Source organism: bacterium, assembly GCA_039961635.1.
Lineage (GTDB): Bacteria > 4484-113 > 4484-113 > JAGGVC01 > JAGGVC01 > JABRWB01.
Genome location: JABRWB010000013.1, coordinates 1 through 57,671, shown reverse-complemented (window position 1 = coordinate 57,671; position 57,671 = coordinate 1). Strand labels below are relative to the sequence as shown.

Annotated in this window: 41 protein-coding genes (1 of these 41 running past the window's edge); 33 read left to right on the top strand and 8 right to left on the bottom strand. The window is 60.1% G+C overall.

The genetic code is table 11. The annotated features are described in order from the left end of the window. From HRF49_02465 to HRF49_02455, 3 genes are all read left to right on the top strand, one after another. A protein-coding gene (locus tag HRF49_02465; protein ID MEP0813513.1) for a trypsin-like peptidase domain-containing protein crosses the window boundary here: on the top strand, positions 1–903 show its 3' portion. 216 nt of this gene lie to the left of the window's left edge; only the last 903 of its 1,119 coding nucleotides appear in the window; its start codon lies off the left edge, out of view; it ends in the stop codon at positions 901–903. Positions 904–983: 80 nt separating this feature from the next. Continuing rightward, a complete protein-coding gene (locus HRF49_02460; protein MEP0813512.1) occupies positions 984–2,321 on the top strand; it encodes a hypothetical protein in 1,338 nt (445 codons plus the stop codon). A gap of 44 nt (positions 2,322–2,365) precedes the next feature. Further along, a complete protein-coding gene (locus HRF49_02455) occupies positions 2,366–2,713 on the top strand; it encodes an STAS domain-containing protein (GenBank protein MEP0813511.1) in 348 nt (115 codons plus the stop codon). A gap of 13 nt (positions 2,714–2,726) precedes the next feature. Here HRF49_02455 and dnaE read toward each other — a convergent pair whose 3' ends face one another. The 4 genes from dnaE to HRF49_02435 all read right to left on the bottom strand — a co-directional run bounded on the left by dnaE (position 2,727) and on the right by HRF49_02435 (position 9,557). Beyond that, positions 2,727–6,299, bottom strand: a complete 3,573-nt coding sequence (dnaE, locus tag HRF49_02450; protein ID MEP0813510.1) for a DNA polymerase III subunit alpha — start codon at positions 6,297–6,299, stop codon at positions 2,727–2,729. Between the two features lie 52 nt (positions 6,300–6,351). Continuing rightward, a complete protein-coding gene (locus HRF49_02445; GenBank protein MEP0813509.1) occupies positions 6,352–7,116 on the bottom strand; it encodes a hypothetical protein in 765 nt (254 codons plus the stop codon). Next, the gene (locus tag HRF49_02440) at positions 7,113–8,576 is read right to left on the bottom strand and encodes a glutamate--tRNA ligase (protein ID MEP0813508.1); all 1,464 of its coding nucleotides are present in this window, start codon (positions 8,574–8,576) and stop codon (positions 7,113–7,115) included. Before HRF49_02440 ends, HRF49_02445 begins: the two co-directional genes overlap by 4 nt. A gap of 144 nt (positions 8,577–8,720) precedes the next feature. Further along, positions 8,721–9,557, bottom strand: coding sequence for a hypothetical protein (locus HRF49_02435; protein ID MEP0813507.1), 837 nt, complete (start codon positions 9,555–9,557; stop codon positions 8,721–8,723). A 147-nt stretch (positions 9,558–9,704) separates the two neighbouring features. On the opposite strand from HRF49_02435, the gene HRF49_02430 reads away from it, so the two are divergent. Genes HRF49_02430 through HRF49_02420 form a run of 3 tightly spaced genes read left to right on the top strand, consistent with a single transcriptional unit; the run spans position 9,705 to position 14,293 of the window. Continuing rightward, positions 9,705–11,813 carry a PBP1A family penicillin-binding protein gene (locus tag HRF49_02430; GenBank protein ID MEP0813506.1) on the top strand — a complete coding sequence of 703 codons (2,109 nt, stop codon included), beginning with the start codon at positions 9,705–9,707 and terminating at the stop codon, positions 11,811–11,813. A 25-nt stretch (positions 11,814–11,838) separates the two neighbouring features. Further along, positions 11,839–13,317: a hypothetical protein gene (locus HRF49_02425; protein MEP0813505.1), complete on the top strand. Its 1,479-nt coding sequence runs from the start codon at positions 11,839–11,841 to the stop codon at positions 13,315–13,317. Position 13,318: 1 nt separating this feature from the next. Beyond that, a complete protein-coding gene (locus tag HRF49_02420) occupies positions 13,319–14,293 on the top strand; it encodes a bifunctional 5,10-methylenetetrahydrofolate dehydrogenase/5,10-methenyltetrahydrofolate cyclohydrolase (GenBank protein ID MEP0813504.1) in 975 nt (324 codons plus the stop codon). 88 nt (positions 14,294–14,381) lie between these two features. On the opposite strand, the gene HRF49_02415 is transcribed toward HRF49_02420, so the two are convergent. Next, entirely contained in the window at positions 14,382–16,688 is a 2,307-nt protein-coding gene (locus tag HRF49_02415) for a hypothetical protein (GenBank protein MEP0813503.1), read from the bottom strand. A gap of 226 nt (positions 16,689–16,914) precedes the next feature. Here HRF49_02415 and HRF49_02410 point away from each other — a divergent pair, with 226 nt between their 5' ends. From HRF49_02410 to HRF49_02395, 4 genes are all read left to right on the top strand, one after another. Then, a complete protein-coding gene (locus tag HRF49_02410; protein ID MEP0813502.1) occupies positions 16,915–17,451 on the top strand; it encodes a macro domain-containing protein in 537 nt (178 codons plus the stop codon). Between the two features lie 87 nt (positions 17,452–17,538). Continuing rightward, positions 17,539–17,991 carry a hypothetical protein gene (locus HRF49_02405; protein MEP0813501.1) on the top strand — a complete coding sequence of 151 codons (453 nt, stop codon included), beginning with the start codon at positions 17,539–17,541 and terminating at the stop codon, positions 17,989–17,991. Then, positions 17,978–18,427 (top strand): hypothetical protein, encoded by a 450-nt coding sequence (locus HRF49_02400; GenBank protein ID MEP0813500.1) that lies wholly within the window; start codon positions 17,978–17,980, stop codon positions 18,425–18,427. The genes HRF49_02405 and HRF49_02400 overlap by 14 nt, the downstream gene beginning before the upstream one ends. A 67-nt stretch (positions 18,428–18,494) precedes the next feature. Then, a complete protein-coding gene (locus HRF49_02395; protein ID MEP0813499.1) occupies positions 18,495–18,746 on the top strand; it encodes a hypothetical protein in 252 nt (83 codons plus the stop codon). Positions 18,747–18,749: 3 nt separating this feature from the next. On the opposite strand, the gene HRF49_02390 is transcribed toward HRF49_02395, so the two are convergent. Next, positions 18,750–19,703 (bottom strand): laccase domain-containing protein, encoded by a 954-nt coding sequence (locus tag HRF49_02390; GenBank protein MEP0813498.1) that lies wholly within the window; start codon positions 19,701–19,703, stop codon positions 18,750–18,752. Positions 19,704–20,011: 308 nt separating this feature from the next. On the opposite strand from HRF49_02390, the gene HRF49_02385 reads away from it, so the two are divergent. From HRF49_02385 to HRF49_02275, 23 genes are all read left to right on the top strand, one after another. After that, positions 20,012–24,277: a S8 family serine peptidase gene (locus HRF49_02385; GenBank protein MEP0813497.1), complete on the top strand. Its 4,266-nt coding sequence runs from the start codon at positions 20,012–20,014 to the stop codon at positions 24,275–24,277. Between the two features lie 794 nt (positions 24,278–25,071). Continuing rightward, entirely contained in the window at positions 25,072–25,554 is a 483-nt protein-coding gene (locus HRF49_02380; GenBank protein ID MEP0813496.1) for an Rrf2 family transcriptional regulator, read from the top strand. A gap of 38 nt (positions 25,555–25,592) precedes the next feature. Further along, positions 25,593–27,452: an FAD-dependent oxidoreductase gene (locus HRF49_02375; GenBank protein ID MEP0813495.1), complete on the top strand. Its 1,860-nt coding sequence runs from the start codon at positions 25,593–25,595 to the stop codon at positions 27,450–27,452. Next, positions 27,439–27,969 (top strand): ubiquinol-cytochrome c reductase iron-sulfur subunit, encoded by a 531-nt coding sequence (locus HRF49_02370; protein MEP0813494.1) that lies wholly within the window; start codon positions 27,439–27,441, stop codon positions 27,967–27,969. Before HRF49_02375 ends, HRF49_02370 begins: the two co-directional genes overlap by 14 nt. Before the next feature lie 8 nt (positions 27,970–27,977). Beyond that, entirely contained in the window at positions 27,978–29,327 is a 1,350-nt protein-coding gene (locus HRF49_02365; protein MEP0813493.1) for a cytochrome b N-terminal domain-containing protein, read from the top strand. 9 nt (positions 29,328–29,336) lie between these two features. Then, the gene (locus HRF49_02360) at positions 29,337–30,560 is read left to right on the top strand and encodes a c-type cytochrome (GenBank protein ID MEP0813492.1); all 1,224 of its coding nucleotides are present in this window, start codon (positions 29,337–29,339) and stop codon (positions 30,558–30,560) included. 19 nt (positions 30,561–30,579) lie between these two features. Further along, a complete protein-coding gene (gene nosZ, locus HRF49_02355; protein MEP0813491.1) occupies positions 30,580–32,457 on the top strand; it encodes a Sec-dependent nitrous-oxide reductase in 1,878 nt (625 codons plus the stop codon). 35 nt (positions 32,458–32,492) lie between these two features. Next, positions 32,493–33,167, top strand: coding sequence for a hypothetical protein (locus HRF49_02350; GenBank protein MEP0813490.1), 675 nt, complete (start codon positions 32,493–32,495; stop codon positions 33,165–33,167). Beyond that, complete coding sequence (gene nosD / locus HRF49_02345) at positions 33,168–34,559, top strand: nitrous oxide reductase family maturation protein NosD (protein ID MEP0813489.1); 1,392 nt, start codon at positions 33,168–33,170, stop codon at positions 34,557–34,559. Next, on the top strand, positions 34,556–35,473 hold the full coding sequence (locus HRF49_02340; GenBank protein MEP0813488.1) for an ABC transporter ATP-binding protein: 918 nt from the start codon (positions 34,556–34,558) through the stop codon (positions 35,471–35,473). Before nosD ends, HRF49_02340 begins: the two co-directional genes overlap by 4 nt. Continuing rightward, positions 35,466–35,966 carry a nitrous oxide reductase accessory protein NosL gene (locus tag HRF49_02335; GenBank protein ID MEP0813487.1) on the top strand — a complete coding sequence of 167 codons (501 nt, stop codon included), beginning with the start codon at positions 35,466–35,468 and terminating at the stop codon, positions 35,964–35,966. Before HRF49_02340 ends, HRF49_02335 begins: the two co-directional genes overlap by 8 nt. Next, positions 35,959–36,798 carry an ABC transporter permease subunit gene (locus HRF49_02330; protein ID MEP0813486.1) on the top strand — a complete coding sequence of 280 codons (840 nt, stop codon included), beginning with the start codon at positions 35,959–35,961 and terminating at the stop codon, positions 36,796–36,798. Before HRF49_02335 ends, HRF49_02330 begins: the two co-directional genes overlap by 8 nt. Before the next feature lie 330 nt (positions 36,799–37,128). Then, complete coding sequence (locus tag HRF49_02325) at positions 37,129–38,124, top strand: response regulator (protein MEP0813485.1); 996 nt, start codon at positions 37,129–37,131, stop codon at positions 38,122–38,124. Between the two features lie 125 nt (positions 38,125–38,249). Then, a complete protein-coding gene (nuoE, locus tag HRF49_02320) occupies positions 38,250–38,774 on the top strand; it encodes an NADH-quinone oxidoreductase subunit NuoE (protein ID MEP0813484.1) in 525 nt (174 codons plus the stop codon). A 100-nt stretch (positions 38,775–38,874) separates the two neighbouring features. Beyond that, positions 38,875–40,632 (top strand): NADH-quinone oxidoreductase subunit NuoF, encoded by a 1,758-nt coding sequence (nuoF, locus tag HRF49_02315; GenBank protein MEP0813483.1) that lies wholly within the window; start codon positions 38,875–38,877, stop codon positions 40,630–40,632. After that, entirely contained in the window at positions 40,629–44,342 is a 3,714-nt protein-coding gene (locus HRF49_02310) for an FAD-dependent oxidoreductase (GenBank protein ID MEP0813482.1), read from the top strand. The genes nuoF and HRF49_02310 overlap by 4 nt, the downstream gene beginning before the upstream one ends. A 137-nt stretch (positions 44,343–44,479) precedes the next feature. After that, positions 44,480–46,540 carry a GHKL domain-containing protein gene (locus tag HRF49_02305; protein ID MEP0813481.1) on the top strand — a complete coding sequence of 687 codons (2,061 nt, stop codon included), beginning with the start codon at positions 44,480–44,482 and terminating at the stop codon, positions 46,538–46,540. Further along, the gene (locus tag HRF49_02300; GenBank protein MEP0813480.1) at positions 46,540–47,892 is read left to right on the top strand and encodes a sigma-54-dependent Fis family transcriptional regulator; all 1,353 of its coding nucleotides are present in this window, start codon (positions 46,540–46,542) and stop codon (positions 47,890–47,892) included. Before HRF49_02305 ends, HRF49_02300 begins: the two co-directional genes overlap by 1 nt. 465 nt (positions 47,893–48,357) lie before the next feature. Continuing rightward, on the top strand, positions 48,358–48,846 hold the full coding sequence (locus HRF49_02295; GenBank protein MEP0813479.1) for an NUDIX hydrolase: 489 nt from the start codon (positions 48,358–48,360) through the stop codon (positions 48,844–48,846). Between the two features lie 138 nt (positions 48,847–48,984). Continuing rightward, positions 48,985–49,458 (top strand): hypothetical protein, encoded by a 474-nt coding sequence (locus tag HRF49_02290; GenBank protein MEP0813478.1) that lies wholly within the window; start codon positions 48,985–48,987, stop codon positions 49,456–49,458. Next, positions 49,433–50,422 carry a DUF2225 domain-containing protein gene (locus HRF49_02285; protein ID MEP0813477.1) on the top strand — a complete coding sequence of 330 codons (990 nt, stop codon included), beginning with the start codon at positions 49,433–49,435 and terminating at the stop codon, positions 50,420–50,422. Before HRF49_02290 ends, HRF49_02285 begins: the two co-directional genes overlap by 26 nt. A gap of 126 nt (positions 50,423–50,548) precedes the next feature. Next, entirely contained in the window at positions 50,549–52,561 is a 2,013-nt protein-coding gene (locus HRF49_02280) for an ABC-F family ATP-binding cassette domain-containing protein (protein ID MEP0813476.1), read from the top strand. A 99-nt stretch (positions 52,562–52,660) separates the two neighbouring features. Then, the gene (locus tag HRF49_02275; GenBank protein ID MEP0813475.1) at positions 52,661–53,311 is read left to right on the top strand and encodes a protein-L-isoaspartate(D-aspartate) O-methyltransferase; all 651 of its coding nucleotides are present in this window, start codon (positions 52,661–52,663) and stop codon (positions 53,309–53,311) included. Positions 53,312–53,319: 8 nt separating this feature from the next. Here HRF49_02275 and HRF49_02270 read toward each other — a convergent pair whose 3' ends face one another. Together HRF49_02270 and rho are read right to left on the bottom strand one after the other, a co-directional pair. Further along, positions 53,320–56,058: a hypothetical protein gene (locus HRF49_02270; protein ID MEP0813474.1), complete on the bottom strand. Its 2,739-nt coding sequence runs from the start codon at positions 56,056–56,058 to the stop codon at positions 53,320–53,322. Positions 56,059–56,234: 176 nt separating this feature from the next. Further along, positions 56,235–57,671 (bottom strand): transcription termination factor Rho (gene rho / locus HRF49_02265; GenBank protein MEP0813473.1); only part of this gene is annotated, 1,437 nt, incomplete at its 5' end.

The window sequence follows — 57,671 nt, the reverse complement described above, 5'->3', positions numbered from 1 at the left end:
ATCATTCTCGACACCAAGGGGCATATCCTTTGCAAGGAATACGTGGTGAGCGACGCCAACCTGGTTAGGGTGACTTTCAACGACGGCACCCAGCGCGACGGCGAGATAATCGTCAAGGACAAGGTTTACGATCTGGCGCTGCTGAAGGTGAATCCCACGGGGCTGAAGCTTCGTCCGATTGCAGTGGGCAATCCGGCCACCGTCGCGCAGGGCGACAGTGCTATATGCGTAGGCAATTCCGCGGGCTACACAGGCACGGTCACCTACGGGATAGTCAGCGCCAAGCGTGATTACCGCACCACTTCGCTTGCATTGGTCCCGCAGATGATCCAGGCGGATTGCGCGATCAACGACGGCAACCAAGGGGCTCCGATTTTCAACTGGAAAGGCGAAATGATCGGATTCCACTCGAACGTCGGCGCGGTTCGCGGCGACGCGGCGAACATCAACTTCTTCCTGCCGTCCGACTTGGTTATGAAATTCGCCCGGGAGATGATCGCCACGGGCGAGCGTCCGTTCAAGCCGTACATCGGAATACTGCCTTTCGCAAGGATAGACCAGGTGTTCGGCCGCTGGCAGGAGATGGGCGACGACATCAGGATGTATTTCGACCTTCCGGACGAGTTCTGGGATGTCGGAGTGCTGATTCAGGAAGTTGACGGTTTGAGCCCCGCGTTCGAGTTCGGTTTGGTAAAAGGCGACTTGATTATCAAGTTCGAGCCCACCCCCGGCAACGAAATCCTGATCAAATCGGTGGGCCAGCTTGAAAAACTCATTCTGAACTGCAAGGAAGGCCAGGTGGTAACTTTCCACGTCCTGCGCCGGAACGCCATTCAAAAAATCGCGCTCGAAGTCGGAAACGCTCCTGAAGAACGGCAGATTTCTTACATCTACTACATCTAGCGAATCCTCAAATTTCGAAATTTGCGCCCCCGGATTTACGGGGGCGTTTTTTTTTCGGCGGGGCGGCGGAATCCTGTAGAATGGCTGCGGCCAATCCTGGCCTTGGGGATGCGCGGTTGCCCGGCGAACTGAAACGAATAGCCCTCGTCTGCGACGAAACGATCGGAGATCGGATGGGCGCGGGCGGCATCAGATTTTGGAGATTTGCGCGGCACCTGCGCGACAGCGGAATAATCGCGGAATTGTTCGCGCGGTGCGGCTCGGGCAACTACGACGGATTCACGGTTCGCGCGCCGGAGCGGTTCTTTTCGCTCCATTCCGAATTCGATGCGGTAATCGCGGGCACGCTGGCGCGCCGCGGATTGCCCGGATTGCAGGCGTTCCGCGGCCCGCTCGTCCATGACCTGATATGCCCTTTCATGCTCGAAAACAGGCACGTCCACGCGGGAATGCCGGAGCTGAAACGGCGCGCGTGGGAGCGCGAATTCGCGCGTGATTTCGCCGCGGTTGCGTCGCGCGCGAGCGCGTATCTTGTCGCGTCGCCCTCGCAGCGGCTCTTCTGGACCGGCTGGTTGTCCGCCGCGGACGTCTGGCACGCGGACTGCCCCGACCCGCCTCCCGTCGTCGAGCTTCCGAACGGAATGGACGCCTGCGAACTTTCCCCCGACGCCGGGCTTGCAGACGACGTCGTCGAACTGGCGCGCAAGATGGACTCCGCGCCCGGGCGCAAATGGCTGATGACAAACGGCGGCCTGTATTCATGGACGCTCGTCGAACCTGTAATCCGCGCGCTCGCAATCCTGAGGAAAGAAGGAAGGGACGCGGGGCTGGTCGTGCTGGGTGCGGATCATCCGGGACACCGCGGTGCGACATCGAATTCCGCGGCGCGCGTTCCGCGGCTTCGCGCGGAGTTGGGGCTCGGCGACGAGCTTTTGGTATCCGGGTGGCTTCCGCACAGACAACGCTTTCATGTTCTAAAGCGGGCTGCGCTGGGAGTGCACCTTCATCCGCAAGGTCTCGAAACGGAGCTGTCTTACAGGACGCGGCTGCTCGATTTCGCGTCGGCGGAAGTGCCCGTTGCGACGAGCATCGGCGGCGTTGTTTCCGAAATGCTCATTGAATCCGGCGCGGCGCTGCCGATAACCAATCTGGAGCCTGAAAACGTCGCGTGGGTTTTGGGCCGCGCGATGGACGCCGCGTGGGGCGAAAACTACCGCGCCGCGGTGGCGGGACTTAGGCTGTCGTATTCGTGGGAGACCGTGCTTCCGAGGCTGGAGCAGGCGTTGGAGTTGGCGAGGAACACGCCGCCGCCGCGTTCATTGCGGAAAGGCCCGGCGCCCGGCGGTTTCGCGGAAACGATTTACCGCGCGATGCGCGGAATTGTAAAAGTCGTGGCGCATCGCCAAAATCAGGATTGACGCGGTAGGGTATAATCGTGCCGATTCAAACGGCGGCGTTTGATATGCATCTAAGAATCGAAGAGCATGACAAGTGGCAGATCTGCTTCGTGGCAGGTTCGATCACCGCGGTCAACAACGATCACTTCTACCAGCTGTTTATAAACATCCTTCAGAAGTGCAACAAGAACCTGATTCTCAATCTGCGAGAGCTTGAATTCATTGATTCGAAAGGCATATCCACGTTGATTCTCGGCAAGAAGCTTCTCGCGAAGAACGGACTCGAGATGCGCATTTCCAACGTTCCGCCGCCGGTGCGCAACATTTTCGACATCACGTTTCTGAACCGGATTATCCCGATTCACGACGACATGGCGGAGCTTCTCGGCGCCGAAGGAATGGCGAGGGTGTAGCGGGTCTTTTCGCCTATTTTGTCCTGAACCTGTACTTGCGCTCCAACTGCTCGATTCTGCGCCTGTCCGCGCGCACGTGGCCGGGCATGGGAAGCTCCCTGATCGCGGTATCGCCCCGCATAATCCTGATGACTATCTTGCTGTGGCCGCCGCCCCGGGTCAGGTCTTCCGTAAACTCGTGAAAATCCGCGATTTTCAGGGCTTCAACGGGATACTCGATCACGATCGCTCCGTCCGGATCGCCCCCCACGAGCCGCGCGATTCTCCGCTCGACCGGCGCATGGCCGTTTGAGTCGTCCGGAACGGGATTCGGCGGCTCGCCGGCCTCCCCGTATTCGAGGTCAATATCGCCGTTTCCGTTGCCCGCCGCGCCCGGCCTGCTTTCGTATGGCTTCATATCCGCAACCATCACGACGGCCCCAGCAAGCAAAGCCTCGATGTCGTTCTCGTCCTCCATGTTGTAATCGTCCAGCTTGACTTGGCCCTTGACTACGACTTGATTGCGCTCCACCAGAAAGTCGCGCACCTTCCCCAGCTGTTTGTTGAAAACGAGTATGCCTATCGAGCCTTCGGTGTCTATAAGTTTGGCGCGGGCGAACGGACGGCCGTCCTTGGTGCTCATCTGGTTTATTTCGGAAAGCACGCCGCCGATTTCGATTGTGTGCTGGCGGCCGACGACTTCAAGGTTGTCGCCCAGCCATTCGAGGAACGACGAAGGGCTCATCAGGTTGGGGTCTTCCAGCACGGGGCATCCCTCAAGCGGATGACCGGAAAGGTACACGCCAAGCACCTCGCGCTCCAGCTCCGAAATTTCCGCTTTCGTGAAAGTGGTGCGGATGATCGGGCTGACGATGTCGACCGGTTCCGCATCCCCGAACAGGCCAGCCTGGCGCGGATCGTTGCTGCGGTCGCAGAGGCGATCGAGGTCTGAAAGAAGCTTGCCGCGGTCCGGATCGAATGCGTCCAGCGCGCCGGCTTTGATCAGCGCCTCAATCACCGCGCGCGTCACCGCGCGCGTGTCCACGCGGAATATGAAATCGGCGATGCTGGCGAACGGCTTTTTGGCGCGTTCGGTCACTATCGCGCCAATGGCGGACTTGCCGACTCCCTTGATTCCCGCGAGGCCGAAGCGTATGCCGTCGCCTTCCGGCCGGAACTTGCCTTCGCTTGCGTTCACGTCGGGCGGAAGGATTGCGATCCCCATCCGCTGCGCTTCCCTGATGTATTTCGAGGTGAATTCGGCGGAGCCGAGAAAGCTGTTGATGAGTGCGGTGATGAAGTGGCGCGGGTAATGCGCCTTCAAATACGCCGTGTAATACGAAACGACCGAGTAAGGCAGGCTGTGGCACTTGTTGAATCCATAGCCCGCGAAGGTTTCGATTAAATGGAAATACTCTTCGGCCTTTTTCGTGGACAGCCCGTTTGCGGTTGCACCCGCGATGAACTTGGCCTTCTGCTCCTCCATGACGGAGTGCTTTTTCTTGCCCATCGCCCAGCGCAGGATGTCGGCCTGGCCCAGCGAAAATCCCGCCAGCCGCCGCGCCGCCTCCATCACCTGTTCCTGGTAGATGACGATGCCCGCGGTCTCATCCAGAACTTCCTTGATTTCGGGAATGACGTACTGCGCGTTTTCCGGATTGCGCCGGTTTTGGATGTATTGCTTCGTATACGCGCTCGGGCCGGGGCGGTTGAGGCCGTTGATGGTCGATATATCTTCTATAGTCGCCGGAAGCGATTCGCGCAGGATGCGCCGCACCGCCGCCCGCTCGAATTGGAACACCCCGACGGTGTCGCCCTTCTGGAACAGGCGGTACGTTTTCTCGTCGTCCAGCGGCAGCTTGCGAAGGTCGATCTCGACTCCCTCGAATTCCCGGACGAGGTTTACCGCTTCCTCCAGCATCGTGAGCGTGCGCAGGCCGAGGAAGTCCATCTTTACAAGGCCGGCCTTCTCGATTACGGAGAGGTCGTACTGCGCGACGCGCAGCTCGGTCTCGTTCGACATCTGCACCGGGACGAAATCCTCAAGCTTGCCGTACGCGATGACGATGCCCGCGGCGTGCACTCCGGGATGCGACGCGAGGCCTTCAAGCTTCGACGCGTCCTCGACCATTTTCTTCACAAGCGGGTCGTCTTCCATCATCTTGACGAGGTCGGGGCTGTCCTTTATCGCGTCCTCGATCGTGACGTTCAGCCCCCACGGGATTTTTTTGGTCACCTCGTTCACGTACTGGAACGGAAGATCCATGACGCGCCCCACGGCCTTTATCACGGCCTTCGCCTTCAGGTGGTTGAACGTGACTATTTGCGCGACGTTGTCCCTGCCGTATTTTTCCTTTACGTATTCGATGACTTCGTCGCGGCGCTCCATGCAGAAGTCGATGTCGAAGTCGGGCAGGCTCACGCGGTCTTTGTTCAAAAACCGCTCGAAAAGCAGGTTGAATCGGATGGGGTCTACGTCGGTGATTTCCAGGCAGTACGCGACGCAGCTACCCGCGCCGGAGCCGCGGCCCGGCCCGACCGCGATGTTCTTCGAGCGCGCGAACCGGATGAAGTCCCAGACAATAAGGAAATAGGTCGAATATCCCGTTTCCTCGATTACCGCAAGCTCGTTGTCCAGCCGGTCGCAGATGTGTTTCGGCACGGGCTCGCCGTACCGTTTCGCCGCGCCCTCGTAAACCAGCGCGCGCAGAAGCTCGGCATGCGTCTTTTCCTTTCTTCCTTCGGGGATGTCGAACGCGGGAAAGACGACCTTGCCGAGCGGCAGCTCCAAATTGCAGCGACTGGCGATCTCCGTCGCAATTTCGAGCGCCTCCGGCACCGCGGAAAACAGCTCCGCCATTTCCTCGGTGCTTTTTATATAGAACTCGGGCACGTCGTAGCGCAGTCTGTCCGCGTCCGCCAGCTTCGCCTTCGTCCCGATGCAAAGCGCGATGTCGTGCGCGTCGGCGTCGTTCTTGTTCACATAGTGGCAGTCGTTCGTCGCCACAAGCGGAAGCCCCATCGCGCGCGCCTTGTCGATTAGGTAATCGCGCGCGCGGTCCTGCTCTTCGATTCCGTGGCGCTGAATTTCGACGTAGAAATCCGAATCGAATATCGAGGCAAGATCCTCCAGCTCCTTGCGCGCCGCGGCTTCGCCGTCTGTCAGAAACGCGCCCGCCACCGGACCGTTCAAGCATCCAGACAGGCAAATCAGCCCGTCGCGGTGCGCCGAAAGAGCTTCCTTGTCGACGCGCGGCTTGTAGAACATCCCCTTGCAGTGTGCGAGCGACACCAGCCGCATCAGGTTGCGGTAGCCGTCCAGGTTTTTCGCGAGAAGTGTGAGGTGATAGCTGTGACGGTCGAGCTTCGGATCTTTGTCCAATAGGCCGCGCTTCGCCAGATATACCTCGCAGCCGATTATGGGTTTAATTCCCGCGTCCCTGCAGGCCTCGAAAAACGGAATGACGCCGTACATCACTCCGTGGTCGGTCAGCGCGTAGCTGTCCATTCCAAGCTCGCGCACGCGCTCGACGATGGCGCGCATCGGGGCGATGCCGTCCAGGAGGCTGTATTCGCTGTGATTGTGCAGGTGAACGAAAGGCTTCATCAAATCACACGGGACCGCCGGGGCAAAGTCCCGAATCCGTTAATCTATTTCTTTATCCGGCGCCTTCCGCCGCCTTTACCCTTTCCACCAGTGGGCCGAGGTCTTTCGAGCTGGTTAATGTTTCGAGGAACGGAATCACCACCGATCCGCGGCCCGTCTCGACCCATATTAAACGAATCTTATCGGATGTCAACCCCCGCGCTCCAAACACTTGTTTGAACGTGAACGTGATGCCGGCGCCGATGTTTCTTTCGCTGTCGTATGTTGACGCAAGCTTGCGCAGCGATTGATACAGCGGATGCGATTCGACAATCGGCTCCGGATAGTGCCACCTGCCGCCGGAGTCCAAGATGGCCACGGCGCCGTTTTTCACTTCCAGCGTCTCGAAATGGCGGTCGGTGATGCGCACCAGGAAAAACGAGTAGTCCGCGAACCTGGGATTTTTCAAGTCCATCAACGTCGCGTCCGCCTCGATCGTGAGGTCGGGCGAAAATCCGACATGGCGCTCCGGTTTGGGCTCAAGCGCGGACAGCTCTCTGATTTTGTCCACCGCGGGATCGTATCCGTAGCACTGCCAGATTATCATCCATGCTTCGATTGCGGATTCTAGGCTCGCCCTGCGGTCTATTTCCAGTCCGCCTTCCGCGGTCAGCTTCCAGTAATTCGCTTCCGAATGCTGGGCTTGAAACAGCAAGGCCCGGAAGTACGATTCGGAGGATGAAGGCGTCCAAACCTTGTCTTTCTCTTGCGAAAAAACGCCCGCCGAAAGCGAAAGGAGAACCACAATGACCAGCGCCGGGATTGCGCGCATCGTCATTTTTTTGTTCCTCCGGGCTTTTGCGCGGCGAATTTCCCGACGCGTTCGATGGCCGTTTCGCGCCCCAGGAGCTCCAGAGTTTCAAACATCCCTGGGCTGAATTTGTCTCCCGTCACCGCGACGCGCACCGGTTGCAGCACGGCGGCCATGCCCAGGGACAGCCTTGTGCAGAGCAGCCTGAACCGCGGCTCAAGCTGCTCCGCGGTAAAAGGCTCCGCGGACTTGAGCTCATCCAAAACAAGCGGCGCAAGCCTCGGCCAGTCGGGATTGTCGGTCAAGAACTTCTTCACGGCCGCGTCGTTGTATTTCGGCTCTTCGAAAAAGTACCGCATGAGCTCCGCTGCTTCGGAAAACTTGACGATTCTGTCGTGCAGAAGCTCGACAACCTTGTGGTATCGCGCGCTTTCGCGCCTGTACGTTTCGGGAACGAACGGAACGAGCAGCCTCGCGATGTCTTCCGGGCTTGTGCTGCGCACGTGTACGCCCTGGAAGTTGTCCAGCTTTTTGGCGTTGTAAACGCCGCTTGACGCGCCCAGCCCGTCAATCGAAAACGCGGCGACAAGCTCGTCGCGGCTCATGATTTCGCGGTCGTCTCCGGGATTCCATCCGATGAGCGCGAGGAAGTTGATCATCGCGTCCGGCAGGTATCCCTGCGCCTTGTATTCGAGAACGTCGGTCGCGCCATGCCGCTTGGACAGCCGCTTCTTGTCCTCGCCCAGAATCAAGGGTACGTGGCAGAACGCTGGCGGCTCGATTTCGAGAAGTCCGTAAATCGCCAGTTGCTTTGGCGTGTTGGAAATGTGATCCTCGCCGCGCAGCACGAAATTTATCTTCATCTCCGCGTCGTCCACGACGACCGTGAAGTTGTACACCGGGCCGCGGTTGCGCTTGAGAATGACGATGTCCCCCACATCGTCGTAATCAACGACAACCGATCCGCGCACCGCGTCGCGGAATTCCGCCTTCCCGTGCGGGCATTTTATGCGCAGCGGAAATTCCGCGCCGGCGTCGAACATCTCCAGCTGCGCCGCGGGCGGAAGTGACCTGCTCTCCGGATCGTACGCCCTCCGGTCTATTTTGATTTGCGGCTCCGGCTTTTCGCCGGGCGCTGGAGGCGGCGTCTTGCGGTCGAAGTAGGCCGCGCCCGCTTCCACCAGCCGCCTCGCGTATTCAAGATGCATCGCCTTCCGCTCGCTTTGAATATATGGCGCGTGCGGCCCGCCCACTTCCGGCCCTTCGTCCCAGTTCAGACCGAGCCAGCGCAAGCCCTGCAGGATTCCGCCGGTTGATTCGTCGGTCGAGCGAAGCTCGTCGGTATCCTCGATTCGAAGGACGAATTTGCCGCGGTACCGGCGCGCCAAAAGCCAGTTGAAAAGCGCGGTGCGCGCCCCGCCGATGTGAAGGTAGCCGGTCGGGCTGGGCGCGAATCTAACTCGAAGATTTTCAGGAACGTCGAACATATGCAATCAGAAAATGCGAATCCGAATAGTAACACAGCGGTTGCGGAGGCGCGATGCTTTTTTTGGACGGTTGCTGCGCTTATTTTCGGGCGCCCGCTTGATTGCGGCTTGAAGTGCCGGAGTAACGTTTGACGGAAACGCCGGTTACCTGATGTAAAACCGCAGCCGCACGCTCCCGTCGGGAAGCGTTTCGGCGAAAAAGTTGCCCTTTTTGGCTTCCTCCGGCTCGCTCGGCGGGACGTTTTTCATTTCGCCGCCGGTGAATGGATTTACCCAGAACGCGGGGTTGGGCGCGCCGAACCACTTTTCGAAAACGTCCGCGCGCGCCGCGAATCCCGGCGCGGAAAGCGCGATCAGGGCGTCCGCGCCCGCAGCTCCCGCGTCTTTGAGCGCGCCGGACGCGCGCGCCCCCGCGGAAACCGCGTCAAGCGCCGCGCTTCCGATCAGCGCGCGCATGTACATAGTCCGCTCCGCGTCGCTCCAGTTGGAAACGGGGGATTCAGTCCCGCCACCGTCCGCGGCGATCCATCCGCGCACGGCGAGCACTTCGTCTATTTTTTCCATCGCGGCGTCCGGCGGCGAAAATGGCAGGAATCCCGCTTTTGCAAGCTGGCGCACCGACGAAGGCAGCGGAGCGCCCGCCTTCACCGACGTTTCGGGCACGGTTTTGCACAGCGCGTCGTAAAGGAAAAACGCGGACGGATACTCAAGCGTTTTCAGTCCCTCCTCCAACTCCACAAGCTTCGCATAATCGGTTTCGGCGGGCGGTTTTTCGGGAATCGGTCCGCGCAAATCGGCGGGGAACGGATTGAACGCCGCGGCAGGCGGCCGGGCGGGCGCCTTTTTTTCTGGAACGTCCTCGACCGTCATTCGGGAGCGAACGACGGTTTCCCTGAATACAAACGCGAACGACACGGCGACGACAACGATTGCGGCCGCAAACGCCGCGAGCGCCCAGCGCGGATAGGATTTGGCTGCCACGCCGTCATTTTACACTTGGGGGCATTGCTGCGGAATTTGAACGCGGCGCGTCGTCCGGAAGTCATATGAAGACCGCATGATAATGAGCGAAAGAGCCGCCTGTGATACACTTTTGGGGCCGGTAGAAGGCGTTCCGGCGCGTTTCGCATGCTTAGAATCGTAAGAAACACGGTTTTTGCGCTCGTCGTCCTGGCGCTGGCGGTGCTTGCCGGCTACCTGCTGCGGCTGTACAACCTGGTGCGCGAAATCCAGGCCACCCAGGGAAGCATCCTTGGCACCGAGCCGCCGAAGACCGACCAGACCACTAAGATATACGCAAACGACTACAACCCGGAGACGGGCGAAGGGACTCTGCTGGGCAACATTTACGTCCAGAACCGCAGCTACGTTCCCCTCGAAGAAATTCCGGAAAAACTGAAACTGTGCGTTCTCGCCACCGAGGACGCGAATTTTTACCACCACAAGGGCTACGACATCTGGGCGATCGCCCGCGCGATATACGTCAACCTCAAGGCGGGCGGAATCAAGGAAGGCGCGTCGACGATCACCCAGCAGCTCGTACGCAACGTATATATCCCGCAGCTCAAGTACCAGAAGACGATCAACCGCAAGGTGCAGGAACTTGTTCTCGCGCAGGCGCTCGAACATCAGTTCACTAAAGAGCAGATATTCGAGTACTACATGAATTACATCTTCTTCGGTGCGGGCGCGTACGGCGTATCCGCCGCGGCCGAGACTTATTTCGGAAAGGAGCTTGACGAGCTGACGCTCGCGGAGTGCGCGCTCATTTCCGGCCTGCCCGCCGCGCCGACCGACCTCAATCCGTTCAACAACCCCGAACAGGCCAAGAGCCGCCGGGACAAGGTTTTGCGCAACCTCGCGCGATCGAAAAGGGAATTCGAAAAGCGCGGCAAGCCGCTTGACCTTTCCTCGATTTCCCAAGAGGAAATTGAAAACGCGCTAAAGGAGCCGCTCAAACTTGCCGAGCCGAGACCGCCTGACCAATTGAAGTTTCCGTGGTTCACAAGCTACGTCCGCGAATTCCTGTACCGCACCTACGGCGAGGATCAAGTTCTGCGCCGCGGGATGACCGTCGTGACCACGCTCGATCCGATCGTCCAGCAGTGCGCCGACGAAGCGGTGGCCAAGGGGTTGGAAGAGTTCGAAGCATCGCGGAACGTCCATCAGGCGGCTTTGGCATGCGTGGAGGTGGACACAGGATACATCGCCGCGATCGTGGGCGGCAAAAACTACGGCGTGGATGAAGGCAAAAGCGTTTTCAACCGCGCCACCCAAGCGTACCGCCAGCCTGGGAGCGCGTTCAAGCCGTTCACCTATGCAACCGCGCTGGAAGAAGGCTGGCAGCCCTCCGACTGGATAAACGACAATCCCGCCAAGTATCCGATGGGCGGAAACAGGTATTATTCGCCCAAAAACTCGGACGGCTCCAACTCTGGCGAAATACCCCTCGCCTGGGGGTTGATAAAAAGCAAGAACGTCGCGTCGGTCTGGCTGATAAACCAGCTCGGCCCGGAACGCGTGATCCGCACGGCGCGGGATATGGGGCTGACGACGAACCTTCAGCCCTACCTCGGTTTGACGCTCGGTGCAAGCGAGGTGATCCCTCTGGAGATGGCCGCGGCTTTCGCCACTTTTCCGCAGATGGGGATGTACATCGCGCCTACGCCGATTCTTTACGTGATGGATTACCACGGCAACATCCTTGAGGACAACCGCGGCCGCGTCGACGCGCGCAGCCGCCGCGCTCTTACCGAAAACACCGCGTACACGATGGTCCAGATGATGAAGATGGTCAACACCAGCGGCACCGGCCGCGCGGTGGCCTACCTGGGGGACATAATGCCGAACGCGGGCAAGACCGGCACGACCGACGAGCACCGCGACGCCATGTACATCGGGTACACGCCTTACTACTGCACCGCGGTATGGGCGGGAAACGACGACCATTCGCGCATGCGGCGGATGTTCGGCGGTCAGATGCCGGCGCGCATCTGGAATCTCTTCAACAAGGCCGTAATCGAAAGAAAGAAGCTCGCGAAGAAAGATTTTCCGGTGCCGGCGGGATGGAGCGGCAAAGCGATACCCGGATTCGCGTCCAGGGGAGCTGTTTCGGAAACAACGGAGGCGCACGCGGAGGGAAGCTCGGTCGTCGTTACGGCGCCCGGCGTAAAGGAAGTTCCGCCCGGCGGCTCGGCGCCTATAAAGCCGCGTCCTCCCAAGCAGCGAGGCGAATGATGCACCAAGCAAGTCGGAGGGAAAGATGAGCCGTTGCCTTTTGGCGATATCGTTTTCGGTGCTGGTTCTTTCCGCCGCGCCCGCGCTCGCCCAACGCGGCGGCGAAGATCCCGCGGTCGCGTACGCGCGGGAAATGCTTATCAAGTATTATCCGAACATGACGATCGGCGACATCTTTCCGAGCCGGTACAACGAGATAACGAAAAAGGACGGGCGCTATGCGGCCGCGGTGACTACGGAGCTTTCTGGCTACTTGAAGGTGGTGGACATAAAGGGCAAGGACATTGTCGAAGTATTCGAGCGGCAGTATCCGCCCGAAGCGCTTAGAAGGCTGAACGTGACGTTCACACTCGACCGCGGACAGCACCTCATCGTCGCCTCGCCCGAAACGGCGGCTGGGAAGGAGTACGTCAATCTCGAAATTTTCCCGCTGACCAGCCGAAGACCCGCGCCGCTTTTCTCTCTGAAGCTCGTCGAAAATCTAAGCCTGGATTTCGTAGACGACGGCCTGATACTTTTGATACAGCGCTGGCCGAACATTATCAACAACGATCCGCAGATCAGGCCGGTCAAGTCCGTATATTTCATGCTCGCGTACGACTCTATCGCAAACACATACAACCTGCAGCCGCACATCACAAGGCTTCCGGGCGCTGCGACGGACGTGAGCGCGCGGCTTAACAACCAGGCGGTTTCGCAGTACGAGCGCGGCGACCTGAAAAGCGCGCGCGAGACGCTGGACCGAGTCGTCAGCATGGGCGGGCCCGGCATTTCAATAAGCAGGCGCAACCTGATTCTCGTCACGCGGGAGATTGAAAGCCTGGAAATGCAAAAGGTGGTGTCCAAAGGCGCGTTCGTCACGCCGAACTACGACGACGCGCGGTATTCGTTTTTCACCGGCAACTTCCGCGACTGCATCCTCCAGATAAGGGCGCGGGGTCGGACGACCACCGCGGACAACATGGTGATGCTGGCCGCAAGCTACGCGCTGACCGAATCGTGGGGCGACCTTGCGGGAATCGACAACGCGCTCCGCGGCGCTCCCCCTGAATTCAAATCCGAGTACGTTTCTTACATCTGCGACCTGCTGGATTCGATGAACGCGCGCGGGGAATATTTCGCGTATTTGAAAAAGCTTGAGGAACTGGACAAGTACCATCCGAACCTGATCGCGCACAAGGCGCGGCTTTTGGTCCGCGACGGGCGCGGCAGGGACGCGGCGGGAATGCTTGACGGCTACCTGGCCAAGTTCAAAATAGCGCCGCACTACAGGGCGAAGCTGTTGCTTATCCGGTGGGAAATCGCGTTCCTGCAGGGCGAAACCGGCCGGATGAAGGAGCTGGAGGACGAGCTTTGGGAGATGCCCAAGCCCGATCTTTCGTACCTTGTCGAAATGCTCAACTTCAGTCCCGAGAGAATCGAAGAAAGGGAATCGTCCTATCCGATAGAGAAATACGGCGAGCCCGACTTGAAAAAACGATTCGGCGAGGTGGTCGGTGGCTAAAATTCTCGACGGCCAGGTCGTCCGGAAGGCCGTTATTGCGGAGCTGAAGGAAAAAATCGCCGCGAATTCTGCCCGGCTGGGCGCGCCGGGGCTTGCGGTGATCCAGCTCGGCGACAATCCCGCATCCACGACGTACGTCAACAACAAGGAAAAGTACGCGGCGAAAACGGGCATCCGGGGCGAGATTCACAGGCTGCCGGAGGCGACAACCGAAACCGACCTGCACGCGCTGATCGCGAAATTGAACGCCGATCCGCGCGTGCACGGAATAATCGTCCAGACTCCGCTGCCGAAGCATGTAAGCACGGACCGCGCGCTGGCGGCGGTTGCCGCTGCGAAAGACGTGGACGGGCTGACGCCGCACTCGCAGGGGCTGCTGTGGACGGGACGGCCGGGCTTGCGGCCCTGCACGCCCGCCGGCGTGATGCGGATACTGGACTACTACAAGATAGCGCTCGAAGGCGCGGACGTCGTGATTGTCGGACGCTCGAACCTCGTCGGCAAACCGCTCGCAGCGATGATGCTGGAAAGGCATGCGACGGTGACGCTCGCGCACTCCCGGACGCGCGGCCTCGCGCACGTGTGCCGCGCGGCGGACGTGCTTGTCTCGGCCATCGGCAAGGCGGGGATTATCGATGCCCGCTGCGTCAAGCCGGGCGCGGTCGTGATCGACGTCGGGATAAACTTCGTCGAGGCAGAGGCGGCGGATGCTCCGGAAGGCGAGGCCGGTGCGGTTTCTCCGGATAATGCGGCTGGTTGTGAAACGCAGGATTCCGGGAAAAAGTCCGATGGCGGCGGGGACGCCACTGCGATGAAGCTTGTCGGCGACGTGGATTTCGCGGCTGTCGGACAGATCGCGTCTGCCATAACCCCCGTCCCCGGCGGCGTTGGGCCGATGACTATCGCGATGCTTCTTTCGAACACCGTCCAGGCATGGCTTGCCGCGGGCGCGGGGATGGGAAGCAAGGCGGTGTAGGGATCCCGCACCGAAGCAAACAAAAAAAGGCGGCGTTGCCGCCGCCTTTTGTTTATTTATTCCTGATATTTAACCCTTCGCCTTTCCGCTAACCTCCGAATCCGGGCCACCAGTTTTCGAAGTCGGCCAGCTTGTTGCCCACGGCCACCGGATCGGTGAGCGCGGCGTTTCCTCCGTGACAGCTTCCGTTCATGCAGCTGTTCGGAATTATCGCCGTCGCACCGCCGTCCAGCATGTCCTTCGACTGCTGCGGGGAGATGATGTCGAACGTGTGTGCGCGCACGTCGTAGGCGATCGCGCTTTTGGCAATTAAAGGCATATGGCAGTCGATGCACTTCGGGACTGACGACGAGTGGTGCGAATGGTTAACGAAGTTCGTTTCGTTCGCAAGGTTCGCGTGGCAGCTCGTGCAATTCGAGTTCTCGAACGGCGCGTCGGGGACGTGCGGATTGTGGCAGGTCGTGCATGCCATCTGCAGCTCGTAGTGCCTGCTCTGCAGGTAATCGTTGTACTGCTGGTGGTGGCCCAGCGAATGGCTCGATGCGGTGTCCGCTCCGTCGTTCCAGAATTCCTTCGGATCGGTAGTCTGCGTGTAAAATTCCGAAAGCGTGTCGCCGGGCTGGAATATGCCCTCTCCGTCCTTGAACGGGTAGCCCATCTTTTTGGTGCCGAGAGTTCCGGTTGATTCGCCGCGCCCATGGCAGCTTCCGCACACTTCGACCTCGCGCGCGAAATCAAGATCGTTCGCCGGATGGATGATGTCCGCCTTGTTCATGCTGGCCGCGTGCGCGGCACCGGGGCCGTGGCATGCTTCGCAATGGATGTTGTCTTCCTTCCATGCCGCCAGCCATTCGCCTGTTACGTCGTTGAATATCGTGGTCGCGCCGGTTGTGTGGCATCCGGTGCACCGGCGGTCGAACGACGCGGCTCTCCCGGCGCCGAGGCCGAACGGCCCGTTCATCAACAGCCCGCCCGTGTCCGCCCAGTCCGCCAGGTTGTAGCCCGCGCCCGCCCAGGCGGCCGGTGTGACGTTGTATTGGATTGGCAGGATGTAAATCGAGTTGCCGTTCTTCACGGTGTAGCGCTGCTTCCACTTGTCGATTCCCCACCCCATCGCGCGATGGATCGGGAACGTAACTCCGCCCATTTCGGCTTCGTACACGCCGCCGTTTTCAAGCATAGTGATATCGGCGGTCGCGCCGTCCTTGCTAACCGTCTGCGTTCCCGTCCACCAAGGCCCGATGAATTCGGACGTCGGCGGATTCAGCTTGTGGCGGTGGCGGTGCTGCTCATACAGCCCGGCGTCTATCGAACCGCCGTGGCATCCGAGGCAGGTCGAGCTGCCCACGTATCCCGCCGCGGGCTCGGGCAGCGTGATTCCGACCGATACCGGCGTGGGGACCGAGTTTTCGCCGCCGTTGTCGTCCGAAACGGTGACTAAAATCAGGTAGTCTCCATTGTAAGCCGCGCTCCAGGTCACGCTTGCGCCGGTGCCCGCGAACTCGCCGTAGTACTCGCTGTCGTCCGAATAATCATAGGTGAGCGCTCCGCCGTCCGGGTCGGTCGCGGTGACCGTTACGGTAAGGGTATCTCCGACCATCGGCGCGGGCGGAGTCACCTCCACCGAAACAATCGGATCGCCCGGATCGAGCGTCGTATCCAGCGGCGCGCTCGTTTCGCCAGCGACTCCCTCGGCGTCGTACGGAACGACCGCGATGTACCTGTTCGGCGCGGTCAAAAGCTCGACGTCGAACCGCACCGGGTATCCCTCAAGCCTGTCGCCGAACGGGACGGTCGCCAGCTCCGTCCAAGGGCCGGTCACCGAATCCGATGTGACGATCCGGTAGCTCGCAACCATGGAGAGAAAGTTCAGCGCGATGGGAGTGATGTCCGAAACGCCCACCTCGCCGTTCCCGTCGCCGTCGACCCAGGACTCCTTCGCATCGTCGCCCTGGCCGTCGTCCGCGTCCGCCTGAAAGTTGAGCGCTATCGGAGTAATGTCCGCAACGCCCACTTCGCCGTTCGCGTCGTAATCTCCGGTGTTGACGTATGTCCAGGACGCGTTGCCCGATATCGGGTCTACCGCAAGGTCGGTAACGCGGCCGTTCTGGCCGGTCGGCGCGGCGGCGATAATCCTGCCCGTGCCCTGTGACAGCTCCTCGAGCTGCCTGACAAGCTCGGCCTTAAGCGAGTCGAAAACCGCGGGATCGACGCCGTCCGGAACCGGATAGCCTTCGATTTCGCCGACCGCGACCTCGAGCGACTCGAAGCGCGGCGCGGGCGCCGCCGGGTCTCCGCCGGAATCTAGCCTGCCGCCCCCCTTGCCGCAAGCGGCCAAAAGGGCGGAAACTAAGACAACTATAAAAGCGAGAGACGCCAAACCATTTGCTCGCATATCCATCTCCTTGATGTAACGGAGGAATCCCCGATGTAAACTGGTAAACCGGTACCGATTTTATCCTTTAAAGTGAAGCGGGTCACAAATATAGCCGGGGGAAAAGCGAAATCCCAAGATTGTGAAGGGACGTACAATGAACGGCCGGTCGGCCGCAACAGGATCGTTATTGCCAGGAACTTCAAGCTGGCAACAATTTTGTCTCCCCGCGCTAAGATACCCCCTCATGCTCGATCGCTCAATCAACTCCAAGCGCATCCGCGTCGTCTCCGGCGACATAACATCGCGCGACACCGTCGCAATCGTCAACGCGGCGAACAACCATCTTTGGATGGGCTCGGGCGTCGCGGGCGCGATCAAGCGCAGGGGCGGACAGGTTATCGAGGACGAGGCGATGCGCCTCGGGCCGATTCCGGTCGGCGAGGCCGTCGTCACCGGCGCGGGCGCGCTGCCGCAACGGTTCGTGATTCACGCGGCGGCGATGGGCCAGGACTTGCGCACCGACGCGGCGCTGATCGAAGCCGCCACGCGCAACGCGCTTCTGCGATGCGCGGAGCGGGAAATCGAAAGCGTGAGCTTCCCGGCGCTCGGCACGGGCGTGGGCGGATTTCCGGTGCGCGAATGCGCGGAAATCATGCTCGCCGCGGCCGCGGCGCATCTTGCGTCGCACGATTATCCCAAGCTCGTTGAGTTCGTCCTGTGGGGGGAGGATGTGTACCGGGATTTTGCTGCGGCGCTTGAAAAGATGGAATTGAAAAACTGAAGTCGTACAGCGCCCATTCCTGGGTGCGAAACTTATATTTCGCGGCGTAAACGCCGCGCTCCCCTGGGAATTGCTATACTCCCCCCGATGCGGTTTCTTCGATACGTCGTCAGGTTCGTCGCCGCGCTGTGGTTTTTGTCCGCGGCGTTCCTTGTCCTGTTCGGCTTTTTCCGCTCCATCGGATTCTCACTTCTTTCGCTCCTCGGCCTCGGCGGCGGATTCGTTTCGGGATTCGTCGGCACCGTCGGCGGGCTGTGGGCTTTGGCCGGCGCGGTATTCGACGGCATCATCGGCTGGTTCCTCTGGCGGCTGGACGACAACTACCGCGGCTCGGTCGCGCTCATCTCGATAATCATCGGCCTTTTCGGGGCGTTCCAGATGAACATGATGGGCGTCGTGCTGGCGCTTTTGACGATTGCCGTCACCCTCCCCCCGATGTTCGCCCGCGTCTACGTTCCCGGCGGAATCGGCACTTACGTTTTCGGACTCGAAAGGCTGTTCAGAAGGCGCAGAAGGGGGTACTACCGTGTCCGATGGTAATAACCGCCCGTTCGGCGCATGGACGGCCCAGGTGCGCGCGGTCGCGGTCGCGCACCTATTCGTCGCCGCCGCGAACCTGTATATGGCCTTCAAGGTCAAGTGGTTCATGGATTTCGCAATCGGGAAGGCCGTCGAAATCGCCGCGCCGACGTTGCCCGAAATCCCGCCGTCGGAGCTGCGCGCCGAGCTTGCCGCGAGCGTCGCCTGGGCCGTCCCGGTTATCGTCGCGGTCATCGCGTTGTTTTCTATCCTCATCGCGCTGAACGGCTGGTTCCTCTGGCGCGGGCGCAACTGGGCGCGGATCAACGCGATCGTCATCGGCGTCCTGATGCTTCCCGGCCCGGCGCTGCCGTTCGGAATCTGGTTCCTCTATGTCTGCGTCGCCCGCGACGTCGCGGACACGTTCCGCAACAAAGCTGCGCCTGTACATAAATGATATAATCGCCGTTCTTTCCGATTGGCCTGGAAATTGCGCGGCGGCGATTCGCCGCCCGGGGATTCGGATGGTGGACGGATCGATGCTTCTGGGGTTTTTGGGCGCGCTGGCGGGAGTCGCCGCCGGGATTTACGCCGTGTACGACCTGATAACTTCCAAGGACGCGATTTACGAGGAGGACAAGCGCGCCAAGCTGACCACGGGAATCGTCTGCCTGTTTCTCGGAATCGGATTGCTCGTGATATTCGGCGAAGACGCGATTTACTGCCTTTCGGTCTGGTTCGGCTTCGAAGTAAACCTCGCCACACCGACGCATTGATGATCAGCAAAGCATCGCGAAAAGCGCGTTCCTGCCGCACTTCGCGCCGTCGCGCCGGTAGCTGTACAAAAGCTCCGGCGACTCCACGCTGCACTTCACCATCGTTTCGATGTTCGCGTGCGGCACGCCCGAGCCGGTGAGCTGCGCGTGCAGCGCCCCCGGCAGGTTCAGGCGGTATTTCTCCCTCCCCCCCTCCGGAGAGTTCCACACGATGCGGTAGCCCTCGTATTCCCTGCCTAGGAAGCGCGAGGCGACCTCGCCGCCGACCTCCATGCATCCGCCGCAGATCCCCGGGCCGATTCCCGCAAAAACGTTTTTCGCGAGCGTTCCGTACTCCCCCCCCATGGTTTCGAGCAATTTGTCCAGCACGCGCGCCGCCGCGCCGCGCCATCCGCAGTGAGCGACGCCGATCGCGCCGTTCGCTTCGTCGAAAACGACGACCGGCACGCAGTCCGCCACCTGGATTGTGAGCACCAGTCCCCGCGAATCCGTGCATATCGCGTCGGCCTCCGCCAGCGGCCCGCCGGGTTCTCCGGAGACGGACGACAGCGCGCCGCTCCCCGCGTGCGATGCGTATGCGACGAATACTTCCGTGCCGTGCACCTGTTTTGCGCCGGTCCAGCGGGAAAGCGGGTCTGTCCCCCCCCCATGGGTTGCGGAGTATCCGGTCGCGGTTATCGCCCCGATTGAGTAATCGCCGGTGGGCGGGGGGTATCCTGCGCGCCCTGCCGATTGGAACGTAAATCCGCCGCGGGTTCCGGCCAAAAACGCCAAGAGCGCCCGCCTGCGGTTTTCGATAACGCGCTCCGGCTCGTCGCCCGACAGGAATCCCATATTCAGCGAAGCGTAATTCCCTCCGCTCGCGCCCCCCGCGCGCGTCGTCACCGCCGCGCGCATCCGCCCGGCGAATTGCCGGAATATTTCGAATTCGAGAAGGGAAACGCCGCCCGCAGCCACGCGGGGATTTTAGCATCGGGGGCGGGTGCGCATCACCGCGCGGAAAACAGAAATACTCCGAAATCCTTCCCGGTTGTTGCCAAGGCCGCTTACCGGGGTATAATCATTCCGGAAGGGGACTTGCCGCAGGAGTTCCTGACGGACTAATTTTATTTGATTTCGACGATTGAATTAGGCAGCCTCTTCCCCCAAGGGCCCCAAACCGGCCGCGTTGATACGGGAGCATCGAGTGTTCGGCGCCGCATGGCGCGGGAGGCTTGAATGTGTATATCCTGTGCAGTTTGCGCACCGCATGAGGGAGGGTTCAAATGGTCGCGCGTTTTTTCATTCTCAAGTATGCCCTGATTCTCATTTTTGTTTTCGCTTTCGTTTCTCCGGGCTGCTCGCGAGGCAAGTCCCGCTTTTTAAACACGGGATCGACCGGCGGTGCATCGCCTCCCGCGGAAACCCGGACTTTGGTCGATATTCTGGATGAGGTTCGCTCCTTCCCGCGCCCGGATGCCGCCGACGAGGCGGTTTTCGAGTCGCTCCGCTCGGAGCTTGTGCGGCAGCTCGAATCGCGCGGACAGTCGAGGATCGCCTCCGCCGCATCGCCTTCAGCGGTGCGGGTCGAGAATCTGTCATATTTCGGATGGTCGGACGGGCCTACGCTTTTGTGGGAAGCGCGTTTGACGGGAGACGCCAACTGCGACGGCGAAGTGGGCGTGGCCGACATAACACCAATCGCGCTCCGTTATCTGCGCTTAAGCAATGACGGCCTCGAAGACGGATTCGACATGGCTGCCGACACCGACGGCAACGGCGAAGTGTCGGTCTCGGATGTCACCCCCATCGCTGTTAATTACCTTTCGACGCTGGACGGATACGCGGTCTACCGCGGCGATACGTCTTCCGGACCGTGGGCGGTGGCGGGCGGCTCGGAATTCGATCCCAGCTTGGTGTTCCCCGAAACAAAAGTTATCGAAGTGCAGGGACGGCCGAATTCGTACCTATTCGAAGACGCCGCATACTCGGGCGAAGTCCCGGTGTACTACCGGGTGCTCCCCGTTTCGGGCGGTTTGGAAGTGACGGACGGCTCGGATTTGATAATCAGATGCGACAAGGCATCATCGCTGTCGAAAGATGGCTACATCACCGAAAATATCGAGTTTCCTTCCGCTCCCGGCGGGGCGCCGTACTTGAAAAACGAAATACTTGTCGCTTTCGAGCCTGGAATTCCGGCCGAAGTTGCCGTGTTGCGCATCCTCGCGACAGGCGCAGGAGTGGAGATAGTGCGCCGTTCGCAGGCTGGAAACTTCTTCCAGCTGCGGACGACTGTCCACGTCGATGAAATGCCGGCCGATTTGTCCAAATTGGACTTGGTTTCAGGTGCGGTTGGAGCACAGCCGAACTACCTGCTTGCGGCACCGGCGATGTCCGGCTCTGCGCCAAGCTACTTGAATCCGGAGCCGGACGCGGGATTGCAGTGGAATCTAGATGGGATTCATGCGAACGACGGTTGGGAGTACGGGGCCGGCGGCGGCCTGGGAGTGGGCGGAAGCGGCGCGTCGATTGCGCTGATCGATACCGGAATAGATGCGGACAGCCACGAATTCACTGGCCGGATTGATGCCGAAAGCGTTTACATCGACGGTATCCCGGACGATCCCGGCGATCCCGATTTGAGCGGATTCATTGAAGACGAGCACGGGAATGGAACCGCGGTCGCCGCGATAGCCGCGGCCGCGCAGGACAGGGACGGGATGAGCGGCGTCGCATTCGCCACCGATTTGCTTGTCGTGAAGACCGGCTTCGGCGGACTTGGCGGAGAATGGTACATTCCGTCCGCGTCCCTTGCCGAGGCGGTTTATTACGCTGTCGCGCGCAACGCGGACGCAATCCATATCTCGGCGGCGGTGAACTGGAATCCGGGCGTCGTGGTTGAGAATGCGATCGCGTACGCGGTTGCAAACAACATTCCCGTTATATGCCCGGTGGGCGACGACGGCGCGGATGTGTCGCAATACTTTCCTGCCGCATATGTCGAAACAATCGCGGTCGGCGCGACCGACTCGGAAAACGGGGGAGCGGAATTATCGAACCACGGCAACCTCGTAGATTTATCCGCTCCGGGCCATTCGGTTTACACCGCTCAGCCGGACGATTACCGGGAGCTTTCCGGCACGGCGCTTGCCAGCGCGCATGTCGCGGGAGCGGTCGCGATGATGCGGGCGGTTGACGAATTCGGCGCGCCAAGCGCGATCCGGGACATGCTTCGCACGTATGTGACGCCGCTCGATCCGGGGCTGGGGCTGGGTACCGGAATAATCAACCTGGGGCTTTTGATGCCGAATGTTCCTGGCGCGCAGCTTACCCCGCAGGTTCCAGTTGCGATTATCGAAACCGATATGGCGGGCGGATACGAGCCGCTGACTGTGAATTTCGACGGCTCCGCGTCGTACGATCCGTGGGGGGGCTTGATCGTCGAATACGCGTGGGATTTCACAGACGACGGGACATGGGACGCTTTCGGCGCGGCCGCGCAGTATGAGTATGCGGCGGACGGTGCATACACCGCGAAACTCCGCGTAACAAGCGACATAGGCGTGCAGGCTTACGATACGGTGGAAATAACGGTCGATCCGATTCCGCCCGACATTCTGGAAGGATTCACGGTCGAGATTTCGTTCACGGAATTTCCGCCGGATATTACCGCTCATCTGACGCCGGACGGCGAAGTTGTTGACGAAAACGGCGAGCCGCTTGGCGTTCTGGATTTCACGGCAAACTACGCGTACACGTTCGAGCTTGCCGGCGCGGATGTAAGCGTATACGATACGGAATTGCAGCAGTATTTGCCTCCGGAAACTTTCCATCCGGGCGAGGAGCATTTCGACGACGCGTGGCTGTCGGATATTGCCTGGAATTCCAGCCATCCGCAGTTCGTGTTCGCATCCGGCACGGGCAGCCCGGTGGTTGGCGATGCCGGACCCGACGATCCTTACACCGCGAACCTGGCGATCAACATCGGCGGCGCGGGAGGACGGACGATGAACCTGACCGCGGATATCGGCATGGACTTTTTTGCCCCGTTCCTCGTGGGGACAGACCCCGTTGCCGTTCTGTATTCGGAAGGCGGAACCGCTGTTGTCTCGCTTTACTGCAACATGAACGAGGGAACCGGCGGAACCGAGGGACGGACCTTCGAATTGATCGCTGCCGACGATTTCTGGGAACCGGAATGGCCTAATCCTCCTGCGGAGCCGGTGTCGTTTGTTGAAGGAGCGGATCCCGACAATCTTGCGCTGGGTGAATTCGCGGTTAAGGACGAGCCGAATCTGACTTACGGAACCGCGCAGGTTCTGACATTCGTGGTCGCCGCGGACGGCGGCCCTGCCGTGTTTCGAATGCGGGCGGGAAATAGCCTCGGTCGAAAAAGCAGCATCAATCATCCTCCCGCGGACGGCGATACACCGACGGTAACTTTGCTGCTTTATTTCGAAGGCCCGGCCCCGCCCGGCGAATACATGAAGTTGAGGATTGTTCCGATTGTCGTCGACAACCAAGGCAATCAAGGAACTCACAGGATAGTGATATTCCCCGAAAATCCGCGCGTTTCAAAGTACCCCAATTACATCGAGGGGAATCCCGCCTGGGTGCGTAACACGCTGGACAGCGACGGCAGGATTTGCTGGTATTTCGATCCCTACACTGACGATCCACCCGAACCGCATACGAGAGTTTACACTTCCGACGTTTGGGAAACGGGAAGTTTCGTGCACAATCCCGCTACTTGGGTAGCGACGACGCAGCTCAAGGAGCAAGTGGACAATCCGGGACTGATTTATTGCACCGACTGGAGCGTTCGCACCTGGAACCGCACCATACTCGACACGACACAACTTCCGATGGGAACCTATTACATCGCGGTTTTCGACGAGCGGTCGGCCGAGCCAATCGGCGGGGCGAGCTTTGTTAAAACGACGATAACGGCACCGTCATCAAGTGCGCCGGAGGTGTTTGCGATCGCCGATGCGGATATCGTCTTCGACGACCAGCGCGACGGCAACCAGGACTCGCCCTGGCCGGTAATCGAGTATCCGGACTCAAACGGTGTGATGTTCAACTGGGCGGTCAAGCAGGACCCGACGCTGTTCATCGCGGCAAGCAATCTGGGTCCGGATGTGGAATTCGACAACGTATCCTTTGACTATCACGACACGTGCGTTCAACTCTTCAACGAAGAAGGCGGTTTACCGGGCAATCCGGTTCAGCGCATTCTTGGCGGTCTCACCTACGCGCCGCCGCCCAACGGCGGCGTTTCAACACTCAAACCTTACATCCAGGATTCCGAGCCGCCCCACTTTACAGGAATGCTTCCCGGAGTCGGCCAGCCGCCCGTCATTTACAACGAAAACGATATGGGTTGGATGGTATTCCCGCTAGTACAGGTCAATCCATTCATCATAGACAACGGCCGCTGGTACGTCGGAGTCGCCAAGTGGGCGTACTGGCAAACCCCACAGACCTGGATTCCGAATCCGGCCGACCCGTTTGCCATTCCGTTCTCGATTACGAATTACAGCGCATCTTAATCCGGCTTGCGCCAAGGCGGGGCGGGATTGGATGCCGGAATTGCCTGCCGCATCTCACCGCGTCGCGCCAGAACGCGCCGCTCTCGCTCGCCGCGTCGCGCAATTTGGCATAGGTGCGGCATACATCCGGCGGCCCGAACCCGCGCCCGATGCGGCGGCGGATGCGGCGGCGGATGCGGCGGCCATACCCGCGCCGCCTTTGCGGCCGCGACAGGGTTTGATTCCGCGGCCGCGGCATCGCATTAATCGGCGGACGCCTGCAAGGCGCAGTATCCTTAAATAAAACGGTCAAACCGAAATCCGCGGTTCCATTGCTGTTCTTCCTGCTTCACTTTTCACTCTTCACTTTTTCCACTTCCCTCCTCGCGCTTCCCGCTTCCCTCCTCACTCTTCCCTCCTCGCGCTTCCCGCTTCCCTCTTCCCTCTTCCCACTTCCTTCTAATCTTCGGTAGCCGCGCTAGGCGCCCGGCCTCCTATAAGCATTGATCCTTTCTTGCCTTAATCTCCACGCGCCTTCGCGACTTCGCGTCTTGGCACCTTCGCGCCTTCGCACCTTCGTGTCTTTGTGTCATCGCGCCTTCGTGTCTTCGCGGTATTTCAATTTATCTCCGCGGACATACTCGTGACACCTGTCACAATCCGGCTGGCATCCAGCATTGATGCGGCTCGGCGGCCGATTTACCGCCCGCCGCCGCGGTTATCCGGTATCCGCTTATCCTGATTTTTTCCGAAATCCGGATTCGGTTCTTGACAGGCGCCTTCTATTTCGGTATTGTAGTACCTGATTACCGCTTTTGAGGTGCGCGGCTTTGCCGGGAATACTCAAAATTTCCGAAGCGTCTTCGCTGGCCATCCACGGGCTGGGGCTCCTGGCCGCGGTCACGGACAGGCCGCTCACGACGGTCGAAATCGCGAAAGTGCTGGACGTTTCCCACGCGCACCTGGCCAAGGTGTTCCAGCGGCTGGCGCGGGCCGGGCTTGTGCGCTCGCACCGCGGCCCCAAGGGGGGGTTCTTCCTGGGCAAGGATGCAAAAACGACCACCCTTCTTGAAATTTTCGAATCCATAGACGGGCCGATCGCGGCCGAGGACGTGTGCTCGCTCTCCTTCCCGCACTGCGACGCGTCCAAATGCGTCGTGGGAAGGCTCGTCTCCGATCTTACTGAAAAGGTGCGAAGCGTGCTTTCCGAATCAAGGCTGTCCGACCTGATCGGGCTTTACCAGAACATGTACGCGGCAAGGGCTTCAGCGCCCGCCGGGGGGGGAGGCCGCCAATGAGCGCCAAATACGACGTCAGACTTCCCGACATCGAGTACATGGCCGGTCGGATCCCGTGCCAGACCGGCTGCCCCGTCCTTACCGACTGCGGCAAGTACGTCCAGCTCATCCGCGATGGCCGCTTCGAGGAAGCGTATCTCACCGCGCGCTCCCCCAATCCGCTGGCGTCCATTTGCGGAAGGATTTGCGCCGCGCCGTGCGAGGACAAGTGCCGCAGAGGCAAGTTCGGGGCGCCGGTTTCCATACGCGCGCTGAAGCGTTTCGTCACCGAGCGCTTCGGCGTGGAGTCGCGCGCGCCCGGCACTTTGCACGAGCTGGAAAAAGGCGCGGAGGAGCCGGGAAACAAGTACGCGTGGCATCTGCCGAAGCTCAAGGCGGATGCCGCGGGAAGCCTCAAGGGAAGGAAGGTCGCGGTCATAGGCGCGGGGCCGGCCGGCCTCGCGTGCGCGCACGACCTCGCGCTGATGGGCTGCGCGGTCACGATTTTCGAGGCCAGCGGGCGAGCAGGCGGGATGGCGTTTCACGGAATACCCGAGTTCAGGCTCCAGCGCGGCGTGCTGGACAAGGAAATCGCATCCATCGAAGAATTGGGCGTCGAAATCAAATACAACTCGCCGCTGACCGCGGAGCGCGGAATCGCGGCCCTCAAGGCGGAAGGCTACGAGGCGGTATTCATCGCCGTCGGAGTCCAGAAAGGCCGCGCGCTCAACTGCCCCGGAAGCGACCTGGACGGAATCGTGCGGGCGATCGAGTACCTGATCAACATCAACAACGGCTACCGCGTGCCCAAAGCGGAAAAGGTGCTGGTGCTGGGCGGCGGGTTCGTCGCGTTCGACGCGGCCAGGATGGCGCTGCGCGCGTCCGCGGCGGACGACGCGGCTTTGCCCGAATCGTCAGACATGTCGGCGGCGCTGGACGCGGCGCGGATCGCGCTGCGCGCGGGCGCGGAGGTCACGCTCGCCTGCCTAGAAAGCTACGCCGAAATGCCCGTAACTAGAAGCGAGCAGGGGCGCGAGGAATTCGAGCAGGCGATGGAAGAAGGAATCAAATTCCTGCCGCAGCGCGGGATAAAGAGCTTCGAAGGCGACGGCCGCGTGGCCAAGGCCAATTTGATAGGCGTCAAGCGCACATACGACGACGAAGGCCGGTTCGCGCCGGTTTACGACGAAACCGTTTCGGAGTCCGCCGAGGCCGACCTGGTGATTCTCGCAATCGGACAGCAGGCGGATCTCTCGTTCATTGCCGACGGCGACGGCATAGAGCTGACGCCGATGCGAACCATAAAGGTTGATCCGGAAACGCTCGCCACATCCGCGCCGGGGGTGTTCGCCGGCGGCGACGTGGCGTTCGGCCCGCGCAACCTGATCGACGCGGTCGCGAATGGCAAGACGGCCGCGCGCTCGATTGCGGAATACATCGATAAAAAACCCAGGCCGCGCGAATTCGTGTTCCGGTTCGAGAAAATCCCGACGCGGATGTACGAGCGCAGCGCGGAGTACGACCGAAGAAAACGCGTCCCCCCCCCTTCCGTGGATATCGGCCGCAGGACGGGAATAAGCGAAGTCGAAACGGGATATGACGAGCATACGGCGCGCGAGCAGGCGGACCGCTGTCTTGAATGCCACATCCAGACGGTTTACGACGCGGAGAAGTGCGTCCTTTGCAACAGGTGCGTGGACGTGTGCCCGGAAAACTGCCTGAAGTTGGTTCCGCTTGAGGACATCAAACTTGCGCCGGACGAGCTGGAAGCCGCGAGGCGTCTTTGCGGCGCGTCAAACGGGCTTGCGGCGTCCGCAATGATCAAAGACGACGAAGTTTGCATCCGGTGCGGGCTTTGCGCGGTGCGCTGCCCGACCGATGCGATGACGATGGAGGTGCTCTACTATGAGCAAAAGTGAAATCAAGCCCGAAACAGGCGGCGAGCGCAAAGCCGAATCGGGTGAATCCAGCGGCCGCCGCAGGTTTCTTGGCACAGCGGGAGCTGCCGCCGTGGCCGCCGCGTTCGGAATCCCGGTAATCATGTCGGTGCGCTCGTGCGTTCCCAACGTGCTTTACGAGGAGCCGCAGCGGTTCAAAATCGGCGGGCTGGACAAGTTCACGGACGGGCCGACGTTTATCGCGGATAAGCGCCTTTTCGTATTTCGCGACAAGAACACTTTTCACTGTATCGGCGCTACTTGCACGCACCTGGGCTGCACCGTGCAGCTCGTGCGGCTGAAAAGCGGGGAACCGGGCAACGACTACGAATTTCAATGCCCGTGCCACGGCAGCAAATACCACGCCGACGGGGTCAACTATGCCGGGCCCGCGCCGCGCCCTCTCCCCTATTTCAAAATCGAGATCGCGCCGGACGACGGCCAGCTTGTCGTGGATATGTCGCAGATTGCGGACCGCGGCTGGCGGCTCACGGTTTAGGAGAAAAAATGGCAACGACAGAAACCAAACCCGGAAACGGAAAAAAAATCAATCTTCCAAGCGCCGAAGATCTTACCTGGTCGTGGTCTCCCCGCTCGGAGCGTGAATCCGGCGACGCCATCGTCACCAACTTTTTCCTGCACTGGTTCCCGGCGAAGATTTCTAAGCGCTCGATCGCGACGAGCTATTCGTTCTGGCTGGGCACGATCTCTGCGATCCTCTTTTTAATTCTAATCCTGACAGGCGTAATTCTGATGTTTTTTTACGTACCGTCTGTCGAGCGGGCGTACCAGTCGGTTAAGGACATCGAGTACGCGATAAGCTTCGGACGTTATCTGCGCGCGCTTCACAGGATCGCCGCTCACCTGATGGTGGCGGTGGTGTTCCTGCACATGGTCCGTGTCTTTCTCACGGGGGCGTACAAGAACGGGCTTTTCGCGCGCCAAAACCGCCCGCTCAATTGGTGGATCGGCCTCGCGATGCTGCTTTCGACGCTTCTGCTTTCTTTCACCGGATACCTGCTGCCCTGGGATCAGCTTGCGTACTGGGCGATCACGGTGGGAACGAACATCGCAAAGGCCGCGCCGCTGGTGGGCGAGCAGCTTCGGTTTTTCCTCCTCGGCGGACATGAAATCGGCCAAAACACTCTTATCAGGTTTTACGTTTTGCACTGCTTCTTCATTCCCGCTTTCCTGACGATGCTTTTCCTGTGGCATATGTGGCGCATCCGCAAGGACGGCGGGCTGGCGTGCGACGACAACCTGGCGCTGAATCAAAAGGCGCAGGACGCGAAACCGGCGACATCCAAGACTTACTCGCTTCTGGGAATCACGTCCGGGCGCACCGCGCATGTCGAGGCCGCGCTCGTGGACGAAGACAAGCACCAGGTTTCGTCAGTACCCAACCTTCTCAAAAGGCTGCTGATCGTCGGGCTCCTCACTTTCGCTGTCTCTTCGCTTTTCGCCGTTCTTCTCGGCTCGCCGTTGGAAGAAGCCGCGAATCCTTTCGTTACGCCAAATCCAGCGAAAGCGCCCTGGTATTTCTTATGGCTGCAGGAGCTCGTCACGATTACTACGATTCATATCGGCAAGTTCACAGTCAACGGCGCTTTCATCGGCGGCATTCTGGTGCCGGGAATCCTACTGCTCTGGGGGATCGCCCAGCCGCTTTTGGACCGTTCGAGCGCGGCTGCGACGGGTGTCTGGTTCCATCCGGAGCGAAAAATCCACAACGCCGTTTTCATAGCCGTGTGCGCTCTCGTAATCGTGCTCACGGTAGTCGGCACATACCTGCGCGGGCCTTACTGGCATTTCTTCTGGCCGTGGGAAGCTTGGCCCGTGCATCCTCCGAGGTTTTAGGAGTCGCAAATGTTCAAGCGCGATATAGTTTTCGTATGGCTGTTTGCGGTGGTATCGCTCGCGATACTCGGCTGGGTCGTGTATCTGGATTTCGCACCGGGATACCTTGAATATCAGGTGCAGTTTCGCAATCTTGTTGCCGACAAGCTGGGGCCGGAAAAGGCCGCCGCAGTTCCCCGCGGAGTCCAGCAAATCTGGGTCAAATCCGCAAACAGGGTTGACCGCTGCATCTCGTGCCATCAGGGCGTCACTTGGAAGGGCTTGGAGGAAGCCGACCAGCCGTTCCGCACTCATCCGCCGGAGCCGCTTGCAAATCATCCGATCGAAAAGTTCGGATGCACGCTGTGCCATGGCGGGCAGGGTTTCGCAACGGAGCTGCCCGACGCCCACGGCTGGGTGGAGCACTGGGAGGATCCGCTGCTCGATACGACGCTGTCAGAGGAATACGGAATGGACGAGCCTTACGGCTTCGTCCAAATGAAGTGCAACGTGTGCCACCGCTACGACAAGAAAACGGAAGGCGCGGATTTGATCAACCGCGCGAAGGAACTTGTCAACGCAAAGGGCTGCCGCGCGTGTCACACGATAAACGGCCGCGGTGGAACAATCGGCCCCGACCTGACGAAAATCGGTGAAAAGACGGGCGAGCAATACGACTATTCGAGGCTTACGACGTTTCCGTCGGTATTCGCCTGGCAGGTGGGGCACTTGCAGGATCCAAAGAGCTATTCGCCGGACACGGTGATGCCGGACTTCGGATTCGACTCGAAGGACGCGCAGGCGCTGTCGCTTTTGCTTCTTTCATGGAGGGAAGAGCCGCTTCCCGCCGAGCTTTTGCCGGGCGCGAAGCTAAGCGACAAGGCCACTCCTGAAGAAGCTGAAAAGGAGCGCCTGATGCGTGAGGGCGAAGGAAAGTTCTTTGTCGAGAAAACGTGCTTCATCTGCCACGACGTATCGAGTTTGGGAATCGAATCGGCCACGAAAATCGGCCCGGATCTGGCGATAGCCGTCGAGGACGCGCCGCGAAGATTCGGAGTGACGCTCGACGAATTCCTGATGAATCCGACCGGCACGATGTCGGTTGTCCTGTCGAAGCAAATCGTCCTAACGGACGATGAAAAGCGCGAGGCGATCAGGCTTTTGAAGGTCGCCCACGAAAAGCATGTCGCGGCCAAGGCCGCTAACAAAGGTTTGAATCCGGAGGGCGAATCCATTGCGCCCCCCGGCAATTAATTTCAGGAGGTTAACGGAGATGGTTAAGCATGTATTTTCCAAAGCCGGCTTGGGGTGGACGGCGGCAGCCGTTGCGCTTGTCGCAATCCTCCTCTTCGCTTGTCAGGGAGGGGGGGGAGGCAAGGAAGGCGGACGCGCCGGCCGCGGCATAACGACCGGAAGCGCGGGCGACGCCGCGTCCGCGACATACGTTCCGCCGGGCGACCTGGACAAGTATTACCTGTTTTATTCGGGCGGCCATTCCGGAAACATCTACGTCGCGGGAATTCCCTCGATGAGGCATATTTCGACGATTCCGGTGTTTACGCCCTATCCGGCGACGGGATACGGATTCGACGACGAATCCAAAGCGATGCTGGGCGGTTACACCTGGGGCGACTGCCACCATCCGTCCATTTCCAAGACGAACGGCGAATACGACGGCCGCTGGCTGTTCATCAACGAGAACGCGAACAACCGCGTCGCCAGGATTGACCTGCGCGATTTCAAAACCAAGCAGATTTTCGGCCCGATTCCGAACCTGTCCGGAAACCACGGCAGCGCGTTCGTGACTGCGAACACGGAATACGTGACTTACGCATCGAGATTCAGCGTGCCGGTGCCGCGCGGCACCTACGCGTCCATTGATCAGTACGCGTCAAGCTACAAGGGCGTCGTCGGCTGCCTGAAGGTCGATCCGAACACGGGCGAAATGTCGAACGGATTTCAGATTCTTACGCCCCCGTTCAACTGGGATCTAGGCTCCACCGGGCGCGGTCCGTCGGCGGACTGGGTTGCGTGGACGTGCTACAACTCCGAGCGCGCGACCGGCGAGCTTGAAAAGACGGCGGGAGCGAACGACCGCGACTACGCGATAGTCGTCAACTGGCGCGAGGCGGCCGCGGCCGCCGCGTCCGGCAAGGGGAAGGACATCGGCGGCGTGCCGGTATTGGATCCAAAAGAAGTGCCCGGGCTTTGCTACCTCGTTCCCGTTCCAAAAAGCCCGCACGGCGTGGACTTCGGACCGGACGGCACATATTTCGTGACTAGCGGCAAGCTGGAGGCGGTAACCACGGTTTACAGCTTCCAGAAGCTGCAGGACGCGATCGCGGCGAAAAAATTCACCGGCGAAGAAGACGGCATTCCGGTTTTGGACTATGACGCGGTAATCGACCGCGAAGTGCAGATCGGCCTAGGCCCGCTTCACACGCAGTACGACGACAAGGGATATGCATACACAAGCTTGTTCATCGACAGCGCCATCGCAAAGTGGGATCCGAAAACCGGCGAAGTGCTCGATACCATTCCCGTCGCGTACAACATCGGCCACCTGATGGTTCCGGGCGGCGACTCAAGCAAGCCGTACGGCGAGTACGTGGTTGCTCTGAACAAGCTTTCGCATGGAAGGCATTTGAACGTCGGTCCCAGCCAGCCGGAATCGAGCCAGCTCATTGACATCACCGGCGACAAGATGAAGCTGCTTTACGACGCGTTCACGGAGCCGGAGCCGCACTACGCGGAAGCATGCCCGGCGGAGCTTCTGAAGCCGATCGAGGTGTATCCAAAAGAAGAAAACAAGGATCCGATGGCGGTCTGGGACATCAAGGACGCGGGAATCACGCGCAACGGAAACGTCGTGGACGTGAAGATGGTGATGGTGCGCTCGACTTTGTATCCGACCGCGATCGAGGTCAACAAGGGCGACACCGTCAAGATTCACATGACGAACATCGAGCAGACGACGGACGAGCTGCATGGATTCGCGATCAACCTTTACAACATCAACCTGGTCGTGGATCCGGGGGAAACCAAGCACGTCACGTTCACCGCGGACAAGCAGGGCGTTTTCCCGTTCTACTGCACGAATTTCTGCTCGGCGCTTCACCAGGAGATGCAGGGGTATTTCCTGGTCAAGTAACACTGCGGGGCAGCGGCGATGCCGCTCAAAGGAAAGTGATTCAGGTGAAAACCAGGCTGGAAGCGTATCAGGAGTTTTTGGAAAGACCTATAGCGGGGGTTGCGCGCGTCATCCTGTTTATATCCGTTTTTTCGGTGATCTGGGTGTTCCGGGAGCCTCTCTGGACGATGTCGTTCGAGAGCAACCAGTATCCCGATCCGCTTAAGATGGCGATTCACATCAACCATCTTGAAGGTCAGAAAACCGAAATGAGGGACGATCTGCGGGAGATCAACTCGCTCAACCACTATATCGGGATGCGGCCGCTTCTCGAAAGCGACTTCTCCGAATTCCTGTGGCTTCCGTTCGCCGTGGGATTTTTCGTAATCGTCATCCTGCGCGCGCTCGTATTGGGAAACCTGCGCGATCTGGTGGATATTTTCGTTCTTTACACCTACTTCGGGTTGTTTTCCGCGTGGACGTTTTACAACAGGCTGTACCAGTGCGGACACAACTTATCGCCGGAAGCCCCGATAAAGATTGAGCCCTTCACTCCGCCTATTTACGGCAGGGTTAAGGTGGCAAATTTCTGGGTCGAGAGTTTTCCCGGGGGGGGGAGCTACGCGCTTGCCGCGTTCGGAGCCATGATTTTCCTCGCGTTCGCGGTTGCGCTGCTCATGGCTTGGCGACGGGCAAGGCGCGAGCGTAAGGCCGCCGCGCCGGGTGCGTGAATGGCAAAGCTAAAGGTTCTCCTCAAGGGACTGGGCGGGGCGCTCATGCTGGCATGGGCGCTCCCGCCCGCTGTTTCTCCGGCGCAAGGCGCGACTCTTGAGGTGGGTGCGGGAGCGCGGTTCTCGACCATCGCGGAAGCGATTGCGGCGGCCGCGCCGGGCGACGAGATTTCCGTCGGGCCGGGCGAGTACCGCGGCAATCTTGTGGTGGACAAGGCGCTCTCGATAACCGGAACCGGAATGCCGAAAATCATCGGAGAGGGCAAGGGCACGGTTGTCCTGATCAAGGCCGACGGCGTGAGGATAAGTGGCTTCGAGATATCCGGCTCGGGGCTGGATATGATGAAAAGCAACGCCGGCGTCGGCATCCGCGCCGACAGGGCCGTTGTCGCCGGAAACAGGATAATCGGCAACCTGTTCGGCGTTTATTTCGCCGGCTCGGATTTTTCAGTGGTCGAAAACAACGTCGTCGTGGGTCGAAAGGAATTCGAGGAATCGCGTCGCGGCCCGGGGATACACCTTTTCGACTCGCGGGACAATATTGTGCGCGGGAACGACGTGAGCTACGTCCGGGACGGAGTTTATTTCGATCACGCGGATCGAAACTTGGTGGTCCAAAACAAGTTTTATGAGCTTCGCTACGGCGTTCATTACATGTTTTGCGGGGAGAATTCGTTCCGCGACAACGTTTTCCGAGACAGCACAGGGGGGGTGGCGATCATGTACACGGAGCGCGTGGAGCTGTCCGGGAATTACATTTACAACAACCGCAAAAGCCACAACTCGTTTGGAATTCTTTTGAAGGACTGCCTTGACTGCACGGCCGAGAAAAACGCGGTCGTGAACAACGGAACGGGCATCCTGATGGACAACTCGCATCGGAATTTGATTTCGTCCAACCTCGTCGCGTACAACGACGTTGCGGTGCAGCTTTTCGCAAGCTCTCTGGAAAACGGATTTTCGAAAAACGACTTTGTCGGCAATCTCGCCGTATTGCACACCGTGGGACGCGCGAAGGCGGACTGGTCGCCGGGGGGCGCGGGGAATTTTTATTCGGACGCGCCCGCGTACGATTTGGACGGCGACGGCGCGGGCGACGTGCCGCACAGGCTGCAGGACGCGTTCGAATATCTGGAAGGCAATCATCCGCTGCTTCGGATTTACCTGGGGGGGGCTGCTGCGGACGCGCTCGCGCTGGCTGAACGCGCGTTCCCCGTGATCGAATCGAGCGACCAGTACGACGACGCGCCTATGGTGCGGCCGGTCAGCGGGGTGGAATTCGACGCGGCGGGGCGGGACGAAACGCGGACCGCGGAAAAGGGGATTCCCGCCGCGCTTTCCGGGCTTGCGTTTCTGTTAGCGGGCTTCCTTTCCTGGAGGCTGAGACGATGATGAACGCTGTTGAAGTATCGGGAATCGTCAAGTCGTTCGGCGCGGTGCGCGCGGTGGACGGCGTTTCGTTTTCGGTCGCGCCCGGCGAAAGCGTGGTGCTTCTCGGGCCGAACGGCAGCGGCAAGTCAACGACGATAAAATGCGCCGCGGGTCTGCTTGGCGCGGATTCGGGCGACGTGAGGATAATGGGAGCGAATCCGCGCCGCGACAAAAAGCGCGCGCTGTCGAATCTGGCGTTTCTTCCCCAGACCGCGGCGTTTCCGGCTAACCTTACGGCGGTTGAGATTGTCGAGTTTCATGCGCTGTTGCGCGGGCGCGACAAAAGCGCGGCCGCGGCCGCGCTCGCGGAAGCCGGAATCGCGAACGAAGCAGCGACGCGCCCGTGCGGAACCTATTCCGGCGGGATGCGCCAGCGACTCTCGCTTGCGGTCGCGTCGGTATCCGGCGCGCCGGTGATGCTTCTTGACGAGCCCACGGCCAATCTCGATCCCGAAGCCGCGATCGCGTTCCGGCGGGTCGCGCGCAACTGGCGCGACGCGGGAAAGGCGCTTCTGATTTCGACGCACGTTCTTTCCGACGTCGAACAGCTTGCGGACCGCGTCGTGATTCTCGTCGGCGGAAAGGCCGTCGCATCGGTGACGATAGGCGATTTAAGGACGAAGCTGCAGCACTTCGCGCGGCTGCGCGTGGACGTGGGCAAGCCGTCCGACCTGCATGTGGCCGCAGCGCTGGAGTGCGGCGCGACCCAGGCGAAACTCAACTCGCACGCGGTGCTCATCACCGCGCCGGTCGAGCGCAGGCTCGCGATACTGGAGCGGCTTTCCTCGCTCGGAATCGTCAACCGGTTCGAGACCGAGGAGCCGTCGCTGGAAGACGTTTACATAGATTACGTCCGGGGGGCGAACAATGGCTAGACTGCCTGAAGCGGCGAAATTCGCGATGCTCGGTCTGGCCGCGGCGGTCGCCGCGTTTGCCGTGTCCTGCGCGGGGGGGAAGCCAAAACCGGTCGAAATCGTCCTGTCGGAAGACGCATGCGCGCACTGCCGGATGGCGGTGACCGAGCGCAAGTTCGCCGCGGAAGCCGTCTCGCCCGACGGGGTGGCGAGTTACTTCGACGACATCGGCTGCCTAGCGCGCTGGTACAGCGATGGACGGGCAAAGCCCGGCAGCGCGATTTACGTCGTGGATTTCCAGACCGGCGAGTGGCTGGACGCCGAGGCCGCGACTTACCTAGTCTCATCGAAAATTCCTACGCCGATGAGCTTCGGGATAATCGCGTTCGGCTCACAGCAGGCCGCATCCGCAAGCGAATACGCCGCCAACGCGCAGATAACCGGATGGGATGGAATTCTGGCGGACGCCGCGAATCCCGCGGCAAGCGCGCCGGAGGTGAAGCAGGATGAATAAAGCCAGCGCAAAAACGATCGCGCTTATCGCGCGCCAGGAACTCCGCATCGTCCTTCGCAACAGGTGGACCGCGGTTTACGCCGCGGTGTTCGCCGCGCTCACGTTCGCGATCAGCTACTTCGGTCTCGCTGTCGTCGAAAAGGCGGGATTCCAGGAGTTCGACCGCACCGCGGTCAGCCTGCTCAACCTGGTGCTTTACATCGTTCCGCTCGCGTCGATGCTTCTCGCGGTGCAGAGCCTTTCGTCCGAAGCCGGCTCGACGGACCGACTTTTCACCGAGCCGGTTACAGCGGCGGAAATAATACTGGGCAAGGCGGCGGGGCTGTCCGTCGCGCACATCCTCTCGGCGCTCGCGGGATTCGGATTCACGGGAATATTCATCGCCATCAAAGCCGGCCTTTTCGGATTCTCCGCTTACGCGATTCTTGTCGCTTTCACCATTGCCATCGGCGTCGTTTTCATTGCGCTGGCCTGCCTGCTGTCGGTCGCGGCGGGGCGCGGCCCGCGCGCGTACGCGGCCGTGCTTGTCGCATGGTTCGTTTCGGTCATCGTGTTCGATCTCGCGGTCATCGGGATTTCGCTGGCGCTGCCGGAGGGCTACGCAAACCGCACCGCGCTGGCGGGCGTCTTTCTGAATCCGGTGGATGCGACCCGCGTCGCCGCGCTACTCGCGATTTCGGGCAAGGAGATGTTCGGCGCGGCCGGCGCGCTTTTGGTGCGCTCGCTTCACGGCGCGGCCGCGGCCGTGGCGCTTTTGTGCGCGGCGCTGGCCGCGTGGACCGCGGTTTCGCTCGCGGCGGCATCCGCGCTTCTCGCGCGTCAGGACGCGTGATTGCTTCATCGGAAAGTGCAATCGCAGTTTGCAAATAACGCCGGTGTTTTCCGGATGCGGTTTTCTCTAATTTCGCTGATTGTTTTTCAACCTCCCGCGCCCTTGCGCAACCTATATCAACCCGCGCGAATGCGCTTCCTTGTTGCGTTTTGCACAAGGCTTTCCATACAATTTTGACGACGGGGGAAGCCGTTTCGGGCTTTGTCCGGCGCCGTTGAGGCGGCGGGACTCCGGCTTCCGCGGCGGTTGCGCTGCGGGACGGAATTGCCCCGCACGCGAAGATTGAGACCCTTGCCGGCCGATCCGGCGAGGCAAAAGCGAGGTAAGCGCATGTCCAAGCGTGTTCTGATAATTGACGACGAGCCGGAGATCCGGCGCAACCTGACGTTCGGCCTCACACAGGAGGGCTTCGCCTGCACGGCCTGCCCGGACGGAATTTCGGCCATACACGAGCTTTCGAACGCGCGCGACGAGGGAATCGGCTACGACTACCTGGTCACCGACATTTTCATGCCGGACATTGACGGGCTGAAGATTCTCAAGGTGATCAAGAACGAGTATCCCGATCTGCCCGTTCTTGTGATCACCGGATTCGGCGACGAGGTGCTCAAAAGCAAGGCGCTGGCCGAAATCAACACGGGTTATCTGGACAAGCCGTTCGAGATTTCGGAGCTTGTCGCCGCGCTGAACGAGCTCACTCCGGGCGCGACGACGCTTGAAGCTCCCGCCGCCGCGGCGGGGATCGAGCCGGAGCCGGCGCGGGAGAGCATCAGCGCGTATATGACGATACGCATCACAGACCCGGAACGCAGCATGGACATCTTCAACGAGTTGTTCGTGCTGGAAGGGATCGCGGCGGTGGACGCGGTGCGCGGCGACGTGGATTTGATTCTGCTCGCGCAGGCGAATTCGGAAGAAAAGGTGCGCAGGCTGTTCGACCAGGTGCGCGCGATAAAGGGCGTCGAAATCGCGTCGATGTCCCGCGTCGAGCGGCCCAAGCTTGACCGCGACGTGCACGAGTTCGTGGAAATCTACCAGAAGGCGGTCAAGGAAGCCAAGCAGCAGCGCATCAAGGAAAAGAAGGGGACGACGTCCTACATCATCGTGGACATAGACAAGAACGCTATCCAGCAGATTTTCACGACGGTGTTCTTCGTGGACGAGGTCGTCTTCTGCGACGTGATTGACGGCGGGACGAAGCTTGTCGGGATGATTACCGACAGCGGCGCCGCCGGGAAGACGCCGAAGATAATCGAAAAGCTCAAGCAGATAGACGGCGTCCTGCGGGTGAAGGAAGCGAAGATCATCAAGTTGCTGGATGTGTGATAGGGAGTAGGGAGATCAGAGTTAACAGTTGGACAGTTGACAGTTAAAACCCAAAAGACTTATGCGCGGAGCAACTGTCAACTGTCAACTGTCAAACTGTCAACTTCATTGTTTACGGAATTAAAATGGCTGAAATCAAAGAAGAGTTTAGCTACCGCCTCTGGCGCTACGACGGCGCGCCGGGCGAGCTGATACCGCTTCTGCAGTCCGCGCAGGAGCACTTCGGATACATCCCGCGGCGGGCGATCAAGTACATCTCCGAGGTGACGAACATCCCGGAGAGCACGATCTACGGCGTCATCACGTTCTACAGCCAGTTCCGGCTGCAGCCGATGGGAAAGCACGTCATCCGCTGCTGCGTGGGCACCGCGTGCCACGTGTCGGGCGCCAAAACGCTTGTGGAGGTGATAGGCGACGAGCTGGGCGTGGAGGTTGGCGGCACGACGGAGGACGGACTGTTTACGTTTTTCTCGGTCGCGTGCATAGGGTGCTGCTCGCTCGCGCCGGTGATGGTTGTGGACGAAGAAACGCACGGCAGGCTGACGCCCGCAGCCGTGCGCAAGATACTGCGAGGCATCAAGCGCAGGGAAAAGAAGGCGGCTGCGGAAACGTCGAAGTTGTCAGTTGGACAGTTGACAGTTGACAGTTAATACCAAGGGCAGAAGATGCGCGAAGCAACTGTCAACTCCGAGCTGTCAACTGCTAACTCGAATTTGATGGAGATTAACAGTGTATAAAGTCCTTGTCGGAATGGGCACCTGCGGATTGTCCGCGGGCGCCCGCGATACATACGAAAAGCTTAGTTCGCTTGCGGGCGAAATGGCGGGGCACGCGGAGGTCGGAATCACCGGCTGTATCGGCATGTGCTATCGCGAGCCGCTTGTCGAGGTGCGCGAGAACGGAACGCGGATTTTCTACGGCGAGGTCACGCCGGATCGCGCCGCCGAAATCTTCGAGCGCCACGTAAAGGGCGGCGAGGTTCTTTCGGACTATGTGGTTTATCGCACGGAAAATGGCGTACCGGAGGACGCGCCGGAAAAGGAATTCCTGGCGCTCCAGAACAGGATCGTCCTGCGAAATTGCGGGACGATCGATCCCGAATCGTTGGAGGAATACGAATCCGCGGGCGGCTACCGGGCGCTTCGAAAGGCGCTGTTCGAAATGCAGCCCGCGGAGATAATCGAGGAAGTTAAAGCATCCGGGCTGCGCGGCCGCGGCGGCGCGGGATTCCCGACCGGACTCAAGTGGTCGTTCGCCGCCAAGCAGCCGGGGGAGGACAAGTACGTCGTTTGCAACGCGGACGAGGGCGACCCAGGCGCGTTCATGGACCGCTCGGTGCTTGAAGGCGACCCGCACAGCGTCATCGAGGGGATGATCATCTGCGGCAAGGCGATAGGCGCGCACCACGGGTACATTTACTGCCGCGCCGAGTATCCGCTGGCGCTGAAGCGGCTGTACAAGGCGCTGGACGACGCGCGCGCGGCCGGATATCTGGGCAAAAACATTCTCGCGAGCGGTTTCGATTTCGACGTGAAGATAAAGCAGGGCGCGGGCGCGTTCGTGTGCGGCGAGGAAACCGCGCTGTTCGCGTCGATTGAAGGCCAGCGCGGGATGCCGCGCATCCGCCCGCCGTTCCCTGCGGAGCAGGGGCTGTGGAAAAAGCCCACGAACAACAACAACGTCGAAACCTATGCCAACGTGCCTTGGATATTAATGAACGGCGCGCAGGCGTACGCCGCGTTCGGCACAGAGAAGAGCCGCGGTACGAAGGTGTTCGCGCTCGCGGGCAAGGTCGCGCATGGCGGGCTGGCGGAAGTCCCGATGGGGATGAGCATCCGCGATCTCGTTTTCAAGATCGGCGGCGGGATAAAGGACGGCCGGGAATTCAAGGCAGTCCAGATGGGCGGCCCATCGGGCGGCTGCATCCCTGCATCGCTTGCGGACACGCCGGTGGATTTCGAGAACATTCCGGCGACGGGCGCGATTATGGGATCGGGCGGAATGGTCGTGATGGACGACAGCACCTGCATGGTGGAGATCGCCCGGTTCTTCCTCGAATTCACCCAGAACGAATCGTGCGGCAAGTGTACGTTCTGCCGCGTCGGGACGCTGCGGATGCTCGAAATCCTGGAGCGCATCGTCGCGGGCGAAGGCAGGCCGGAAGACATTGACAACCTGCAGCTTCTCGCCGGCCAGATAAAGGAGGCGTCGCTGTGCGGCCTCGGCCAGACCGCGCCCAACCCGGTGCTCACTACGATCAAGTATTACTTGGACGAGTACAAGGCGCACATATACGACAAGAAATGCCCCGCAAAAAGCTGCGCGCTGCTCGTCAGCTACATCATAGACGCGGAGAAGTGCACGGGATGCACCATCTGCGCGAAGAACTGCCCGGTGCCTTGCATCGCGGGCGAAAACAAACAAGTCCACGTCATAGACCAGGAGGCGTGCGTGCATTGCGGGAAGTGTTTCTCGGTGTGCACGTTCGACGCGATATACAAGGAATGAGAATGGAATCCGCAACGGAAAAAATAAGGCTTGAAATCAACGGAGTCGAGGTGGAGGCCGAGCCCGGCCAGACCATCCTCGAAGTCGTAGAGGATTACAAGCTTGACGAGATACCGACGCTGTGCCACGCGAAGGAGCTGGAGCCGTACGCATCGTGTTTCCTCTGCACGGTGGAAATCGAAGGCAGGCCGAATCTGCAGCCGTCATGCTCGACGCGCGTCGCGCCGGGGATGAAGGTGACCACCCGGAGCGAAAGGATAAACGCGTCGCGCAGGACTTGCCTGGAGCTTCTAGTTTCGAACCATTACGCGGACTGCCTGTCGCCGTGCATGCTCGGCTGCCCGGCGGGGGTCAACGCGCAGGGATACCTTGCGCTCGCCGCGATGGGAGAGTTCCGCAAGGCCGTGGATCTCGTGCGCGAGACCAATCCGCTTCCCGCGATTTGCGGACGCGTGTGCGTGCGAAAGTGCGAGGTGGCCTGCCGCCGCGTGGATATAGACGAGCCGGTGGGAATCAACTTCATCAAACGTTTCGTGACCGATCAGCCGGGCGCGTACGACGGCGAGCCGGAGCGCGAGGAGCCCAAGGGAAAAACGGTCGGGATAGTGGGCAGCGGCCCGGCGGGGCTGACGGCCGCATGGTTCCTCGGCCGCAAGGGATACGACAGCGTGATTTACGAAGCGCTGCCCAAGCCGGGCGGAATGCTGCGCTACGGCATCCCGGAGTACAGGTTGCCCAAGGAAGTGCTCGACCGCGAAATCGAGTTCATTTGCCGCGTCGGCGCAAAAATCGAATGCGGCGTTCGCGTGGGAAAGGACGTGACGCTGGAAGAACTGCGCAAGCGCCACGACGCGGTGTTCATCGCGGCGGGCGCGATGGGCGCAAAAGAAATGGGAATCCCCGGGGAGAACGAGACCATAGGCGTTGTCGGCGGAGTGGATTTTCTTCTCGAAAACACGGAAAAGCCGGCGGAACTGTCCGGAACCGTGGTCGTCGTAGGGGGGGGTAACACCGCGATGGACGCCGCGCGTGTTTCCTGGCGGCTCGGCGCCGACAAGGTGATCATCCTATACCGGCGCACGAAGGCCGAAATGCCCGCGGACAAACTGGAAATCGAAGACTGCCTGAAGGAAGGCATCGAAATAATGGAGCTTGCCGCGCCGGTCGAAATAGTGTCCGAAGGCGGAAGGCTGAAGGCGCTTAAATGCATCCGGATGAAGCTGGGCGAGCCCGATTCCTCCGGCCGCAGGCGGCCCGTGCCGCAGGAAGGCAGCGAGTTCGAGCTTCCATGCGACCTGGCGATTTCCGCGATCGGACAGGAGCCGGTGATCGGCGAAATCGCACGCGGCAACGGCGACGGGATAAAGCTGACAAAATGGGGAACGATCGTATCCAATCCGAGAACGATGGAAACGAACGTTCCGGGCGTTTACGCGGGCGGAGACGTCGCGGACGACGGCCCGACCGTCGTGATTGACGCCATCCGCGACGGCCAGCGGGCGGCCAAAGCGATTCACGCGTACTTGTCGGGCGAAAAGCCTCCGGTTGAGCCGTTTGTCGTGACGAAGGCGTTCTGGGAAAAGCCGGGAAAAACCGAGCTCGGCGAAATACCCGAAAGCCGCCGACGCCACATGCACGAAATAGAAGTGGCCGACCGGGAGCGCAGCTTCGAGGAAGTCGCGACCGGCTACGAATGGGAGGACACGGCGCACGAGTGCGCGCGCTGCCTTGCCTGCGGATGCGTCGTGTTCGATTCTTGCAAGCTGCGGCTTTACTCCCAGGAGTACGGCGTGGACATGGAGCGCTTCCGCGGCCAGGTGCGAAAGCACAAGGTGGACAGCCGCCATCCGTACATAGATTACGACCCTAACAAATGCATATTGTGCGCGCGGTGCATCCGCACGTGCGAAAAGATTCTTCCCATATCCGCGCTCGGACTGGTGGGGCGGGGATTCCGCACCGAGATGCGTCCCGCGATGAACGACCCGCTGGTGCTCACCAACTGCGTATCCTGTGGAAACTGCATAGACACATGCCCCGTCGGCGCGCTGACCACGAAATTCCCGTTCCCTGGCAGGGCGAGCCTCGCGACCGAAGACGTCGCGTCGCACTGCGGATTCTGCTCGCTCGCCTGTCCTGTAACGGTGCGCAAATTCGGGGGGGGAGCGTATTTCATCGAGCCGTCCGGCCGCCCGGGGGATTACCTGTGCCAGTACGGCCGGTTCGGCAACGAGCTGTTCATCAAACAGGCTCGGATTACGTCGCCCAAAATTCGCAGGGACGGCGGAAGTATCGAAGCCGGTCTGCCCGCGGCGATATCCGCCGCGGTCGAAGGGCTGAAGGGCGTCGCCGAAAAATACGGCCCGCAATCGGTCGCCGTTTTCGTTTCGCCGGAGCAGACGAACGAAGTGATGTATCTGGCCGCGCGAATCGCGCGCGAAGGATTGGGCACGAACAACGTAAGTTCGTTCGCCGCGCTCGCCGGGGGGGTGGATTCCGGCGCGCTTGACCGCTCGCTTGGATTCACGGCGTCCACATCGGACGGGAGTGCGGTGGAGAAGGCCGACGTGATTGTCTGCAACAACACGAATCTGGAAGGCGACCACCTGATACTGTCGGAAAAGGTAATCGCGGCGGTCAGGCGAGGCGCGAAACTGGTCGTCGCGAACTCAAGCCGCGATCCGCTCGAAGTGATGGCCGAGGTCGCGCTGGATCCGATGCGCGGCCGCGCCGCGCTGCTTTGGAACGGCGTGATCCAGGTATTGCTGGACGACGGATTTTTCGACAGGAAAACGGTCAAAGCCGTTCCCGGCGGCGACGAATTTTTGGCAGATCTGCACGATTACAGCCCCGAATCTATTTCGCTTGCAACCGGAGTGGACGCGGGGAAAATCAAGCGCGCGGCTTTCGCGCTCAAATCCGCGCGCAACGTCGCGATAATTCACAGTCCCGACCGCGCGGAAGACCAGGCGCCGGGCGACATGTCCGCACTGGCGAACCTTGCGATACTTTTGCGCGGCGCGGGAGTCGCGGCGGATCTGATACTGCCGCACTTGTCCGCAAACGGCGCGGCGGTTGAATTAACCGGCGCGGATCCGGCATTCCACCCGGGCAAAAAGCGCGCGAACGGGCTGGCCGGCGCGCGTACTCGCGCGGAGCTTCTGCAACTGCTCGAATCCGGCTCAATCCGCGGCGCGCTCATCGTTGGCGAGGATCCGATGCGCGAAGACAAAACCGCGTCATGGCTTCGCAACATAGAGTTCACCGTCGCGCTGGACTGGGCAGCCACCGAGACGACGGAATTTGCCAGCGTCGCGCTGCCGGGGTCGACTTATCTTGAATGCGCGGGGACGCGCATTTCTTACGAGGGCAGGCTTGTCCATTTCGACGACGCCGTCAAAGCGCCCGCGGGGATGCAGAACTGGGAAATCCTGGCGCTGCTTGCAAACGGGCTGGGGATGTGTTTGAATTACGGCGCTGTGTCGGACGCAACAGGCGAGCTGCGTGCGGCCGTGTTCGCAAATTCCGCACCGTATTCGCATTTCTACTGGAATACGAACGGCAAGCGGGAATGGGACGGCGCGGGGCGACTCGTGGTTGCCGACGTTCAGGTTAAGCCCGCGCCGATCGCGCCCGCGCTCACCGCGGCGGCGCGTTACAAGCGCGAAATCCATAACGTCGGCCTGGAGCGTTTCAGGATAAGGAGTTGAAAAAGTTATTTAGTTCGTTAGTTCTTTAGTTATTTAGTTTTATAGTTTGGAGTCCGGCCTTGAGTCCGGATGCCGGAGCCGTCTTTCAACCAAAAAACTAAACAACTAAAAAACTAAGCAACTAAGCAACTGATTTTATGGAAGTACATCTCGGAGATTTATTCGAGCTCCTGGAGCAAACCTTCGACTTTCTTCTGATTGTCGACGGTGACGGGCGCATAATTCATGCGAGTCCGCTTGTTCTTCGCGAATGCGGAATCGGACGCTCCGCCGCGGCCGCGCTCGACCTCGACGCGCTGCGCTCTGGCTCGAACTCGGAAACCTGGGACACCAGGGTGGAGGCGATTCGGGAAGCCATGGGCCGCGCGAGGGCTGGTAAAAGCGGGCGATTGGTTTTTTCCTCGCATGACGATCCGGGCGCGTCCTTCACGATAAGCTGCGGAGCGTCCGCAACCGAGCGGGGGGATTTATACATTTTTTACGGAACGAAAATTGCGGGGCTTTCCGCGTATGCGGAGTGGGAAAAGGAAGAGCGAATCAAGGAATTGAGCTGCATTTATTCTATCGCCGAGTGGATTGAGGATTCCGCGACGGTTACGGAGTTTTTCAGCGAGCTTCCAAAATATATCGCGCCCGGGATGCACTATCCGGAACGAGTGATGGTTTACTCCGTATACCAGGGGGCTGAATACGGCGAAAAACCCATTAGCTCCGAATTTCTTAGAATTGATCTTGTAGTTCGCAATCAAAAAAGAGGGGAAATTCGCGTAGGTTACGACAGCGACTTTTACGACTACTTGCCCGAAGAGCAAAAGATGCTGGACGAGATCGGCCGGATGCTCACGGTCGCGCTGGAGCGAAAGGAGTATCGCGATACTCTGACGCGCAAGGTGGGCGAAGAAGCGGAGTTCAGAAGGCGGCTGCGCGAACTGGAGGAGGAGATAGCCGCGCGCACGGAGGAGCTCGAAGCGCAGCGCGAAAGGCTGGCCGCGGTGGACGCGTATTTGGCGAACGTAACTCGCGGGTTCGAAGAATCCACCAAGCGGCTGGAAACGATATTGCGCGCCATCCCCGACAAGGCGGCCATAATCGACCGCCGGCGCAATGTGGTACTGACGAACAGGGAAAACGTCGCGGCTGGCGAAAAATGCTACAAAACGTTTTTCAATTCGGACGTTCCGTGCCCGGATTGCCGCCTGTCGAAAATAATCGCGGACAAGCTGCCCATAGTAATGGAAATGAAGCACGGAGACGAGTATTTCGAGGTTCACGCGCTTCCGATATTCAGCGAGCAAAACGAGGTGGAGGGAATATTCGAATTTTATCGCGACATAACGCGGCAGAAGCATTACGAAACTCAATTGCAGCAAGCCGACAAGCTGGCGTCTCTCGGCCAGTTGGTCAGCGGAGTGGGCCACGAAATAAACAATCCCAACCAGTTTATCCGCGGCAATATAAAAATAATCGAGCAGGCGCTGAAGGATATTCTTCCCATCGTCGACGCGCACTATGAAAAAAATCCCGATCTCAAAATCGCCCGGCTCAAGTATCCGTTTTTTCGCGAACACATAATGACGCTGGTGTCGGACATGGCCCACGGAAGCGAGCGAATCAAGGGAATCGTCGAGGGATTGAAGGGATTCGCCCGCCGCGACGAGGGGCTTTTAATCGACATGGTTGACGTGAACACGGTGATAGACGCATCCGCACGCCTGGTCCATACCCAGGTGCACAAGTTCGCGGATATCGAGCTCGACTTGGCGCCCGAATTGCCCGTCCTGACCGGAAACGCTCAAAAGCTCGAACAGGTGATGATAAATCTGATAATGAACGCGGCGCAGGCGATGCCGGATGACAGACGGGGTGTAATCAGGGTGTCCACGCGCGCGGAGGGCGGAAACGTCGTCATAAAAGTCGCGGACAACGGCAAGGGAATGAGCGAGCGCACGCTTAAAAATATTTTCGACCCCTTCTTCACCACGCGAAGGGCGAAGGGGGGTACGGGCTTGGGATTGCCCATCGTCTTCCGGATCGTGGAGGAGCATGGAGGAACTATAAATGTGGCCAGCAAGGTGGACGAGGGAACGACGTTCACCGTCACGCTGCCGGTCGGGAAAAAAGCCGCGGACGCGGTTTCGGTTCCGGCGCAAAGCCAGGCGGAAACGGGAGCACGGGCATCCGAAGGGGGTGCGGCGTAATGCACAGGGTGTTGGTGGTGGACGATGACGTCGCCGTTACGAATTATCTGATGGTTTTCCTCGCGCAGACCGAGGAATACGAAGCCGCCGTCGAAAACGACTCGCGCCGCGTCCTTCCCATTCTCGAACGCGAACCATTCGACGCGGTGGTTCTGGATATGGACATGCCTTACATGAGCGGCCTCGATATCATGCGGCTTATATCGGAGCGCGGTCTTTCTGTTCCCGTCATCATACTCACCGGCGTTGGCGACGTGGACCTGGCGGTCAAGGCCATGAAGCAGGGCGCTTTCGATTACCTGACAAAGCCGGTGGACGAGGAAACCCTGCTGGAAGTCCTCGCCAGCGCGGTCAAGCAAAGCGGGATAAAAAGCTCGATTTCCAGCCTTCCTTCGCAGCTCAAGCGCGAGGATCTTTCCCACCAGCAGGAATTTTCGGAATTCCCCACGCTCGACCCCTCGATGATACGCATCCTGCACGAGGTGGAGCGGATGGCGCTGGGCGATTTGCCGATTTTCATCCAAGGCGAACGCGGCACGGGCAAGCACCTTCTTGCCTATTCCATTCACGCAATCAGCGGGCGCCGGGGGGGGCCGTTCATCGTGGTGGACGCCGCGGCGTACGATCCCGAGCGGTTTTCCGAGCACTTTTTCGGCCGGGCGCGGGACTGGAGCGGGCGTATGGAAGAGCGCGCCGGTTTCGTGGAGGCCGCGGTGGGCGGGACGCTTTTTCTGGACTGCGTGGACAGGTTGACGCATCCCATGCAGGTGCGGCTCAACAGGCTTATCAAGTCGGGCGCGTTTTACCGGGACGGCTCCACCGAAATAAGGCGAGCGAGCGTCCGTCTCATCGCCGCATCCGAAGTCGATCTTTCGGGCGAGGAGGGCGCGGACTTTTCGCAGGATTTGCTTTACCACCTGAATGCGAATACCGTCCGAATTCCCCCTTTGCGTGAGCGGCCTGACGACATCCCGGTGCTCGCCCGCCATTTCCTGGAGGAGGAAGCCGCCCGGCTTGGGCGTCCTTTTTCCGGCATCCAGCCCGAGCTGATGGAAATGCTCAAGGGATATTTTTATCCCGGCAACAGAAGCGAGCTTCGGTCAATAATCGCCGCGTGCGCCGCGAACGAAAAGGGAGAGGAGCTTTCGACAGCGTCGCTTACGCCGTACCTGCGCGAGATACTTGCAGGCGGCCATCCGCTGCCGCCCGGTTACAAGCCCAAAAAGCTGCGCGATGTGGAGCGCGAACAGGCTCTTTTGGCGTACGAGTTTTATCAATACGATCCCGTGAATGCTGCGGCGGCACTGGGAATTACCCTTTCGGAGCTTGAAGAGTTGCTCGGGACGAAGTAGCGCTTTTCCCGCTGCCGAATTTATAAATTATTGCAATTATTGGTAAATTGTCGGCATCCAATGGGCACAAGCAGGCAGGAAAAGATAGAGCATGGCTTTCCCGCCTGCCGGGTTGATATTCCTGCAGGTGATTGCGCGAACCATAGGATGTAAGGCGCATCGCCGGCCGGTTGCAGATTTGGCGCTTGACTAGTCCTGTCGCGGCATGATGGCAGATCCGTTTTTCATTCGCGCCCAGGTGCGTCTGGAGTTTTTTTGTTTTCACCCCGGAACTTTGGAACAAAATCCGGGAACTCGTGTCTAACCGGTCAGCGATACGCTTGAACACGTCCCCGGAGTTGGTTACCCCGGACTCATATCCGGGGACTTTTTTTATCCGGGCTTGTTTCAATCCCTGCGCGACCCCTCCGGATGGGGTCCGCGCGCAAATATTCCGGCAGCGCCAGTCCGTGCTAAGATTCTGCCGTGGGAAAAGAACAGCTTTCGGGCACGGCTTGGCCGGAAATAGCGGTAACGGCGGACATTCTTGTCTTTTCGCGGGGCGATGGTGCGCCCGAAGGCGCCGCGCTGGCCGATTTTTTCGACGTGCTGCTAATCCGGCGCCGGTTTCCGCCGTTCGAGGGGCGCTGGGCGCTTCCGGGAGGCGGCGTCGAGCTTTCCGAAGGCCTGGAGGCGGCCGCCAGGCGGGAGCTATTTGAGGAAACGGGGCTTTCGCCGGCCGATTTGGTTCAATTCCGCACTTACGGCGAGCCGGGCAGGGATCCGCGGTGCCGCGTCGTGAGTGTGGTGTACTACACGATTGTGGATAAGAAATCGGCCCAAATCAAGGCGGGCGACGATGCGGGCGAGGCGCGCTGGTTTCCGCTTTCGGCGCTGCCGGAGCTGGCGTTCGACCATGAAACCGTAATATCCGACGCCAAAAGGCATCTTTTCGGTTTGAGTGTTGCCGGATAGGCTGGGGGGACATCCGCACCTGTTTGTACTTTGGAGAACTTTTTTCCTTCCATAAGGCGAAAACCCCGCGGGGCTGTTATAATTTAATTCCGTCAGGATACCAGCGTTACTCGAAATCCATAGTCTGGAGAAGCAGGCATGTCTGATGAGAAACAGGAATTCGCGTCCGGGGAAGCATCGGGGCAGCCCGCGGAGCAGGGTGCACAGGCAAAGGACGAGTCCTTTTCCGAAAAGGCCGTGAAAGTGACCGGCCAAATCGGGGTCGCCGCGGGCAAGGTGGCGGGCAAGGTGGCTCGCGGGATAAGCAAGCTGAGCGTCAAGGTGGCGGAAAAGAGCGGCGAGCTTTACGAGCAGGGCAAACTCGAAATCAGGATACACGGCTTGGACAGGAAAATTTCCGAAGCGAAACGAGAAATCGGAGACGGGCTATACAACCTTTGGGCGAACGGCAGGGTCGAAGACCGGATAGTGCTCGACCTGCTGGGGAAAAAACTGGAAGAGCTGGCGGACATTTACGAAGAAAGGGCGCAGGCGAACGAGCTTTTGGAAAACATCCGCCGCGCGCCGCCGAAAGGCGAGGAAAAGGATGAGCATTCAGGAACTGGCAAATAGGCCGCAAATTGAAGACGAAAAGGACTTCTGGCTGAAAGAGCTTCGATGCCCGCTTTGCAGGTGCGATTTCAAATCGACGCAGCTTAGAAGCAGGGCGTACCGGGTGGTCAGGCGGGAACCCGATTTTTTCATTCATTACGAGGGAACCGTGCCATGGCTTTACGAGCTTGCGGTGTGTCCCCAGTGCGGATTTTCGGGCGAAGCGCGCGAGTGGGCGAATTTGGTCGTGCGCGATCCGGATATGCTGCGGGAAAGGCTGCAGGAGGCCGGAGCGGCGGGCTTGCGCTCGCTTTGCGGTCCGCGCACGGCGGCGGAAGGCGTTGCCACATTCCGCTACGCGCTTGTCACTTACGCATGCTGCGAAGTTAAAATCTACCAGCGCGCGAATCTGGCTCTGCGGGGCGGTTACATGGCGCGCGTCGCGCGCGAGTCGGGAGCGATCAGCGGATACGAGGTTGAAAACGAATTCAAGTCCGAGGCTCTGACGCTGTTCCTCGACAGCTACCAGAACGAGTACGTGGAGACGACGCGGTTCGGCGCGAGCGGCATCGCGTTCATAATCGGGGAGCTTTACAGGCAGCTTGCTGATTACAAGCAGGCCGTCGTCTGGTTCTCGCGCGCCGTGTCCGCGGCCGACCGCCATCCCGAAATAGAGCGGCTGGCCCGCTATCAGTGGGAGATCGCACGCGGCGAGTACCGGCGGTTGATGGAGGGAGGAGAAGGCCCAGCCGCGCCGCGTGAGCGAAGCATCGAGCGCACCGTGCTCAACATCTACCGCGATCAGGCGGATTGGATACTCTCAAGCGCCCGCGCCGCCGGACTGTCCCAAGAGGAGTTCATCAGAACGTTACTGGATGTGATAATGGAAGGGGGAATTGACTGGGCGACGTTTCCCGACAAAAAGGAAATGAAAAACCGCATCAGGGTGACGGACAGCGGGGCGAGGAAGGACGCCAAGGCTTGAATTGATACGGCAGGGCGATATTCCAAATTTCCGCGTGCTTCAAATCCAGTGGAATTTTGCACGCCTTCATTGGCTGCGCCGTAACATTCCGAAGTTGAATGGCGGCCGTTAACCTATAATTTCCACGTGTCCATTGTTTCCATCGTTCGAGGGCGGCTCGGTTACGGCGACGCGATACTGCTGGACGGGATCGAGTGCGCCGTCCATCCCGGCCAGCGCGTCGGCCTCGTCGGCCCAAACGGAAGCGGCAAAACCTCGCTTCTTCGAGCGATCGCGGGCGAGATTTCCCTCGACCTCGGCAGAATCGAAAAGAAGCGAGACCTGAAACTCGGCATCCTGCGCCAGGAGACGATGGCGGAAGCGGCGGGAGATTCGCGCACCCTGTGGCAGGAGATGGAGCTGGCGATGCGCGAGGTGGACGAGCTCGCGTTGCGCATCCGCGAGCTTTCGGAAGCGCTGGCAAGGCCCGATGTCCCGGAAGCCGAGCGCGAGGCGCTTGTTGCAAAGCTTGGCGGTGCGGAGCATCGCTTCTCGGTGATGGGCGGCTACGACCGAGACCGCACAATAGCAAGAGTGCTCAACGGCATCGGATTCGCGGACGCGGATTTCGACAAGCCGGTTGCGGTTCTTTCCGGCGGGCAGGAGCAGAAAGCCCAGCTCGCGCGGCTCTTATTGGAGCGTCCCGATTTGCTTTTGCTGGACGAGCCGAACAACCACCTCGACCTTGACGGGCGCAAATTCCTTGAGGATTTTCTCGTGTCCAGCGAATGCGCGGTGCTTGTCGTCAGCCACGACAGGTTTTTCCTGAACGCGGTCGCGCAGTATGTGTGGGAGATAGACCAGGAAAAGCTGTTCACTTACCGCGGCAACTACGACGCGTTCAGGCGGGAACGCCTTTTGCGAATCGAGCGCCAGAAGCAGGCGTACGAGTCCCAGCGCGAATATATCGAGCGCACCGAGGAATACATCCGGCGCAACATCGCGGGTCAGAACACGCGCCAGGCGCGCGGCAGGCGGAAACATCTCGCGCGGCTTTCGCGCATCGAAAGCGTGCGCGAAGCGAGAACGCTCTCGCTCGACTTGGGCGACGCGCGGCGAAGCGGCGAGGCGGTGCTGTCCGCGGAAAACATCTCGCACAGGTACGGAGACGGGCCGTGGATACTGCGCGGGATTTCATTCGACGCGCGGCGGGGCGACAAGATAGGAATAATCGGGCCGAACGGATGCGGAAAGACGACGCTGCTTTCGATTCTTTCGAAGCGCGTCAAACCAACCGAAGGACGGGCCGTTTATGGCGCAAACGTGCATCCCGCGATGCTGGTGCAGGAATCGGGCGACATGAATCCGGAAAACACCGTCGTCGAGGAGTACCTGCGCGCGGCATCCGGATTGGACATTCCGCAGGCGCGATCGGCGCTTGCGAGATTCCTTTTCTGCGGCGAGGATGTCGGGAAAAAAATCGGCAACCTGTCGGGCGGCGAGAAGCGCAGGCTGGCGCTGGCGAAATTGCTTTTCCCCAAGCCGAACCTGCTGCTGTTGGACGAGCCGACGAACCACTTCGACATACCGAGCTACGAAATGCTCGAAGCGGCGTTATCCGATTTTCCCGGGACGGTGATTATGGTGAGCCACGACCGCGCGCTTCTGGACGCCGTGTGCACGCGGATGATCGCGTTCACCGCGGAAGGCGTGTTCCCGTGCGAGGGCGGATACTCCGATTGGCTCGAATCGTCGCGCGGCGGCGTGGCGAAGGTGGAGGAAATCGCGGCGCAATCCGCGGAGACAAAGCGCGGAAGTTACATGGCCGAAAAGGATGAAATCGAGCCGCTGCCCGCCTTCGAAAAAAGGCCGGCGCGGCGGTCGAAGGAGCTTGACGCTCGCAAGCGCGCGGAGCAGATGGAAAAGCGCGTCGCGGCGATTGAATCGGAGATTTCAGAACTCGAATTGGAGCATGCGGAGCTGGCGGCAAGCGTGGAAAGGCCGGAAATCGCCAAAAGCGCCGACAAGCTTGCCGCGGTGTCCAAAAGAATGGACGAAATCGAAAAGGAACTCGGCCTGCTTTACGATGAACTCGATGGTGCGGAAGAGACTCTCCGCGAAATCCTTGCCGGAGTCCGGCCGGGCGAGCGGCGGGGGTAAAATGGACGGGCGGGCGGTTGCCCGCGGGCGCAGGCATTGACCGAATCTGACAGCGCGGACGTATTTGGAGCGGAACGCTTCGCAGCGGACAGGGCGCGGATGTTGCGCGACCATCTGCAGCTTCGCGGCGTGGACGACGAGTCCGTTCTGGCGGCCATGGCAAAAGTGCCCCGCGAGCTGTTTGTTCCCAAGCGAATCGAACATTCTGCGTACGCGGACAAGGCGCTGCCGATTGGACTTTCGCAGACCATTTCCCAGCCTTACATCGTCGGGTTGATGACGCAGCTGCTTGAGTTGAAAAGCACCGACCGCGTTCTTGAAATAGGCACGGGCTCCGGATATCAGACCGCCATTTTGGCCGAGATCGCCGGCGAGGTCTTTACGATCGAACGCATCCAGAAGCTTTCCCTGCGCGCCCGCCAGACCCTCGCGCGGTTGGGCTACCGCAATATCCGCTTCCGCGTCGGCGACGGTAGCTCGGGGTGGCCCGCGATGGCGCCTTTCGACGCCATAATCGTCACCGCGGCGGCGCCCGATGTGCCCGCGCCACTTTCCTCGCAGCTAGCGCAGGGCGGCAGGCTTGTGATACCCACGGGGGAGCGGCACGACCAGAAATTGCTGCGCCTGCGCAGGATTGAGGGAGGGGGGCTGAAGACCGAATACGTCGCCCCGGTCGCGTTCGTGCCGCTTATAGGCAGGTACGGGTTCGAAAGTCCGCTCGCGACGGAATTCGAATGCGGCGACGAGTAGCGCCGCGGTTAATATTGGTATCCCAAGCCGCTTGTGTAGGTTCCGGGATTGAACAGGTAATCCGCGGGCGTGTCAAAGAATATTTCGTCGTCCGCGAAACGCGCCGATGTGGTCTTGTCCGGGAATGCGTTTATGAACACCTGCATGTAATATTCCTTGCGGAAGGAATCGTAGCCGAACAGCATGGTAGTGCAGCAGTTCGTCTTGCGCAGCGCGAGCCGCCTGATCAGGTGCTCGTCGCGGCCGCGCGTCTGCTCCGTCAGAACCTGCAGATCCCAGTTGCGGATGAATTTTCGGTTGTACGAAAGGCGTATCGTATTCCAAGCCATCTCGTTCTTTTTGTGCCGGCCCGTGCCGTTTTTGGACAGTGAAAAACGCACGTCCGCAAACGTGTTCCAGTTCCCGCTGTCGCTGTAATAGCTGGTCTTGAGCTGGTTCGCGGTCATGAACGAGCGGGACTCGATGTCCCATCCGGTTTCGAGGGTCATCCCGAAATTGTCGTTCGGATCCCACTGTTGGAGGATGGACAGGTTCTGCCACACGCTGCGCTTGTAGTCGAATCCGGTGCGGACGTCCGTCCGCCAGGTCTTGTGGTTGGTCAGCGAAAACGAACCGGTGAAGTTGTTGGAAGAGATGCTGCTCCCCCCCCGTATGACCGGGCTTGCCCGTCCTTCCGGCTGGGTCTGCGTCCAGCCGAGCCGCAGGTTGAACCAGCGGCGGGGTTTGTATTCGTACTGTACGCTGGGGCTGTAGATGTACAGCGCGTTGCCGTCGTCGTACACGTTCTGCTCGAACCTCAATTGGGTGGAAAGCGTATTCCACCGGTCCAGCTGGTAGCGTTTGGAATAATCCGTGCGAAGGCTTCCGTAAAAAATCTGGTCAAGCTGGTTTCGCGCTCCGGCCTGCTTGTTCACGAAATTGAGGTTGATGTTCCCGATTTCCGAAATCGCGGACTCCCAGATTTTCCTGTCCAAGGTTATTCCGATGTTGGGCGTTTCGTGATTGACGTTCCGGCGCAGGTCGCCCAGGTATCCCGAGTCGTCGAAGTCGATATCCTCCCTCCATCCCAAGGTCACGGTGTACCTGGGGCGCCGCCAGTTGATGTCGGATGAAAACGTGCCTTCCTGGTCGGCCGCCCCCCCCCCGGTCTGCTTGTTCGACGAGTATGTCTGGGTGAGCGACCAGGTCGCGTCCTTGCCGATGTTGAACTGCGAGCGGAAGTTGCCGGTCGCGTTGAGCGTGTCTCGAACTGTTGTGGTCGTCCCAGTCCCTGATGTCGAGCTGCCCGTCCAGTTGCGCGAAAGCGTCAAATTGGTGGTCCATCCGGGCGCGGTGCGCGAGAGCGAGAACTGTGAATTGAAGGTGTTGGTGCGTGAACGGTACAGCGTGTACTGGTTGCGCCGCTCGAATCCGAAGCTGCCTGTCGTTTTCTTGCCTATATGGAAAGATTGCTCCAGTTTGTAGCGGTAATCCTCCGGGGTTTTTCCGGAATCTTGCGCGCCTGATTGAGCCGGCGCGCGGTACTGCTCGAATGCCGACGGCCCCGCGGGATCGACGCCGCCGGGAAACAGCGACGACGTCGTGCGCGGCGTCACCTTTTCGTTGCTGAACAGGTATTCCCACCAGTATGTTCCGGAGCCGACGTCGCTGATGTGATAATCCTGCTTTTGGCCGATTCGTATCCCTTTTTTTTCCATCAAATCCAGGATGGCGACGCCGACGAGCGGGTACTGAAGCTCGTCCTTGTATGTCACGTCGTACGTCCACGCGTACTTTGCGAACCAACCTTCCTGGGCGTTGTATCCGTAATTCTGCTCGATCGGGCCGCGGCGCTGCTCGTACCGGTCGCGCCTAAGCGGAATCACGATGAGCGGCCAGTAGAACATCTTGTTTTCCTTGATGTACCCGTAATTCTCCTCCATCATGATCAGCTTGTTCGGCTTGATTATCACCTTGCGCGAAGTTACGTGGTATTCGTCCTTCCCGCAGAACGGCTCGCAGGTGGTGATTCGACCCTTGGTTATGACGTAGCGTTCGAAAGTTCCCTCCAGGTTTTTGCCCTCGAAGTAAACGCGGCCGTTGATGTCGGGGCTGGACGTGTTTCCGCTGGGATTCGTGATTCGGAAATACTTGCTTTCGTAATTCAAAAACAGCTCGTCGCCGAAGATGATGTCGTCTTCCTGCCAGACCGCGACGTGGCCTTTCGCGTATATCTGCTTTGAGTTGTCGTCCACCTCCACAAGGTCGGCGGTCACCGTGGTTTCCTCCACCTCGATCACCACGTCGCCGGTCAGCGTGAGAAGCTTCCTCCCCTTGTCGTAGCTGACGCTTTCCGCGCTTTTGAAGTGGATGAAGTCCTCCTTTATCGGAAACGACGGCTCGGGGCGCTTGTCTTCCCCGCCTTCCGCGGCTTCCCCATCCTTTCCCGTCGGCAGCGGCGGAGCCGGACCGCCGTCAGAAGGCAGATCCTTCGGCGCCAGCGGCTTTTCCGTCCCGGAGTCTTTTGACTGCCCGGTGGCTCCGTCATTAGGCTTTTCGCCTTCCTTGGGCGGATTTGTTTCCCGCGGCTCCTCCGCCAGTTCCTGCTCCTTTACTTTCGGCTCTTTCGGGGCGGGCTTGCCGACCACGATTGCGTCGCCGGATGCGAATGCGGGAAGTGCGCCCGTCCCGAATGCGAGCGCGTGCGCGGCCATGACGACCCCGGCGCCCATAAGGAGCCGGACCAGGAACCTCCGCTCTTTCCCCATGAAAGAACCCGCATTATATCAGTGAAACAGGACTTGCGGGCGGTTATTAAGACGGGGAATTCGGCTTGTTATTCATATTTTCCGCGGCTCCGCTACCGGGCGCGAAACTGCCGCGCCATAAGCATCGCAAAAGGAAATCCGGAGTCCGCGGGCCGCGCAAATTTGCGCGTTAGCTTCTAGTAGCCGGAATCCACCGCTTTCTGGACCTGGAGAAGCAGCTCGACGTTGCTCTTGGTCTTGATCAGCTTGTTGATCAGCCGGTTCATCCGCTCGGCCTCGTCCATCTCGGCGATCATCTTGCGGAGCTGCCACAGGCAGTCCATTTCGTCGGGCGCGTAAAGCAGCTCCTCGTGGCGCGTACCGCTCTTCATCAGGTCGAGCGCCGGGAAGATGCGCTTGTCGGCGAGCTCGCGGACGAGATGGATTTCGCTGTTGGCCGTGCCCTTGAATTCCTCGTAGATGATGTCGTCAAGGCGCGAGCCGGTTTCGATCAAAGCGCTGGAGATGATCGTAAGGCTGCCGCCGTTTTCGATGTTTCGAGCGGCACCAAGGAAGCGTTTGGGTTTGTACAGCGAGTTCGGGTCGAGCCCGCCCGACAGCGTTTTTCCGGAAGGCGGGCAGGTGAGGTTGTACGCGCGCGCCAGCCTGGTGAGGCTGTCCAAAAGTATCATCACGTCTTTGCCCTGCTCGACGAGGCGTTTCGCGTACTCGATGCACAGCTCCGCGGTCTGGATGTGGCTTTCGGGTTTCTCGTCGAACGTGCTGGAAATTACCAGCCCCTTCACGCTGCGCTGGAAGTCGGTGACTTCTTCCGGGCGCTCGTCTATGAGCAGCGCGATCAAAACTATGTCCGGGTGGTTTTTGGCGATCGCCGCCGCGATTTTCTTCAGCATCACGGTTTTGCCGGCCTTGGGCTTCGCGACGATGATGCAGCGCTGGCCGCGGCCTATCGGCGAAAAAAGATCTATCAGCCTGGTGCTTATCTCGTGCGGATCGATTTCCAAAAACAACCGCTTGTCGGGATAAATCGGCACAAGATGTTCGAACGCTGTTATCCGCCGGTTTTCTTCCGGGTATTTCCCGTTTATCGTTTCGATTTTTACCAGGCTCTTGTAGCGCTCCTGGTCGCGCGGCGGGCGCACCGTTCCTTCGACGATATCGCCCGTGCGCAATCCGAATTTCTTTATCTGGCTGATGCTTACATAGATGTCCTCGCTGCCGAAACCGAATTCCTTCTGACGGGCGAAACCGTAAGTGCCGTCCGGATGGATGTCAAGCACTCCGCGCATCGCGTCGCCGTTTTGCGGCATCACGTGCGGAGGCACGGGCGCCCCGCGCCTGACGGGCGCCTGGCTCCTGCCACGCGAGTCCATCCGCTCCTTCAGCTCGAATCGGTCGTCCGAAACGTCCATCCCGTCACGCACCGCTCCAGCCTCGTCGTCGTCGCCCATGTCCTTCGGCGGAACGAAAGGCGCCGGCTCCGTGAATCCCCACTCGCGCGTGATTCCTTCCGGCTGTACTTCGTCCGCCTCTTGGTCGTAACTGTCTTCGTAACCGCGCTGAGGCGCCGGACGCGCGCGCCCGGTTTCGGACGGGTCGAATGTGCGCGTCCG

Coding starts and splice junctions, on each gene's coding strand:
- HRF49_02460 (MEP0813512.1), top strand. CDS start 984: ATGGCTGCGGCCAATCCTGGCCTTGGGGATGCGCGGTTGCCCGGCGAA.
- HRF49_02455 (MEP0813511.1), top strand. CDS start 2,366: ATGCATCTAAGAATCGAAGAGCATGACAAGTGGCAGATCTGCTTCGTG.
- dnaE (MEP0813510.1), bottom strand. CDS start 6,299: ATGAAGCCTTTCGTTCACCTGCACAATCACAGCGAATACAGCCTCCTG.
- HRF49_02445 (MEP0813509.1), bottom strand. CDS start 7,116: ATGACGATGCGCGCAATCCCGGCGCTGGTCATTGTGGTTCTCCTTTCG.
- HRF49_02440 (MEP0813508.1), bottom strand. CDS start 8,576: ATGTTCGACGTTCCTGAAAATCTTCGAGTTAGATTCGCGCCCAGCCCG.
- HRF49_02430 (MEP0813506.1), top strand. CDS start 9,705: ATGCTTAGAATCGTAAGAAACACGGTTTTTGCGCTCGTCGTCCTGGCG.
- HRF49_02425 (MEP0813505.1), top strand. CDS start 11,839: ATGAGCCGTTGCCTTTTGGCGATATCGTTTTCGGTGCTGGTTCTTTCC.
- HRF49_02415 (MEP0813503.1), bottom strand. CDS start 16,688: ATGCGAGCAAATGGTTTGGCGTCTCTCGCTTTTATAGTTGTCTTAGTT.
- HRF49_02410 (MEP0813502.1), top strand. CDS start 16,915: ATGCTCGATCGCTCAATCAACTCCAAGCGCATCCGCGTCGTCTCCGGC.
- HRF49_02405 (MEP0813501.1), top strand. CDS start 17,539: ATGCGGTTTCTTCGATACGTCGTCAGGTTCGTCGCCGCGCTGTGGTTT.
- HRF49_02395 (MEP0813499.1), top strand. CDS start 18,495: ATGGTGGACGGATCGATGCTTCTGGGGTTTTTGGGCGCGCTGGCGGGA.
- HRF49_02385 (MEP0813497.1), top strand. CDS start 20,012: ATGGTCGCGCGTTTTTTCATTCTCAAGTATGCCCTGATTCTCATTTTT.
- HRF49_02375 (MEP0813495.1), top strand. CDS start 25,593: ATGGCCGGTCGGATCCCGTGCCAGACCGGCTGCCCCGTCCTTACCGAC.
- HRF49_02370 (MEP0813494.1), top strand. CDS start 27,439: ATGAGCAAAAGTGAAATCAAGCCCGAAACAGGCGGCGAGCGCAAAGCC.
- HRF49_02365 (MEP0813493.1), top strand. CDS start 27,978: ATGGCAACGACAGAAACCAAACCCGGAAACGGAAAAAAAATCAATCTT.
- HRF49_02360 (MEP0813492.1), top strand. CDS start 29,337: ATGTTCAAGCGCGATATAGTTTTCGTATGGCTGTTTGCGGTGGTATCG.
- nosZ (MEP0813491.1), top strand. CDS start 30,580: ATGGTTAAGCATGTATTTTCCAAAGCCGGCTTGGGGTGGACGGCGGCA.
- nosD (MEP0813489.1), top strand. CDS start 33,168: ATGGCAAAGCTAAAGGTTCTCCTCAAGGGACTGGGCGGGGCGCTCATG.
- HRF49_02340 (MEP0813488.1), top strand. CDS start 34,556: ATGATGAACGCTGTTGAAGTATCGGGAATCGTCAAGTCGTTCGGCGCG.
- HRF49_02335 (MEP0813487.1), top strand. CDS start 35,466: ATGGCTAGACTGCCTGAAGCGGCGAAATTCGCGATGCTCGGTCTGGCC.
- HRF49_02330 (MEP0813486.1), top strand. CDS start 35,959: ATGAATAAAGCCAGCGCAAAAACGATCGCGCTTATCGCGCGCCAGGAA.
- HRF49_02325 (MEP0813485.1), top strand. CDS start 37,129: ATGTCCAAGCGTGTTCTGATAATTGACGACGAGCCGGAGATCCGGCGC.
- nuoE (MEP0813484.1), top strand. CDS start 38,250: ATGGCTGAAATCAAAGAAGAGTTTAGCTACCGCCTCTGGCGCTACGAC.
- nuoF (MEP0813483.1), top strand. CDS start 38,875: ATGGGCACCTGCGGATTGTCCGCGGGCGCCCGCGATACATACGAAAAG.
- HRF49_02310 (MEP0813482.1), top strand. CDS start 40,629: ATGAGAATGGAATCCGCAACGGAAAAAATAAGGCTTGAAATCAACGGA.
- HRF49_02305 (MEP0813481.1), top strand. CDS start 44,480: ATGGAAGTACATCTCGGAGATTTATTCGAGCTCCTGGAGCAAACCTTC.
- HRF49_02300 (MEP0813480.1), top strand. CDS start 46,540: ATGCACAGGGTGTTGGTGGTGGACGATGACGTCGCCGTTACGAATTAT.
- HRF49_02290 (MEP0813478.1), top strand. CDS start 48,985: ATGTCTGATGAGAAACAGGAATTCGCGTCCGGGGAAGCATCGGGGCAG.
- HRF49_02285 (MEP0813477.1), top strand. CDS start 49,433: ATGAGCATTCAGGAACTGGCAAATAGGCCGCAAATTGAAGACGAAAAG.
- HRF49_02275 (MEP0813475.1), top strand. CDS start 52,661: ATGTTGCGCGACCATCTGCAGCTTCGCGGCGTGGACGACGAGTCCGTT.
- HRF49_02270 (MEP0813474.1), bottom strand. CDS start 56,058: ATGGGGAAAGAGCGGAGGTTCCTGGTCCGGCTCCTTATGGGCGCCGGG.